This is a genomic window from Thermaurantimonas sp. (assembly GCF_046299575.1).
Classification (GTDB): domain Bacteria; phylum Bacteroidota; class Bacteroidia; order Flavobacteriales; family Schleiferiaceae; genus Thermaurantimonas.
Window position 1 is genome coordinate 230,685 of sequence record NZ_JBKBHX010000002.1, and the last position, 57,671, is coordinate 288,355.

General features: G+C 41.9%; 50 protein-coding genes (2 of these 50 cut by a window edge). 21 read left to right on the plus strand and 29 right to left on the minus strand.

What is annotated here, in order from left to right:
* From ACK4EX_RS03510 to ACK4EX_RS03550, 9 genes are all read left to right on the plus strand, one after another.
* Window positions 1-3,026, plus strand: partial view of an Eco57I restriction-modification methylase domain-containing protein gene (locus tag ACK4EX_RS03510; RefSeq protein ID WP_409769763.1) — the 3' portion only. 256 nt of this gene lie to the left of the window's left edge; 3,026 of the gene's 3,282 nt are visible here — the last part of the coding sequence; the start codon falls outside the window, past its left edge; the stop codon is at window positions 3,024-3,026.
* Between the two features lie 525 nt (window positions 3,027-3,551).
* Complete coding sequence (locus ACK4EX_RS03515; RefSeq protein WP_409769765.1) at window positions 3,552-4,409, plus strand: hypothetical protein; 858 nt, start codon at window positions 3,552-3,554, stop codon at window positions 4,407-4,409.
* A 15-nt stretch (window positions 4,410-4,424) separates the two neighbouring features.
* Window positions 4,425-4,580 carry a hypothetical protein gene (locus tag ACK4EX_RS03520; protein ID WP_409769766.1) on the plus strand — a complete coding sequence of 52 codons (156 nt, stop codon included), beginning with the start codon at window positions 4,425-4,427 and terminating at the stop codon, window positions 4,578-4,580.
* A gap of 896 nt (window positions 4,581-5,476) precedes the next feature.
* Window positions 5,477-5,881 carry a hypothetical protein gene (locus tag ACK4EX_RS03525; RefSeq protein ID WP_409769767.1) on the plus strand — a complete coding sequence of 135 codons (405 nt, stop codon included), beginning with the start codon at window positions 5,477-5,479 and terminating at the stop codon, window positions 5,879-5,881.
* Window positions 5,882-6,026: 145 nt separating this feature from the next.
* Window positions 6,027-7,082 carry an efflux RND transporter periplasmic adaptor subunit gene (locus tag ACK4EX_RS03530; protein ID WP_409769769.1) on the plus strand — a complete coding sequence of 352 codons (1,056 nt, stop codon included), beginning with the start codon at window positions 6,027-6,029 and terminating at the stop codon, window positions 7,080-7,082.
* 18 nt (window positions 7,083-7,100) lie between these two features.
* A complete protein-coding gene (locus ACK4EX_RS03535) occupies window positions 7,101-10,322 on the plus strand; it encodes an efflux RND transporter permease subunit (protein ID WP_409769770.1) in 3,222 nt (1,073 codons plus the stop codon).
* Window positions 10,323-10,330: 8 nt separating this feature from the next.
* Window positions 10,331-11,764 carry a TolC family protein gene (locus tag ACK4EX_RS03540; protein WP_409769772.1) on the plus strand — a complete coding sequence of 478 codons (1,434 nt, stop codon included), beginning with the start codon at window positions 10,331-10,333 and terminating at the stop codon, window positions 11,762-11,764.
* A 77-nt stretch (window positions 11,765-11,841) separates the two neighbouring features.
* Window positions 11,842-12,558: a VIT family protein gene (locus tag ACK4EX_RS03545; protein WP_409769774.1), complete on the plus strand. Its 717-nt coding sequence runs from the start codon at window positions 11,842-11,844 to the stop codon at window positions 12,556-12,558.
* A gap of 227 nt (window positions 12,559-12,785) precedes the next feature.
* Complete coding sequence (locus ACK4EX_RS03550; protein WP_409769775.1) at window positions 12,786-14,117, plus strand: alkaline phosphatase D family protein; 1,332 nt, start codon at window positions 12,786-12,788, stop codon at window positions 14,115-14,117.
* Window positions 14,118-14,138: 21 nt separating this feature from the next.
* Here ACK4EX_RS03550 and crcB read toward each other — a convergent pair whose 3' ends face one another.
* Window positions 14,139-14,513 carry a fluoride efflux transporter CrcB gene (gene crcB / locus ACK4EX_RS03555; protein ID WP_409769776.1) on the minus strand — a complete coding sequence of 125 codons (375 nt, stop codon included), beginning with the start codon at window positions 14,511-14,513 and terminating at the stop codon, window positions 14,139-14,141.
* Window positions 14,489-18,979 (minus strand): translocation/assembly module TamB domain-containing protein, encoded by a 4,491-nt coding sequence (locus tag ACK4EX_RS03560; RefSeq protein WP_409769778.1) that lies wholly within the window; start codon window positions 18,977-18,979, stop codon window positions 14,489-14,491. The genes crcB and ACK4EX_RS03560 overlap by 25 nt, the downstream gene beginning before the upstream one ends.
* Window positions 18,980-18,998: 19 nt before the next feature.
* Here ACK4EX_RS03560 and tsaD point away from each other — a divergent pair, with 19 nt between their 5' ends.
* Complete coding sequence (gene tsaD, locus ACK4EX_RS03565) at window positions 18,999-20,024, plus strand: tRNA (adenosine(37)-N6)-threonylcarbamoyltransferase complex transferase subunit TsaD (RefSeq protein WP_409769780.1); 1,026 nt, start codon at window positions 18,999-19,001, stop codon at window positions 20,022-20,024.
* A 12-nt stretch (window positions 20,025-20,036) separates the two neighbouring features.
* Here the strand turns inward: tsaD and ACK4EX_RS03570 are convergent, their stop codons facing one another.
* A complete protein-coding gene (locus ACK4EX_RS03570) occupies window positions 20,037-20,444 on the minus strand; it encodes a 5-fold beta-flower protein (RefSeq protein WP_409769781.1) in 408 nt (135 codons plus the stop codon).
* Window positions 20,445-20,581: 137 nt separating this feature from the next.
* Between ACK4EX_RS03570 and queA the strand changes: the two genes are divergently transcribed.
* Entirely contained in the window at window positions 20,582-21,637 is a 1,056-nt protein-coding gene (queA, locus tag ACK4EX_RS03575; protein ID WP_409769783.1) for a tRNA preQ1(34) S-adenosylmethionine ribosyltransferase-isomerase QueA, read from the plus strand.
* A 3-nt stretch (window positions 21,638-21,640) separates the two neighbouring features.
* The gene (locus tag ACK4EX_RS03580) at window positions 21,641-21,835 is read left to right on the plus strand and encodes a DUF5522 domain-containing protein (RefSeq protein WP_409769785.1); all 195 of its coding nucleotides are present in this window, start codon (window positions 21,641-21,643) and stop codon (window positions 21,833-21,835) included.
* Between the two features lie 26 nt (window positions 21,836-21,861).
* Here the strand turns inward: ACK4EX_RS03580 and ACK4EX_RS03585 are convergent, their stop codons facing one another.
* From ACK4EX_RS03585 to ACK4EX_RS03640, 12 genes are all read right to left on the minus strand, one after another.
* The gene (locus ACK4EX_RS03585; RefSeq protein ID WP_409769787.1) at window positions 21,862-22,440 is read right to left on the minus strand and encodes a hypothetical protein; all 579 of its coding nucleotides are present in this window, start codon (window positions 22,438-22,440) and stop codon (window positions 21,862-21,864) included.
* Window positions 22,441-22,726: 286 nt separating this feature from the next.
* Window positions 22,727-22,861 (minus strand): hypothetical protein, encoded by a 135-nt coding sequence (locus tag ACK4EX_RS03590; protein ID WP_409769789.1) that lies wholly within the window; start codon window positions 22,859-22,861, stop codon window positions 22,727-22,729.
* 54 nt (window positions 22,862-22,915) lie between these two features.
* Window positions 22,916-23,212 carry a hypothetical protein gene (locus tag ACK4EX_RS03595; RefSeq protein WP_409769791.1) on the minus strand — a complete coding sequence of 99 codons (297 nt, stop codon included), beginning with the start codon at window positions 23,210-23,212 and terminating at the stop codon, window positions 22,916-22,918.
* 1,663 nt (window positions 23,213-24,875) lie between these two features.
* Window positions 24,876-26,162, minus strand: coding sequence for an aminopeptidase P family protein (locus ACK4EX_RS03600; protein WP_409769793.1), 1,287 nt, complete (start codon window positions 26,160-26,162; stop codon window positions 24,876-24,878).
* Window positions 26,163-26,280: 118 nt separating this feature from the next.
* Complete coding sequence (locus ACK4EX_RS03605; RefSeq protein ID WP_409769794.1) at window positions 26,281-26,439, minus strand: PID-CTERM protein-sorting domain-containing protein; 159 nt, start codon at window positions 26,437-26,439, stop codon at window positions 26,281-26,283.
* Between the two features lie 2 nt (window positions 26,440-26,441).
* Window positions 26,442-29,735, minus strand: coding sequence for a T9SS type A sorting domain-containing protein (locus ACK4EX_RS03610; RefSeq protein ID WP_409769796.1), 3,294 nt, complete (start codon window positions 29,733-29,735; stop codon window positions 26,442-26,444).
* Window positions 29,736-29,853: 118 nt separating this feature from the next.
* Window positions 29,854-30,264 (minus strand): HPP family protein, encoded by a 411-nt coding sequence (locus tag ACK4EX_RS03615; protein WP_409769798.1) that lies wholly within the window; start codon window positions 30,262-30,264, stop codon window positions 29,854-29,856.
* 515 nt (window positions 30,265-30,779) lie between these two features.
* Window positions 30,780-32,576, minus strand: coding sequence for a translation elongation factor 4 (lepA, locus tag ACK4EX_RS03620; RefSeq protein ID WP_409769800.1), 1,797 nt, complete (start codon window positions 32,574-32,576; stop codon window positions 30,780-30,782).
* A 207-nt stretch (window positions 32,577-32,783) separates the two neighbouring features.
* Window positions 32,784-33,152 (minus strand): preprotein translocase subunit YajC, encoded by a 369-nt coding sequence (gene yajC / locus ACK4EX_RS03625; protein ID WP_409769802.1) that lies wholly within the window; start codon window positions 33,150-33,152, stop codon window positions 32,784-32,786.
* A gap of 12 nt (window positions 33,153-33,164) precedes the next feature.
* Window positions 33,165-33,620: a DUF1573 domain-containing protein gene (locus ACK4EX_RS03630; protein ID WP_409769804.1), complete on the minus strand. Its 456-nt coding sequence runs from the start codon at window positions 33,618-33,620 to the stop codon at window positions 33,165-33,167.
* Between the two features lie 29 nt (window positions 33,621-33,649).
* The gene (locus tag ACK4EX_RS03635; RefSeq protein ID WP_409769806.1) at window positions 33,650-34,582 is read right to left on the minus strand and encodes a transcription antitermination protein NusB; all 933 of its coding nucleotides are present in this window, start codon (window positions 34,580-34,582) and stop codon (window positions 33,650-33,652) included.
* A gap of 2 nt (window positions 34,583-34,584) precedes the next feature.
* Window positions 34,585-35,664 carry a Glu/Leu/Phe/Val dehydrogenase dimerization domain-containing protein gene (locus tag ACK4EX_RS03640; protein ID WP_409769808.1) on the minus strand — a complete coding sequence of 360 codons (1,080 nt, stop codon included), beginning with the start codon at window positions 35,662-35,664 and terminating at the stop codon, window positions 34,585-34,587.
* A 122-nt stretch (window positions 35,665-35,786) separates the two neighbouring features.
* On the opposite strand from ACK4EX_RS03640, the gene ACK4EX_RS03645 reads away from it, so the two are divergent.
* Window positions 35,787-37,568, plus strand: a complete 1,782-nt coding sequence (locus ACK4EX_RS03645) for an ABC transporter ATP-binding protein (protein ID WP_409769810.1) — start codon at window positions 35,787-35,789, stop codon at window positions 37,566-37,568.
* Window positions 37,569-37,703: 135 nt separating this feature from the next.
* Here ACK4EX_RS03645 and radC read toward each other — a convergent pair whose 3' ends face one another.
* On the minus strand, window positions 37,704-38,396 hold the full coding sequence (gene radC, locus ACK4EX_RS03650) for a RadC family protein (protein ID WP_409769812.1): 693 nt from the start codon (window positions 38,394-38,396) through the stop codon (window positions 37,704-37,706).
* Entirely contained in the window at window positions 38,386-39,558 is a 1,173-nt protein-coding gene (locus tag ACK4EX_RS03655; RefSeq protein WP_409769814.1) for an NADH:flavin oxidoreductase, read from the minus strand. Before ACK4EX_RS03655 ends, radC begins: the two co-directional genes overlap by 11 nt.
* Here ACK4EX_RS03655 and dgt point away from each other — a divergent pair.
* The 4 genes from dgt (at window position 39,551) to cdaA (ending at window position 42,914) form a co-directional block, all read left to right on the plus strand.
* Entirely contained in the window at window positions 39,551-40,927 is a 1,377-nt protein-coding gene (gene dgt / locus ACK4EX_RS03660) for a dGTP triphosphohydrolase (RefSeq protein ID WP_409769816.1), read from the plus strand. The genes ACK4EX_RS03655 and dgt overlap by 8 nt on opposite strands.
* Window positions 40,928-40,976: 49 nt before the next feature.
* A complete protein-coding gene (locus ACK4EX_RS03665) occupies window positions 40,977-41,177 on the plus strand; it encodes a CPXCG motif-containing cysteine-rich protein (protein WP_409769818.1) in 201 nt (66 codons plus the stop codon).
* 94 nt (window positions 41,178-41,271) lie between these two features.
* Window positions 41,272-42,138: a dihydropteroate synthase gene (folP, locus tag ACK4EX_RS03670; protein WP_409769820.1), complete on the plus strand. Its 867-nt coding sequence runs from the start codon at window positions 41,272-41,274 to the stop codon at window positions 42,136-42,138.
* A 2-nt stretch (window positions 42,139-42,140) separates the two neighbouring features.
* A complete protein-coding gene (gene cdaA / locus ACK4EX_RS03675; RefSeq protein ID WP_409769822.1) occupies window positions 42,141-42,914 on the plus strand; it encodes a diadenylate cyclase CdaA in 774 nt (257 codons plus the stop codon).
* Here cdaA and dtd read toward each other — a convergent pair whose 3' ends face one another.
* Entirely contained in the window at window positions 42,915-43,367 is a 453-nt protein-coding gene (dtd, locus tag ACK4EX_RS03680) for a D-aminoacyl-tRNA deacylase (RefSeq protein WP_409769824.1), read from the minus strand. It abuts the gene before it with no gap.
* On the opposite strand from dtd, the gene ACK4EX_RS03685 reads away from it, so the two are divergent.
* On the plus strand, window positions 43,366-43,821 hold the full coding sequence (locus tag ACK4EX_RS03685; protein WP_409769826.1) for a GNAT family N-acetyltransferase: 456 nt from the start codon (window positions 43,366-43,368) through the stop codon (window positions 43,819-43,821). The two genes, dtd and ACK4EX_RS03685, sit on opposite strands and share 2 nt — an antisense overlap.
* A 96-nt stretch (window positions 43,822-43,917) precedes the next feature.
* On the opposite strand, the gene ACK4EX_RS03690 is transcribed toward ACK4EX_RS03685, so the two are convergent.
* The gene (locus tag ACK4EX_RS03690) at window positions 43,918-44,220 is read right to left on the minus strand and encodes a rhodanese-like domain-containing protein (protein ID WP_409769828.1); all 303 of its coding nucleotides are present in this window, start codon (window positions 44,218-44,220) and stop codon (window positions 43,918-43,920) included.
* A 126-nt stretch (window positions 44,221-44,346) separates the two neighbouring features.
* On the opposite strand from ACK4EX_RS03690, the gene fsa reads away from it, so the two are divergent.
* The 3 genes from fsa to ACK4EX_RS03705 all read left to right on the plus strand — a co-directional run bounded on the left by fsa (window position 44,347) and on the right by ACK4EX_RS03705 (window position 47,931).
* Entirely contained in the window at window positions 44,347-45,003 is a 657-nt protein-coding gene (gene fsa / locus ACK4EX_RS03695; RefSeq protein ID WP_409769830.1) for a fructose-6-phosphate aldolase, read from the plus strand.
* A 391-nt stretch (window positions 45,004-45,394) separates the two neighbouring features.
* A complete protein-coding gene (locus tag ACK4EX_RS03700) occupies window positions 45,395-47,299 on the plus strand; it encodes a DUF294 nucleotidyltransferase-like domain-containing protein (RefSeq protein ID WP_409769832.1) in 1,905 nt (634 codons plus the stop codon).
* Window positions 47,299-47,931, plus strand: a complete 633-nt coding sequence (locus ACK4EX_RS03705) for an exonuclease domain-containing protein (protein WP_409769834.1) — start codon at window positions 47,299-47,301, stop codon at window positions 47,929-47,931. Before ACK4EX_RS03700 ends, ACK4EX_RS03705 begins: the two co-directional genes overlap by 1 nt.
* Before the next feature lie 13 nt (window positions 47,932-47,944).
* Here the strand turns inward: ACK4EX_RS03705 and ACK4EX_RS03710 are convergent, their stop codons facing one another.
* The 10 genes from ACK4EX_RS03710 to cmr5 all read right to left on the minus strand — a co-directional run.
* A complete protein-coding gene (locus ACK4EX_RS03710) occupies window positions 47,945-48,943 on the minus strand; it encodes an SRPBCC family protein (RefSeq protein WP_409769836.1) in 999 nt (332 codons plus the stop codon).
* 79 nt (window positions 48,944-49,022) lie between these two features.
* Window positions 49,023-50,525 (minus strand): type III-A CRISPR-associated RAMP protein Csm5, encoded by a 1,503-nt coding sequence (gene csm5 / locus ACK4EX_RS03715; RefSeq protein WP_409769838.1) that lies wholly within the window; start codon window positions 50,523-50,525, stop codon window positions 49,023-49,025.
* Window positions 50,522-51,604 (minus strand): type III-A CRISPR-associated RAMP protein Csm4, encoded by a 1,083-nt coding sequence (csm4, locus tag ACK4EX_RS03720; protein ID WP_409769839.1) that lies wholly within the window; start codon window positions 51,602-51,604, stop codon window positions 50,522-50,524. Before csm4 ends, csm5 begins: the two co-directional genes overlap by 4 nt.
* Before the next feature lie 39 nt (window positions 51,605-51,643).
* Window positions 51,644-52,387: a type III-A CRISPR-associated RAMP protein Csm3 gene (csm3, locus tag ACK4EX_RS03725; RefSeq protein ID WP_409769841.1), complete on the minus strand. Its 744-nt coding sequence runs from the start codon at window positions 52,385-52,387 to the stop codon at window positions 51,644-51,646.
* A 13-nt stretch (window positions 52,388-52,400) separates the two neighbouring features.
* On the minus strand, window positions 52,401-52,853 hold the full coding sequence (gene csm2 / locus ACK4EX_RS03730; protein ID WP_409769843.1) for a type III-A CRISPR-associated protein Csm2: 453 nt from the start codon (window positions 52,851-52,853) through the stop codon (window positions 52,401-52,403).
* A 2-nt stretch (window positions 52,854-52,855) separates the two neighbouring features.
* Window positions 52,856-53,545, minus strand: a complete 690-nt coding sequence (locus ACK4EX_RS03735; protein ID WP_409769845.1) for a Cas10/Cmr2 second palm domain-containing protein — start codon at window positions 53,543-53,545, stop codon at window positions 52,856-52,858.
* On the minus strand, window positions 53,506-55,449 hold the full coding sequence (gene cas10 / locus ACK4EX_RS03740; RefSeq protein ID WP_409769847.1) for a type III-A CRISPR-associated protein Cas10/Csm1: 1,944 nt from the start codon (window positions 55,447-55,449) through the stop codon (window positions 53,506-53,508). The genes ACK4EX_RS03735 and cas10 overlap by 40 nt, the downstream gene beginning before the upstream one ends.
* A complete protein-coding gene (locus ACK4EX_RS03745; protein ID WP_409769849.1) occupies window positions 55,446-56,150 on the minus strand; it encodes a CRISPR-associated endonuclease Cas6 in 705 nt (234 codons plus the stop codon). Before ACK4EX_RS03745 ends, cas10 begins: the two co-directional genes overlap by 4 nt.
* A 97-nt stretch (window positions 56,151-56,247) precedes the next feature.
* Window positions 56,248-57,429: a type III-B CRISPR module RAMP protein Cmr6 gene (cmr6, locus tag ACK4EX_RS03750; protein ID WP_409769851.1), complete on the minus strand. Its 1,182-nt coding sequence runs from the start codon at window positions 57,427-57,429 to the stop codon at window positions 56,248-56,250.
* Between the two features lie 4 nt (window positions 57,430-57,433).
* On the minus strand, window positions 57,434-57,671 hold the 3' portion of the coding sequence (gene cmr5 / locus ACK4EX_RS03755) for a type III-B CRISPR module-associated protein Cmr5 (RefSeq protein WP_409769853.1). 176 nt of this gene lie beyond the right edge of the window; the window shows 238 of its 414 coding nt (coding positions 177-414); the start codon falls outside the window, past its right edge; the stop codon is at window positions 57,434-57,436.

Consider the following 57,671-nt stretch of genomic DNA (forward strand, 5'->3'; position numbering starts at 1 on the left):
CCGAGCGCTTTGCGCTGCTGGCCCAAAATGCAAGCAAAGCCACCTTAGACGATGTAAAAGGGGCCTTCTCGGTCGAAAGAGTTACCAAAGAATTTTATGCAGAAGTAGCACAGTGGTACGAGTGGGCTCTCCAACACGTAAAATTTCCCAACGATGCCGAAGCTCAGGAAAACGGCCGCAATATTGCCGTCATCCGCTTGCTTACCCGACTGTTCTTCATCTGGTTTATGAAAGAAAAGGGGCTTATCCCCACAGAACTTTTTGATGAGGAACGTCTCAAAAACATCCTGAAGAACTTTAACCCGTCCGACACATCAAACGGCAACTATTACAAAGCCATTCTGCAAAACCTCTTTTTTGCTACACTCAATACACTCATTGAACAACGCAAGTTCCGAAGGGAAAAATCGCATCAGGGTAAAAACCCCGATTACATGAACCATCAATACTACCGCTATCATGCCCTTTTTGCTAATCCGGACGAGAACCTGAAACTTTTCAAAGACATTCCCTTCCTGAATGGCGGACTGTTTGAATGCTTAGACCTGCCCAAAAACGACCCCAACAACCCCACCGGCAAAGAAATTCGCATAGATGGCTATTCCGATGTGCCGGAAAAACAACCCCTGGTGCCTAATCATTTGTTTTTTAATGCCGAAAAAGGCATTTTATCCATCTTCAGAAAGTATCATTTTACCATCGAAGAAAACACGCCCTTCGACCAGCAGGTATCGCTCGACCCCGAGATGCTGGGCAAAGTGTTTGAAAACCTTTTGGCTACTTACAACCCCGAAACCCGCGAAAGCGCCCGCAAAGCCACCGGCAGCTTCTACACCCCGCGCGAAATTGTGCATTTCATGGTAAAAACTTCGCTTAAAGAATATTTTAAAACCAAACTGCAAAAAGAAATTCCTGAACGACTGGACGAACGCCTGGAGCAACTTTTCTCTTATGCCGATAGTTCCAATCCCTTTAACAAGCAGGAAACCGAACGGCTGATAGAAGCCCTCCATCAGGTAAAAATTTTAGACCCTGCCGTGGGCTCGGGAGCTTTTCCTATGGAAACCCTCAACCAGATGGTGCATCTGCTCAGCAAACTTGACCCCAACAACGAAGCATGGAAAAACAAACAAATTCAGGCCATACAAAATGCTGTGTCCGACCCTCGTCTGAAACAAGAAACCATCAAACACATTGAAAATATTTTCCTACACAATGAGTTGGGCTATGGCCGCAAACTCTTTTTGATACAAAACTGCCTGTATGGTGTGGACATTCAGCCCATTGCCATTCACATTGCCAAACTACGCTTTTTCCTTTCGCTGCTGGTAGATGAAAAAATCAACGACCAACTGCCCAACAAAGGCATAGAGCCCCTGCCCAATCTGGAAACCAAGCTCATTGCAGCCAATACCCTGATGGCATTGCCCCAACGCAATGGTTTCCAATTGTCTCAAATAGAAGCATTAGAACAACAACTTTTTCAGTTAAGGCAGCGCTACTTTGAAGTATCCGACCAGAATGAAAAAGAAAAGATTAAGAACAAAGACCGTGAGTTGCGGCTGCAAATACAGCAGGAAATGAAAAACGGGGGCTTTCCTTCGGAATTTGCCGATGCCATTGCCGCAGCCGATATATACAACACCCAGGCCTCGCACCCCTGGTTTGATCCCGAATGGATGCTGGGCGTAAAAGAGGGTTTTGATGTTGTAATTGGGAATCCACCGTATATCCAATTGCAAAAAGACGGTGGTAAACTGGCTAAACTTTATGAGAAACAAAACTTTCAAACCTTTGTACGCACAGGCGATATTTACACCCTTTTCTACGAAAAAGGGCTGCAACTGCTGAAACCCCAAGGTGTTTTATGCTACATCACATCCAACAAATGGATGCGTGCAGGATATGGCGAAAAACTGCGTGTATTCTTTACCCAATACAACCCTCTTTTGCTTATTGACCTTGGCCCCGGTGTATTTGAAAGTGCCACCGTGGATACCAATATTTTACTGATACAAAACAGTAAAACCAACCCAACCGGATTGAAAGCCGTTACATTGAAAAACGAAAAAAACCTTAGCATAGAGCAGCAGTTGCAACAAAATGGTGTGGTGCTGAATAAACTTAGTAAAGACGCCTGGTTTATTGGCAGCAGTTCCGAACAACAACTCAAAGAGAAAATTGAACGCATGGGCAAACCGCTGAAAGAATGGGACGTGAATATCTATCGTGGTGTGTTAACCGGTTTGAACGAGGCCTTTATCATCACCACCGAAAAGCGCAACGAAATACTTGCCAATTGTAAAGACGATGAGGAACGAAAACGCACCGAAGCCATCATCAAGCCCATCCTGCGTGGCCGCGACATTAAACGCTACCACTACGAATGGGCGGGTTTGTGGGTGATAGGAACTTTTCCTGCATTAAAACTAAATATTGAAAATTTTCCTGCATTAAAGAAATACTTTTTGGATAATTTTGATATTCGCCAATTAGAACAATCTGGTAAAAAATATCCTGAATTGGGCTTTAATGCTCGCAAAAAAACGGGCAATAAATGGTTCGAAACCCAAGATCAAATTGCCTACTACCCCGAGTTTGAGAAGGAGAAGATTATTTATCCCAACATGACTAAGTTTCTGCCATTTGTTTATGATGTAAAAGGCCATTTTATTAATGATAAGGGGTTTATATTATTAAGTAATACCGTTTCAACAAAATTCTTAGTAGGATATTTTAATTCTAAAATAGCCCAAAAATGGATTCTTGAAAATTGTCCTGAATTGCAAGGAGGAACAAGAGAACTTAGAAAAATTTTTATGGAAAATATACCTATTCCAATTATTAATTCGAATAACCAAAATATAGTAACCCAAATCGAAACGCTGGTTGACCAAATCCTCACCGCCAAAAAAGCCAACCCCCAAGCCGACACCAGCCACTGGGAGCGTGAGATAGATCACTTGGTGTATCAATTGTATGAATTGACGGAGGAAGAGGTGAGGATAGTTGAAAATTCAAAATAAAATTAAAAAATTATGTTTAGTAAGCTTATACAATTAATTTTAGTTACAACCTCGCTCTCACCTGTATTATTAACTTTTTGGTTTAAATACTTTAGTAAAAATTGGAACATATATGATGGCCTTATTTTTCTATTGATAGCAATTATATTAATTATCATTTTATATTTCTTAATACACATTGCTAAAAATAAGTTAGAAGAATTACCAGTGTCAATAAGTGAGATTTCGAATGCCGATAATGAGAGCGTGGTATTTATATTCTCTTATTTAATCCCTTTGTTAGAGATCGATACATCTGTTGTTATATTTCTTTTAGCATTATTTTATCTCATAATCTTTACTACGAACATCTATCATTTTAATCCTATATTAGGAATATTAGGCTATCATCAATATGAAATTAAAATAAACGAAGGCACAAGCTTTATTCTAATCACTAAGAAAACACTATTAAACACAAAGCAGATTAATAGAGTCGTTCAATTAACAAATTATATATTGCTTGAACCTGAAAAATAAAAGAACATGGATAACTTAGTAAATATTTTTTGTGAATTAAAAAAAACCGAAAAAGAAAGTGTCCGGATTAAAAGAATATCAATTTCTGGTGATATCCAAAATGATTTATCAGGTTATTTTATAGTTGATAATTTATTGAAAGCCGAGCAAATTGAATTTTCTGGAGAGTATAAGCCAGATGAAGGTCAAGTTCTTTATATTAATAATTTTGACTTTGTTCATCGTAATGAATTGTCATTAACTTGTGAAACAATCACAGTGGATGAAATTGTAAATATTAAATATCTATTTTTTAAATATGACGAAAACACTATTGTTTTTCAGACTTTTGATAACAGAAAAATAATTAAACCGGAAAAATGGCTTTTGATATACTCAAATGACACATTTTCAAAGATTGATAATAAAGGTTTAACGATTGATTCTAAAATTGATGCATTATTTATAATAAATGAAAAAAAATTATTATTCACATCCTATCATAACGCATCTAAAATTTTTAATTTAAATGATTACTTCAAAGAGGCTACAGATTCTGAAGTTAAAAATTTTTATCAAACTGATATTTTCATAGACAACAATTCACTTGAACTGAATAAATTTAATTCTCGTATGAGGAAAAAAATTTTTCTTATTAGTAAAAATGGTATATTAGATAAAGTGAAGGAAAATTTCGAGACTGTTTGTGGCTATGCTAAAGAATTAGGATTAGAAAACATGTTTGATGAGATTAATAAAAAAATAAAATTTCCCAGTAATGAGAAAGAAATTGGAAAGCTTATCGATTTTTTAAATGAGGATTTATTTAAATCTCCAATAAGTAATTCCATTTATGAGACAAATTCTAAAAGGAAATTAAAATGACAATAACAATCAACCATGAATAGAGAGTTAGGCTATAATCTAATAAAATACAAATCGCTGGTAGATAAAATTCTTGTCGCCATAAAACAGAAACCCAAAACCAACACCAGCCACTGGGAGCGTGAGATAGACCGGCTGGTGTATCAGTTGTATGAACTTATGGTGGAGTAGATTAAAATTGTTGAAAAGAGCAAATAATTAAAGAGCAGCAACAACCATAAATTTTTACCTGTACTTACAAGCCCATCGCAGCCACGAATTTTACGAATACACACGAATAGTATGCGTGCATTCGTGGCAAAAATTTATGCATTATTCATCCTCCATTTGGTAAAAAAATACAATTAAACTTCTAATGATAAAAGAGTAATAACCCTGCTTTTTCGTTATGAATTTTTGAAATGTGTTTTACTAAGCAGTTAGAGTTTAAACGTAATTTCCTTGTAAAATTAAAAAATTACTTCGACCATTGGAATCGATAGATTAGAGGTATTGATTTTTTAAATTTACCGGACAGGAAATAAGAGTTTGTAACGAGAAGAAAAAACACTTTAGTTACCCTAAAAAAATCACACCTTATGTAATGAAACTATAGCTGTCCTCTTTTACTGATATATACTAATTTGGGTGTTTTTCAGTGATTGCATTCTTCAATATTTTATATGGTTCTATTTCTAAGAACTTTATTGTTATTCACATCATTTCTCTGGTCTTAGATCTGATATTCGGTATTTGATTATAAGTGAAATATGTATTGATCGATGTATTCATGCTGCTAACTTCGGGTGTTATCTAATAAGGCAGAGCTGCAATGAAGCGAAGGGCCTTAAGTTTCATAGACGGCTGAGCATTTATATAGGTAGGATCTTATTCATCGCTTTCTTATAAAACAGCGCGGTTTGCCTTTATGGGTATAAAATTCCTTTATACACCACTTACTATGGGAAAAAGCCATATCTACCGATCAATTCTGAATAGGTTGTCAGCAGTCTTATTACGAAATATTTTTAGACTATTGATAAGTTTTCGAATGAGTAACAGGCCTTTACTTTTGCTTTGAAATTCATATGAAAAAAGAAGACTGCACCAAAAGCAATCACGGTTTGTACGGCAGATTTGCGGTTTTACTGGTGTTGTTTAATCTTCTTTTACAGTTTTTATTGGTTTACACGGCTGCTACGGCTACAAGCAGTGATTTCCAAATTGGTTTTACAGTTCTAAGGCCTGATAATCAAGGATTAGGAAAATTCCATATCACTTGTGCTGAATCTATTTTGGAGTCTGAAGAGGTCGAAACTCTCGGAAATAATTTTCAAGAGTTAAAAAAATACCCGAGTGATAATACAGCTTTCACTGTAGTTCAGCGTCAGGTTTCCATTTATAAAGGCTTTTTTTCCAAAAGTTTATTAATCTATCGGGCGCACACCCCGCTGTACATTTTGTATCACGCCTGGAAGTCTTTCATATCCTGACAGATTTTCTAAATTGATGTGTCAGTGAATTCCTGTTGCTGTTTCCAGCAGCATATCGTCTCGTTTTTAATTCTTTCCGCTTATTCTCGTTTCAATACCATACTTAATCATGAAAAAGATATTGCAAATTTTATTTACAACATGTTTGTATTTTCTCCTGAGTGGGTGTCATAGACAGGATGAAAACCACATTACCGACAGCAAATATGTAGTTACCAGTCCGGTAAAGACCGACACCACCATATATCGCGAATACGTTTGCCAGATTCATTCCATTCAGCACATCGAACTGCGAGCCCTTGAAAAAGGCTACCTTCAAAATATTTATGTGGACGAGGGGCAATTAGTAAAAAAAGGCCAGATGCTGTTTCAAATCATGCCAGTGATTTATCGTGCCGAAGTGCAGCGGGCGCAAGCTGAGGCTGACTTTGCCGCCATCGAATACAACAACACCAAAGCCTTAGCTGACAGTCATGTGGTCTCTCCCAATGAACTTGCGCTAGCGAAAGCCAAATTCGAAAAGGCCAAGTCAGAGCTTGCCCTTGCCAAAGCACATCTATCTTTTACTGAAATCAGGGCGCCTTTCGACGGACTGGTCGGTAGCTTCAACGATGTGCGCATCGGCAGCCTGCTCGACGAAGGCGAGCTACTCACTACCCTCTCTGACAATAGCAAGATGTGGGTGTATTTCAATGTTCCAGAAGCTGAATACCTCAATTATGCCCTCCAAAAAAGACATAACAATCCTCTGAAAGTAAAGCTTCTAATGGCCAACAATCAGCTTTACGACGAAGAAGGCGTGATCGAAACCATCGAATCAGACTTCAACAACGAAACCGGCAACATTGCCTTCAGAGCAACTTTCCAAAATCCGAATCGCATTCTCCGCCACGGTCAAACAGGCAACATCCTAATGCCTGTGCCTCTGAAAAATGTCCTTCTCATTCCTCAAAAAGCCACTTTTGAAGTACTTGATAAGACGTATGTGTACGTCATTGACAACGATAATCAGATTGAAGCTCGCGAAATCAAAATCGGGGCTGAACTACCACACTTGTTTGTTGTGAGCGAAGGCTTGTCTGAAAAGGACAAAATCCTGGTAGAAGGGTTGCGAAAGGTGAAAAACAAGCAAAAAATCCGCTACGAGTTTGAGCCGCTAACTAAGATTATTTCTGAACTGCAATCCATTCATGCCGAATAACTCTATTAAGGAAGAAATATGTTCAGCAAATTCATTAAGAGGCCGGTACTCTCTATCGTTTTATCTACCATTATCCTGTTTATAGGCATTCTCTCTATTCAACAGCTGCCAATCTCTCAATTGCCCGATATAGCACCTACCACGGTAAATATTTTCATTGCCTATCCCGGTTCGAGTGCCGATGTGCTGGTAAAATCTACCCTAATTCCACTTGAAGCTGCCCTCAATGGGGTGCAAGGCATGCGCTATATCGTGTCAGATGCCACCAGCGCCGGCGAGGCAACGATTCAAGTCGTCTTTGAGCCGGGAACAGACCCGAATCAGGCTGTGGTGAATGTAAAGACCCGCGTTGACCAGGTGATGCCGCTCCTACCCGAGCTCGTTCAGCGCGAAGGAGTGATCATCACACCCATACAGCCCAGTATGCTCATGTACGTAAACTTATATAGTACAGACAAAAATGCGGACGAAAAATTCCTCTACAACTATGCCTATACGCGCATGATTCCTGAAATACAGCGCATCAATGGCATAGCGCGGGCACAAATTCTGGGGAGCCGAATCTTCGCCATGCGCGTTTGGCTCAAGCCCGACCGCATGCGTGCCTACAATGTTTCGGCCGAAGAGGTAATGACCGCCATGCAAGAGCAGAGCCTGCTGGCTCGCCCCGGTCGGCTCGGTCAAGCTTCGGGTAAGTCGCCCCAGTCGCTCGAATATGTGCTGGTGTATCAAGACCGATTCAACAAACCCGAGCAATACGAAAACATTATCATCCGCGCCAACGAAAAGGGCGAATTACTCCTGCTCAAAGACATAGCTGACGTAGAGCTGGGCAGCGAGTTTTTTGACATCTATTCAAACCTCGACGGATATCCGGCTGCTTCCATCGTGCTAAAGCAAAACGTAGGCAGCAACGCAAGCAAGGTAATAGAGGATGTAAAGAAGAAACTGAAGGAGCTGAAAGCCGACTTTCCACCCGGCATGGATTACAAAATAAGTTATGACGTTTCCCAGTTTCTCGACGCTTCGATCGAGCAAGTGCTCCATACCCTGCGCGATGCTTTCATCTTAGTTACGCTGGTCGTTTTTCTCTTTTTGGGCGACTGGCGATCTACACTTGTGCCGGCCATTGCCGTACCTATTTCTCTGGTAGGTTCCTTCTTTTTTATGAAAATGTTTGGTCTGTCGATCAATCTGGTCACCCTCTTTGCCCTTGTGCTGGCTATAGGTATTGTGGTTGACGATGCCATTGTGGTTGTGGAGGCTGTACACGCCAAAATGGAAGAAGAAAACCTATCACCCTACAATGCAGTAAAGAAAGTTCTAAGCGAAATCGGGGGCGCCATTATTGCCATAAGCTTAGTAATGATAGCTGTATTTATACCTGTCACTTTTATGACTGGTCCTGTTGGGGTTTTTTACCGGCAGTTTTCTATTACAATGGCCAGCTCCATCTTACTATCGGCCGTGGTAGCGCTCACCCTCACGCCGGTGCTCAGCGCCATGATCTTGAAAAACAACCACGGCAAGCCCGCTAAAAAAACACCCATCAACTTGTTATTAGAAAAGTTCAACGAAGGATTTGAAAAACTCACCGGAAAATACGTTGGTGCTTTAAATAAGATTGTCAGCCGTCGTATAATCACTTTTGGCGTACTGATGGCCTTTGTAATTGGCATCATTCTCCAGGTCAAGAGCCTACCCGCCGGATTTGTTCCCAATGAAGACCAAGGCACCATTTACGCTATCATTCAGACGCCTCCAGGCTCCACACTGGAGCGAACCAACGAGGTGGCTCATAAACTTCAAAAGCTTTGCGAAGAGATCGAAGACGTAGAATCGGTCACTGCGCTGGCAGGTTACGAAATAATGACCGAAGGTCGCGGCTCAAATGCCGGTACGTGTTTGATAAACCTCAAAAAATGGTCAGAGCGCAAGCGTTCTGTGCACGAGGTAATGGAACTGCTTGAAGAGGAAACCAAAGACTTTGGCGCTGTCATTGAATTTTTTGAACCACCTGCTATTCCCGGATTTGGATCGTCAGGAGGCTTCTCCCTCCGATTGCTCGACAAGACCAATGAGGTTGATTATCAAGAATTTGAAAAAATCAACAACGAGTTTATGGACGCCCTGCGCAAGCGCAAAGAGCTCACCGGCTTATTCACCTTTTTTGCAGCTAATTATCCGCAATATGAGCTGAAGATCGACAATAAAATCGCCATGCAGAAGGGGGTATCCATCGGCAAGGCGATGGAAAACCTAAACATTTTGATAGGTAGTACGTACGAACAGGGTTTCACCCGCTTCGGCCGCTTTTTCAAGGTGTATACACAGGCTGCTCCTGAATATCGCCGGTACCCCTCTGATCTCGAAAATCTGTATGTGAAAAACGACAAAGGCGAAATGGTACCGTATTCTTCCTTTATGAAAATCATCAAGCGACAAGGGCCCAACGAATTGACGCGGTACAATATGTACAATTCTGCCGCCATAAGAGGTCTGCCGGCCGAAGGTTACACCACTGGCGATGCCATTGCTGCTATTCAAGAGGTTGCGCGCGAAGTTCTTCCGAAGGGTTTCGACATTGCATGGGAAGGTCTCTCGTACGACGAAGCTCGGCGCGGTAACGAAGCGCTTTACATCTTTCTGGTGGTAGTTGTATTCGTTTATCTGGTGTTAGCTGCTCAGTATGAGAGCTTTATTATTCCATTTGCCGTTTTGCTATCCCTTCCAATAGGCATCTTCGGTTCTTTTCTGATGTTGAAGTGGATGGGTCTGGCCAATGACATCTATGCACAAATAGGCCTGATTATGCTCGTAGGTCTATTGGGAAAAAATGCCGTGTTGATCGTAGAGTTTGCCATTCAGCGGAATCAGCAAGGGGTTTCTATTTTACAGGCAGCCATAGAGGGAGCAAAAGTGCGCTTCCGCCCCATCTTGATGACCTCTTTTGCCTTTATCGCTGGTTTAATTCCTTTAGTAATTTCTACAGGTCCGGGTGCTATCGGCAATCGCACTATCGGCTCATCGGCTTTAGGAGGCATGCTGCTGGGCACGGTTTTCGGGGTACTCATCATTCCAGGTCTTTACTATGTATTTGCCAGTTTGGCTAATGGCCGCAAGCTGATTCGCGATGAAGAATTAAGCCCGCTGAGCGAAGACTTTGTCAAAAGTGCTTCGCGCGAGTCGCTGCTGAAAAAACTAAAGAAAATCAACCTTCTCAAGAGAAAAAATTCCTGAAGAAAAGAATGAAAAAGCTTTTTAAACCAGCACATATTTTAATAGTCGCACAGCTATTGTTGATTTCAGGCTGCATGCCGTTCAAAGATGCTTTTCAAGCTCCTAAAGCAATCCTTCCCAAAAATTTTGGTGGCTCTATGGGCGATTCTGCAAATAGTGCAACGCTCTCATGGCGCACCTATTTCGGTGATCCGTATCTTATCGCGTTGATTGATACAGCCCTTAAAAACAATCAGGAGCTTAACATCGTTTTGCAAGAAATTGAAGTTTCAAAAAACGAGGTAAGAGTCCGCAAGGGGGAGTATTTGCCCTTTGTAAATATCGGTTTGGGTAGCGGTTTTGAAAAAGAAGGTCTCTACACGCGCAAGGGTGCCATTGACAGTCAACTCTCCATTAAAGACGGAAAACCCTTTCCTGAGCCGCTTGGCGATGTGAACGTCGCTGCATTGGCGCGATGGGAAATCGACGTATGGCAGAAGCTGCGAAATTCCAAACGCTCGGCCGCCATGCGTTACCTAGGTACGGTAGAGGGTAGAAACTTTTTGGTGACCAACCTAGTGGCTGAAATCGCTGAAGCGTATTATGAACTCGAGGCTCTCGATAATCTACTCGAAATCATAGAGCAAAACATCGAAATACAGGAAAATGCCCTCAAAGTGGTACGGCAACAAAAAGATGCAGCCAAAGTGACTCAGCTCGCTGTAAACCGATTTGAAGCTCAGTTGCTCAATACGCGCAACCTGCAGTATGAAATTCGCCAAAAGATCACGGAAACCGAAAACAAAATCAACTTTCTTACCGGCCGCTTTGCAGGTCGAGTACCGAGAAGTTCTTCTGGCTTTTTACAAGAAAAAATCGACAGCATTAAAGCCGGAGTTCCTGCGCAGTTGTTACAAAACAGGCCCGACATTCGGCAGGCTGAATACGAGCTGCAAGCTGCAAAACTCGATGTAAAATCAGCCCGCGCCAATTTTTATCCAACTGTAGGTATTCGGGCAGCTATCGGTTTTCAGGCGTTTAATCCGGCTTTTCTGCTCAATCCGGAGTCAATTCTCTACAATACAGCTGGAGATATTCTCACTCCATTCATTAACAGAAATGCCATAAAAGCTTTGTATAATGCCGCCAATGCAAAGCAGTTGCAAGCTGTTTATCGATACGAACAAACAGTTTTAAATGCCTATGTGGATGTGCTGAATCAGCTGGCTAAAATGGAAAACTATTCCAACAGTTACCTGACGAAAGAGCGAGAAGTGGAAATTTTAAATCATTCTGTTCAGATAGCTAACTCGCTTTTTAATTCTGCTCGTGCTGATTATGCGGAGGTTTTGCTCACACAGCGAGAGGCCCTCGAAGCTCGGCTTGATTTGATTGAGGTAAAGTTGAAATTGCTTCAGGGAAAAGTAAACATTTACAGAGCTTTAGGTGGTGGATGGAGGTAATAATTTTCCAATGATAAGGTTTCAAAATAGGTGTTCGTCAGGTCGCCTTTTTTACTTTATTTTACCCAAAAAATTTGATGGAGTACCCTCAAAAAGTCACACTTGACAATTATTTAAAAAGTCACTTTATCCATCGCAGTAACTGGCTAAGAGCTGCTGTACTTGGCGCCAACGATGGGATCATCTCAATTTCAAGCCTGGCGGTAGGAGTTACTACTGCGAGTGCCAATCGAGAAACCATTTTGCTGGCCACTTTGGCAGGATTAGTGGCGGGTGCTTTGTCGATGGCAGCCGGTGAATATGTGTCTGTGAGTTCGCAAACCGATATCGAACGCGCTGACATAGAGCGCGAAAAACTGGAACTCGAAAAATACCCTGAAACTGAACTTAAAATTCTGGCTCAGATTTACGAAAAGCGCGGCTTGTGTAAAGAAACGGCCATGCTTGTGGCCAAAGAACTCACCCAAAAAGACGCTCTTGCTGCGCATGTGCGCGACGAGTTAGGCATCACCGAAACCAGCCAGGCCAATCCAATTCAAGCAGCCCTTGCTTCAGGAGCAGCTTTTACCGCAGGTGGAGTATTGCCGTTGCTTGTTACCATTTTCGCCCCATTGACCTACATGGAGTATTTTCTTTATGGATTTACGGTGGTTGCTTTGGTTATATTGGGTACCCTCTCAGCCATCACAGGCGGGGCTAATGTGATGCGTGCTGTTGTCCGCATCGTGGTGTGGGGTACTATTTCTATGGGTCTTTCGGCACTGGTTGGGTATATCTTTGGTGTGAACGTTTAGTAGAATGCGGTTTTAATAAAATTACACCCTTTGTAATGAAAGTTATGTAGACTACCAAAGTCTCTACTTTTAGAATTTAAAGGTTAAAAGCTTCAAATTTTTTCTTCCTTTTAGCTATTGTACAGAAATGGTACTCTACCAAGTCTGGTTAAATTTCTGTAAACACCTTTTAATCGAAGGAGTAGCCCAATAATTTTGAATTGAAATACTTTAAAACTCCGTATTCAATGAAAAAACATTTCATCTTGTTTCTTTTTGTAGGTGCTCTTGCATTGAATGGTCAAAAAAGTGTCTCACTTGCAGCCGTTGATTGGATAAATGCAGGCCCTATGCTGGGATACGTGCACATGAAAGAAGCACATCTCTGGATTCAAACTAAAAAAGCAGCTAAGGTGTCGCTCAAATATCGGGTAGAAGGTGCTCCTTCATGGTCAACCACTCCCTCTATTGAGACTCAGTGGCATACAGCATTTACTGCTAAATTTATACTTGACGATGTTTTGCCCGGCCGCACATATGAATATCGCGTCCTGATCAATGGAAATGAAGTATCCTTTGGCGAACCTTTGAAGTTTAAAACTCTAACCGACTGGCGCTTTAGACAAGATCCACCGGAGTTTACCATATTGGCCGGTAGCTGTTCATATTTCAACGAAGAATCGGCTGATCGCCCCGGGAAGCCATATGGAGGCGATTATCAAATCTTTGAACATATGGCCGACATGAAGGCCGATTTAATGCTCTGGTTGGGCGACAACGTCTACACACGACCTGTAGATTACGGTAGCCGTCGAGGCTTTTTACACCGTTATACCAGCGACAGATCGTATCCGCAGTTACAGCGCTTCTTGCGCACTTGCAGCCATATTGCCATCTGGGACGATCACGACTTTGGCCCAAACGACGCCAACGGTTCTTATGTGGGCAAGCCCTGGGCACACGAAGCTTTCCGCCTTTTCTGGGCTAATCCTCCTTTTGTGAATTTTGGTTGCGAGCAGTCTACAGCCAGTGCATTGGAATTCAACGATGTTCACATCTTTTTGCTCGACAATCGCTCCTTCCGCACTGAAGTGATGAACAACGGAAAAGATCAAATTTTCGGACGGGAACAACTCGATTGGTTAATTAATAACCTCAAGTATTCTGATGCACCTTTTAAACTTGTATGTGCGGGCGGACAAATCCTTAGCGATGCAAAAGTCTTTGAAAACTTTGCCAAATACGAGCAGGAACGCGCTTATCTGCTGCGCAGAATCGAGGAAGAAAACATCAAGGGCGTAATCTTTTTAACAGGCGATCGCCATCACAGCGAAATATGCGTAATGAAAAACGGCAAAGGCAACATTCTGTACGACATCACTACATCGCCACTCACCAGTGGTGCAGTCACAAAAAAGGTGGAAGACAATAGCTTCAGGCTGCCAGGTAGCCTCATTCAACAGCGGAATTTCGTGGCTTTAAAATTTTTCGGACCGTCCAAAAACCGCACGCTTGAAATCACTTATTACGACTCTGATGGGCAAAAAATTTTTTCACACACAATAAAAGAAAAAGAATAAATCAACCCCGAAGAAAATAGGCTACTTGCCTACGAAATATCCTAGAATACAGGCAAGTAAACCAAAAATAACGCTTGATCCGATGTAGAGGAGGGCAGGGCCTGTCTGTCCTGCTCTCAGCATCAGCATAATCTCTTGTGAAAAGGATGAAAACGTGGTAAATCCGCCCATAATACCTGTGGCCAAAAAGATTCTGCCGGTATCTGATACGATGTCTTGCTCCCAGGCAGAAAGGATCAACCCTATCAGAAATGAACCCGCGATATTAACGATGAATGTACTGATTGGATAGCCGGATTTTGAAGCGAATTGTACTGCTATCGATACCAGGTATCGCGATGCTCCACCTATAAAGCTGCCCGCTCCTGTGATTAGTGCATACTTGATTGTTTCCATTCGTTTGCGTTTTTCGGATAGTAAATAGACGGTGAGTCGGATGAGGTATCTGGCTCTTCAAACTGAAAATCTTTATATCTCTTAGTTCTGCGCATTCGCAGTATGTCGTAGTACCAGGAATCGAAATTGGTGCGGTAGGTAATACCTAAGCCCTGTGCATAATCACCCACCTGTTCCAGACCAATCCTGTTTTGAAGTGAGCGGTTAAAGGCTTTAGCTCTCAATTTTCCATCGGAAGTTATGAGGTATTCGAGCTCTACATCTCCGGCAAAGTCATTACGGCGGGTGCTTCCCGTATTTTGTTGAGTTGAGAGGTCAAAGTTTGTATTGATAACGAATCGGTCGTTGAAGAGTGTGGTTGAAATTCCGAGTTCAAGGTCTTGCTGCTGATTTACGCTACCTTCTTGTCCCTGGAGGTTTGTCTGGCTGTAGCCCAATCGGATATCTACACCCTTTATGCGCTGTCCGAGCAGATTGGAAATTTGTGATACAAAGGCATCATATACCAGCGTGGCACCTGACGAGGTTGTACCCAAAGCAAAATCATCGGTCACAAAACTGTTGAGCAGTAGAAGCGAAAAGGCTTGTCGCGTCAATTTGTCACGATCGGCTAAAGCATTGTTGATTTCCGTTTGAACCATCGGAGCCGCTCGTGGCACCTTAATGTCAAAAGAGATTTCGGGCTGAAACATTACTCCTGTGATTTTAAGCAGCAAATCGACCTGAGTGCGCGTGTTCAAATAGCGTTCGTCGGTCAAGAGTCCTCTAAGTGTGGTGCGTGTAGTGTATCGCGTAGTAATGTCGAGATTTGCCGCCAGAGGGTCGCCGGTAAACGTAATGGTACTGCCCGGCTCAATGAGAAACTTGCGCGACACTATGCCTTGGAAATTGAAGTTGTAAACTCCCTTGTTAATCTGGTAACTGCCTACAAGGCTAATGTTTCCCGAAGGTGGTACAGTCAAGGATAATCTTCCCTGGCCGTTTGCCCGCATCATGTCGTTGTAGCGATCGTCAAGTATCAGCTGGGCTTCGGCATCAGGTGTTACATCGATGGTAAATCGAAGGGTAATGCCTCCAAAATTCAACTGCGACTTTTCTGGTAGTTTCTTATCGTCTTTTTGAACAAAATTCACAAACGATAATCTGCCTACTTCTGTCGGATTGTTGAGAGGTAAAGCGAAAAGAGTTCCTTTTTCGGTTCTGACGTTTACGTCGATCACCGGCTCATCCGTAGGGCCAGTAATGTTAATTTTTCCCGTAACGTATGCAGTTCCATAATACAAATCACCTGAAGTGGCATTTGTATTAAGAGCTAAAAACTTGTCCGCATCGATACCAATGTTAAACCGAAAATCCGAGAAATTGCGGTGTGTGATTCGACCATTCATTACAGCTTTACTTGCAGTTTTTGTATCGCGAATGGTCATTTCAGAGATCACGATTTCTTTGTTATTCACAGTTACTGTAGGCGAACCTTCGAAGTTGTAATCCGTGCCGAGCATTGGTATCGTTAGGCCAAGGTTGGGAAACGTCAGCTTACCAGCTATGTCAAGTGCCTTTGCCCGACCTTTTATATTTATGTCTCCATTAACTGTACCTCTTAAATTTTGTACAAATTCACCCAAAACAGGAGCAAATGCATTTACCCGAAACCGATTGGTTTTTGCCTTTAAATCAATCTCAAAGTCTCCCATAGTTGATATCACACCATCCACTTCAAAAGTCTTCAGTTGGCCACGCTGAATATGGCTCAATATTTTCATTTTTTTAGTTTCTAAATCCCAATCAGATGAGAAATAAAAATCACCCTGATAATTTCCGTTAATATACAAGGAATCTATTTCAAAATCTGCAGCAAATTTTGGTTCGTTCAATAGATCATTTGCGATGATTTCGCCTTGCATTAATCCGTCCAGTTTTGAATTGAAAGGTTTAAGAAAAATGTTGAATAAATCTATCCTGAAATTGTTGAGATTAATACGAATGATTTCGTAGGGATTCTGTGAAATTATACCATTTGCCAGTAAGGATCTTGGACCATTAATGATGTGAAAATTTGTAATGTTAATTCGTTCCGGCTCAAAGTCAAAGAAATTGTTTCGATTAATCACAAATTTTTCACTTCCGATGTTGAATTCTGAGCGATCGAAGTGCAAACGGTAATGGTTGAATTCGTTTTTTACAAGCCATCCATCGATGTGCCCATTGCTTCCCACGGAATCCACCCACGTCCACAGCAATTCGAAAGCATTAGAATCAGGTGTATTTACAACCTGAAACTGGACGGAGTCTATTAATAAATCATCATATCTTGAATTATAAGCGATTAATAGGGCTTCTACGGTGTTTTGATTGATGTGATTTATCTTGCATTTAATATTTCCCGTTTGAATATCTCCATATTGTATTCCTTGACTTAAGAGTGTTGCTGATATTTGTTTATTTGCACCATTATATTCCGCCAGTAAAGTAGTTTTTGGTTCAATTCTTAAATTATTGATATAAAGTAAATTAAAAAGTGCATCAAGATTATCAGTTTTGAATTCTAAGGAAAAATAATCTTCTAAAAATGTATTTTTTTCTTTGACCGATTTCCCTAATCGGATATTCAACCAATCTTCAAAATATTTATTAAATTCAAAGAGCTTGTACTTTCCTGACAGATTGAGATAAGCTACATCTGATTTCAATTCTAAATGACTAATATTTTGGATAGTATTCGAAAGAATTTTAATGCTTTCAAAGTGATAGTATCCCAGAGTATTTTCAGCGAAAATGTCGTTTATTAAGATATTTCCAGATGGGTTTTCTACTTCTGAAAAATCGAGTATTCCTGCACTGGTAAAACTCAGATATGTAATACTGTCTTTCGTCCATTTTAAAGCCAAAGGATTAGAATGCTTTAGTTTAATAAGAAATTCAGAAAACGTATTATTATTTTCATCTCTGTAGTGTATATCTGCTGTGAGAGTAATATTTGGATCATCAATATTTAATTTACCACTGTAATCATTTCGATTTAACGTAAAATTTAAAAGTGATATGTTTTTGTATGAATAATTGTTGAACAATAAATTTTCAATTTTTGCAGAACTTACAAGATATAACTCATTGCTTGTAAGGCCGCTCCCATTTACCATAAATTTTCCAGTTGTACTTCCAAGACTACTTACACCTAATAACTTTCCTAAATGCACATTAATTATTTCTAAATTTCCTGAATATTCGGCTATTTTTTTTGTTTTATCGAATTGTATGCTTCCCTTTATTTCTTCTCCTTTTTCTAAATATATTTTAAGATCGGTTATAAACTGATTGGGTGTACCTTCAAATTGTCCTTTCACTGTAAAAAGAAGTTCTTTTTGAAGCACTTCAGGCACAATTGTATCAGTAAATAGATGTATTATTTGTGCACCTTCTTTTAGCTGTGAGGTTAGGGAAGATATTTTTGTTATTATTTTTGGATTTTCAGGGTTGGAAATAACGTTTTTCAGCGTTACATTCCCCTCAAGAGTAGTGAAGTTCCCGATCTGGATAGGATTTGCTGTAACGATAAAATTGTTCAAAACACCGGAAAAATTCCCGTTTAGCTCAACATCTGGCAATTGAGGAAATTCTGGTAAAAGGGATCTGAGTTCGGTTATGTGAACTTTTGTCTTTCTAAATTCTACAGCTAATTGCACTAGATTTTCAAAATCAGCGAAGTCATTTGGATGGCTGTATTTCAGAGTGGCATCTATATCAAGCCGGCTGGAGTCGGTTACAGCGAGCAAATCAAGTGCTGAAATATGGTCGTCAGCATAGGTGAGCTGTCCTTCGAGGTGATGAACGCTAAAAAATTGGTCATCAGTTCCGTAGGCTTTCACCAGGCGAGCACTGATGCTGTCAGGCGAGAGTTGAAAGTTTCTGAACCGCAAGTGAGCATTGTATACCTTAAAGGCCGGAAGTTTTGGATTGTTAAAGTCAATTCGATGAAATCTGAGCTTTTCGAAGTGTATATCGTTAATTTTTAGCGTAAAAGTGCTTTTTTGAGCAATGGTATCGCCGGCGTCTAACTTTTCTAAAAACCGCATAAATCCGTTCACACTATCACCTACAGGTGTGTGTAAATAATAATGAGTGCTGTCTAAAAACACTTTCGATAGAGCTATCTTTTGAAAATCAGAAGACAGATGTGCGATCGATGCCCTAAAAGAGTGGATGTAAATGACTGTATCGCCTTGAGCATCCAATAATAAAGCATTTCGTAAACCAATCTGATTGGGAAAGATTATTTGAAACTTTTCGATTTTTACATCGATATTTTTTTTGTTTTTTAACCATTCTGTAGCCTTTTTAGCTAAAAAGGTTTGTACAAAAGGGTTAGCGAGGAGTAAAGCGAGAACCACCCCAAAAATTGCAATACCTTTGGCAACTTCCAGGACGATGTGCAGTGTACGAAGGCCGATGTTTCGGAATTTATTCAATAGCTTTGTTATTTAAAAAATGAACGAAAACATTTACATACTTGGTATTGAAACTTCGTGCGACGACACTTCAGCCGCTGTGCTCCGGGGTCGCAAAGTTCTTACCAATATTGTATCTTCCCAAAAAATTCACGCAGAGTGGGGTGGAGTAGTGCCAGAACTAGCCTCGAGAGCGCATCACCAGAGCATAGTACCTGTGGTAGATATGGCATTGCGCCGGGCTGATATTGATAAGCATCAACTTTCAGCAATCGCTTACACACGTGGACCTGGTCTCATGGGATCGCTTCTGGTAGGCGCTACCTTTGCGCGAGCTATGGGCTTAGGTCTTGGTATTCCCATCATACCGGTTCATCACATGGAGGCGCACATTCTGGCTCACTTCATTGACGACCCCGATATGCAATCGCCCGAATTTCCATTTTTGTGTCTTACCGTCTCGGGCGGGCATACGCAACTGGTACTGGTGAATGGATTTCTCGACATGAAAGTCATCGGCCAAACTACGGATGATGCAGCCGGAGAGGCTTTTGATAAAATTGCCAAAATCCTTGGTCTACCATATCCGGGAGGACCGATGATCGACATGCTGGCTCAACAGGGTAATCCCCACGCTTTCCGCTTCGCCAGACCAGAAGTGCCGGGATTAGATTACAGTTTTAGCGGGCTTAAAACTTCCGTTTTATATACCCTTGAAAAATTTCAGAAAGAAGATCCTGATTTTATTCAAAAACACTTAAATGATATTGCTGCTTCAGTGCAACAGGCCATTGTTGATACGCTTTTAAAAAAGGTCAAACTGGCATTAGAAGAAACAAAGTGCAGGCACTTGGCAGTGGCAGGAGGAGTATCGGCAAATTCCGGATTACGAAGAGGGCTTGCTTTCCTTGCAGAATCGATGGGCGTTTCGCTATATGTGCCTAAGCCATCGTATTGTACCGACAATGGCGCTATGATAGCCATTGCCGGTTATTATTACTACACAAGCGATGCAATGCGCACGAGCTCATTAAATCCGGTGGCGCGCTGGCAGGTGGGAGCTTGATACTCAGTCTTTTTATGGTTTTGAGAAAAAGATTAGGTAAATCGCTATCTGTTCAACATTAAAGCATTCAGCTTTTCCCAGATATTTACCGGTACGATCGAAAATACGCAGATCTTTATCGATTTTTAACAAATAGCTGCCCGCACGATCGTATAACTTCCCAGCATCTAATCGGCCTAAATAAGTGCCTGACCGATCGTAAAACCTCGAATAAGACACTTTACCCAGATAGCCACCGAAAGAGTCATACACTCTGTCACCCTCAATTTTTCCGATATATCTGCCAGATTTTTCATAGATTTTGCCATTATCGATGCGCACTAAGTAGGTACCCTTACCGTCGTGTAACCTCTGGGCCCGTACTGAGACTAACAATGTGAACAGAAAAAAAATCAGCAGATTTCTTAAACCATTTTTCATCAAAACATTGATAAGAATTCCGATTAAAGTATGTGAAAAAGCGAGAATATACACATTTAAATTTTTAATTTCTAATTAATTACATTTAAGCTGTAAAATTTGTACTTTCGCGCCCTTAAATTCAAAGCCCGTAAGCAATGAAATTCAAGCTCTCGCACTTTAATTACAAACTTCCAAAAGAACTTATTGCCAACCGCCCAGTGCCCCATCGCGACGAAAGCCGACTGATGGTAGTTCACCGCGATACAGGCAAAATCGAACATCGCATCTTCAAAGACATTCTCGATTATTTCGACGAAAAAGACCTTTTTGTTCTTAACAACACCAAAGTTTTCAAAGCCCGTCTTTACGGATACAAAGAAAAAACCGGCGCGCGTATCGAGGTATTTCTACTTCGTGAGCTCAATGCTGAAACGCGTCTGTGGGATGTGTTGGTAGATCCGGCCCGTAAGATTCGTATAGGAAACAAAATTTATTTCGGCGAGGATGAGAATCTTGTAGCCGAAGTGATCGACAATACTACAAGCCGTGGGCGTTCTATCCGCTTCCTGTTTGATGGTTCCTACGAAGAATTTCGAAAGAAGCTGGTAGATCTCGGCCACATGCCCATTCCTAAATATCTGCAGCGCGAAGCTGACGCAGAGGACGAAGAGCGCTACCAGACCATCTTCGCCAAGGTAGAGGGCGCAGTAGCTGCTCCCGTGAGTGGTCTGCACTTCAGCAAGCAGCTTTTGAAACGCATGGAAATAAAAGGTGTGGAAACCACAGAGATCACCATGCACGTAGGTCTGGGAACTTTCAAACCTGTGGAGGTAGAGGACCTGAGTAAGCACAAGATGGACAGCGAGCAGGTCTGGATTTATCCTGAGGCTGCAAAAAAGATCAATGAAGCCCTAGACAACAACCGTAAAGTGGTAAGTATCGGTACTACAACCCTTCGGGCATTGGAAAGCTCACTGACCACCGAAAATCGAATCATTCCCTTTACCGGGTGGATCAGCAAATTCATATATCCACCATACACATTCAGGCTGCCTTTGAAGTTGGTTACCAACTTTCACGCACCGATGTCTACCATCTTAATGCTTAAAAGCGCTTTTATGGGTCATGAACTTATGATGGAGGCTTACCATACGGCCATCAAGGAAAATTATCGCTTTCTCAGTTATGGCGACGCTATGTTGATACTCTAACCGATGGTGAAACGCAGGCCTTTCAGCGAGCTGAAAGAAGGCGAAGACTATTACAAGACGCCTGAGGGTTACATAGTGTACACCGAGAAATATCATCTCGACCGTGGCTATTGTTGCCAGAGTGGATGCCGGCACTGTCCGTACGGCTACAATAAGCTGACCGGAAAATTTGACAAACAAAAAAAGCTGCCCGGGTAGGCAGCTTTTTTGCTTTTCAGGGCGAATTATCTTCCCTGTTCGAACCGGCGCATTTCCTCTTCAAAAGTTTTTTTGAAGCGTTCGTAGTTGTAATCGATTCTCAGACTTTGGTCACGTGTTAGCGTCTGAAAGTAACTATCAGCCAATCGCTCCGCACTCAGTTCAAGAGCAACATAATATTTGAAAATATTGGAATTTTTCACTTTAGATGACCGTTCGCATACGGGTATAACTCCACGAAGCTCCTGATTGATTACAGTACGTGCATTTTCCTCGAAGCGCTCGAGTATTTCTTCCTTGTTGTTGAATTCAGAGGATTTCACATAATTATCGCCTACTACTTTCATCGTAGTGCTTAGCATACCCGCCAGTTCAGCACGTGCATTACTGAGCGCCTTCCGCTTGGCTGTATTTAGATCCATACTTTCGCCAAAGGAAAATGCTCTGAAAGTTTTCGCATCAGACTTGTATTCCGAACAGGGTAATTTAACTTCTACTTCGTCTGATGGTAAGGGAACCTCCTTGTTTTTTTTGCTTTTGCAGCCGGTAGATACTACAGCAAAGCCAAGACCGACGTATAAAATCGCCGAGATTAATTTTCTCATCGTTAGTATTTTTTGGTGCAAATGTATGTGGCCAATTGTTGTGCCAAAATTTCCGTCACTGAACTTCGGTTATAAGACGTCGTGAACATTTTTTATTTCTTCCTTTAGCGTATTCTGTTTCCTTAATTTTTCATGAAAATTTTTTTATTTTCCTTGCAACTTCCCTTTACAACCGTGGTGGGCTTATTGAGTAGTGTTTTGTGTCCTGATCGGTAAGCGACATCTGGTTTAATCTTTCAGAGCTTAAGTATCAAATAATGAGCTCATTTAAACAAAAGTGTGTTATTTATTTTTTTGTATTTTCAATCAAATTAATTACTGCCAGCTCGCCATAGGTTTCGATGAATTTTTTCATATCGGGACCAAATTGTTCAAGCCCGTTAAAGCCTCGGCCAATCAGCAGTGCATGTTTGCTTCGCACGTTTGTAGGTCATTTTGTGGGTTTTTTCAATGCTGCACTCCAGATGATTCTAGGTTAGGTAGTCGGAATTAAATCAAGTTTGAAGTCTTGTACGTTTGGGTCTTTACTACCAAAAGTTAATTTACCTTTTAAGAAACTAAATTCCACCAGGGCAATGTTTTCGACCAGTAGTACAGCATCTACACCGAGTGAAGTTGCCGGTTCCTGCATTTGCCTTAATCTGCCGGTCACCTTTTCAATGATGGTTTTGTTGTTACTGATTGGAAATTTTACAAGCTTTTCAGCATTAATGTTTTTTAAATTTAATGCGTGGACATCAATTTTCCATTTGCGGCCCCACGTGCTTTTCATTCTATCTTCTTCAATTTCAAATTAAAGATTTTTGTAATATTCATTGTTCAATATTTCATCCACCGGAACTACCGAAATTCCATATTTTTCAAACTGTTGCCGAAGTACCTCATACATTTAGTTCAGCTGTGCTTTGAATAGCTCAATTTCAGATGCTATTCTTTTTCTCTCATCCTCATTCTCATAGATGCTTGCGACATCGCTTAAGTTACTTTCAGCTTCACGTAGAAGGTTCATTTCGATAGAAATGATTGCGATCCTTTTTACTTTACTGATAGCTTAAAGATCTTTTTTAGGTTTGGCATATGGCTTTGAGGTTTTTCCTTCGCCGGCTTCGATCGATGCCCATTGTTTATGGGCAAACGTATTAACAAATTCAGATTTAGCTCTTTTTACTTTGTCAGGATCATGTTTTTGAGCCAGGAGCTGATTTAGTCGGCATAACTATGCCATTGCTTATGATAAGAATGAGAGGAATTATTTTTTTTATAGCGTTAAAGTTTTAATGTATTGATTGACTAATATATTACCTGATCAAAAGTATTTTTATTTGGTTGTTTTAGCAAATTTTATCAATTCCATTTTATGAAAAGTGGTACTTCAAATTGATATAAAAAGTATCTTAAAAAAATTAAATTATTACCAGAAAAATAGAATTATATATAAACCATTGAATCTTCAAAGAAAATATTTTAAATATTCATTAATATCATGTAATAATTAAGCAAAGGGAATAGTGTTACAACTATATAAAACATCAATTTAAAAATTCAAAAAATACTGATCTTTTAAACAGTGATTTTTTAAAAAATTTGAATAATTAAGGATTTTATTAAAATTTTTTTTCTTTCCTGATGGCAATAATCAAGAGGTGTAAGACCTGTAAATCTATTGAATGCTCTGAAAAAGGCGGTTTTACAATTGAAACCACACTCATAACCAATGGCTTCTATTTTCAGATGATTTATACCTCTTATTAAAAGTAATTTTTTTGACTTCCCCCGACTCTGAGAAAATTAATAAATTCAAAGAAATTCATTCTGAAAAATGAATTGCAGATACCTGAGGGTAACTTTCACCAATGGCTGAGGAAAAAATAGTAAGATTTATACCTTTTTTTAAGTGAGGTTTCTAGGTATTTACATAATTATTTATCTTATCGGCTATATGTTTTATTTGATCAATTGATGATTGATATTTTCCTTTTAAATTCACAGGGAGGATGCATGAAAGATATACATTTTCGTCCTTTTATTTAAGCCAATTAATGATCATTAAATTTTACTATCAGAAACGGAATATCTTCACATTAAAACATTTCTTTTATGAAATTCGATATAAAATAAGTTCAATATTTCAGATAAAAAAAATGACACTAATTATATTTCATAATGTTTTAAATCAGCATATCTGACGTTTATTTTATAAATTTCTAATGAAAGCTGTAAATGATATATAGATGCAGACCCTGTGACAGATGATTTAATTGTGATCAGTATCTATTTATTTAAAATGTATACAATTATTTACGTCATTAAAGATAATTTTATTGAATAACACTTCGGAAAGTTTGATCTCAGGAAACACAATATCGAGCGAGTGTACAGCGTGACAATTAACAAAGATGCATTGACTATTCTGTAAAAAATTCTTTCCCGATGTATCAGGTCATAGCTAGTTCTATTTCTTCGATTTCTTTGGGTATACCTGCAGTTAAGTTTTCAAATCCATCATGAGTTATTAGGATGTTGTCTTCAATACGAATACCCAGATTTTCGTCTGGTATATAAATGCCCGGCTCGACAGTGAATACCATATCAACCTCTATAGGCTTATGCCAAAGACCTACATCGTGCACATCGAGACCCAAAAAATGTGAAGTGCCATGCATAAAATATTTCTTGTATGCCGGCCATTCGGGATTTTCAGATTCTACTTCATGTCTGGTAATTAGCTTCAGATCGATCAAGACTTCGGTCATTAGGGTACCGACCTTTTTGTGATACTCGTGAAGCATCACTCCTGGTCGCAGCCATTTCATAGCCTCCTTTTGAACATAAAGCACGGCTGAGTATATTTCTCTTTGTCGGTGAGTAAACTTTCCGTTGGCCGGGAAGCAGCGGGTAACGTCGCTGGCGTAGTGACGATACCAGCATCCAACGTCGAAGAGCACGAGATCGCCGTCTTTTACCGTATCAGAATTCTTGACATAGTGCAAGATGCAGGCATTGCCGCCAGTGGCAATGATCGGCTCGTAACTAAAGCCGGAAGCACCCAAATTGAGGTATTCGTGAATGAATTCAGCCTGGAGCTGATATTCGGTGACGCCTGGTTTTAAGAAGCGCAAAATCCGCTGGTAAGCAGAGGTATTGATTTCTGCAGCCTTGCGCATGAGTTTGACCTCTTCGGGATGTTTTCTGCTGCGGGCATAGTGGAGCAGTGGATTTAGCCTGCGGTATTGATGCAGCGGATATTCCTCCTTCAGTTTCAGGGCAAAGCGATGTTCGGCGGTCATCACCTGTACATCGCGTCGTAGGTGTTCGTTTGTGTTTAGATAGACATATTCGGCCTCAGCCATTACTTCTTTAAGTATACGGGGCAGCTGAGATTTCCATTGTACGTTTTGGATACCGGAGAGTTCACGGGCCTGATCTTTGGTGAGTTTTTCGCCTTCCCAGCGGGCTATGAGTTCGTTTGTTTCCCTTAGTATTAAAATTTCTTTCAGATGTGGCTGTACGGCATCGGGAAATAAAATAACAATAGTTTCTTCCTGATCTACTCCAGTCAGATACACGATGTCCTTGTTTGGTACATAAGGCATGGTGCCATCGGCATTGGTAGGCATTATATCGTTAGCAACTAATATGACAGCACTGCCAGCCGGCAGTTGACTAACTAAGTTTCTGCGGAGTTCGATATATGTCTCTTTTGATAGTTTTGGAAAATGCATGAGTAAAAATCTTTACAAATTATCGTTTGACAAACTTAGCAACAAAGCGGTGTGTAAAAACAAAGCCCGACCACATTAAAATGGTCAGGCTTTGTATTTAGAAAAGTTTGAATATCGGTTATTGCTTTTTTCTGTATTTTGAAATTCCAAGAGCTGCTCCTGAAGCGATCAAAAGTATGCTAATTCCGTCGATGGGTGTTGGATTGTTGGGCATACCTGGCTGAGCCATTACGCTCATTCCAATCAATAAAAATGCAATTACAAGTATATTTTTCATAATTATCGAACAAATTTTAAAGTTGTTTCTTTTCCTTCGATGTTGGCTTTAAGTACATACACTCCCTGGCGCAACATGCTGAGGTCAAAGGTAAGGTGTTGGCCGGCTGATGCAGTAAATTTCTTTTCGAGAACCCGCTTTCCTGACATATCGACAATGAAAAATTCTCCGCGAGCGGCAGTTGGGCTCATTAATATATGAAGAGTTTCGCTGGATGCCCAGATTTGATAAGCTCTCTGAAGACCTGTTTCATGTATGCCGATCAGGCTCTCTGCAATGTGTAAGGTAAAGCGGTGGTGAGTTCCTGTTGTAGGCTGATAGAAGGTGTAAGGTGCATTTTCTATGTTGATGAACTGACCCGTTACATGATCTTCGAGCCAGGCATGATAGCCATTCGGTAAACCTAAAGTCTTTAGCTCAATAGTCATTACTGATGGATTGCCACAGTATATGTATACTGGTATCTGCTTAGCTCCGAGAATCGGGCTTCGACTATCTACTGCCAGGGGCTTTGATCCTGCTGTGGTAAAAAATGAGATACGTGACTGATCACCCTTGAGCTTTTCGCTGTCGTAGTCAACATCATAGTTGTCTGTGGCTTCGCTTCTGAAATAAATGCGAATTTCATCTGCACTTCCGTCGGCTCTGCTTAGGTTCAGCCATACGTGATCAGCAGATATTTGAGGTTTAGCCTGAGCAGGATTAATGGTTGTACTTTGATTGCCGGGCAACACAGATACCGTGCCGCCTACACTTGTAGCTCTAACCCAAAAGGCCTGAAGAGGTGCGATGTTGAAAGAGGCGGGATCTGTGAAGTTATACGTAGTGAAATTTCCGGTTGTTGGATTGTAAATATAAGCTGTACCTACAGCATTTGTAACAGTGGTTGACTGGAGGTTTAGAGGAGCGAGATAAGGATTTACAATCAGATTCCAGCCGTCAATATTGGAGCCGAAGATATTTGTAAATACGGGTGAGTTTGTATATCCGAGGTTAATAGTGGGGGATGGATTTGTCACATTCATGGTAAGGTTCACCAGGTTTTGGGTGGATAGGTTTCGAGTGACGATTCCGTGCTGATTTTCGCCCATGTAGATGACATATCCCTGATTTGGCAGGAAAGTTTCAGTGGCAATATTGGTGGGATATACGTAGTCACCCGTGTTGGGATTCCAGCGGGCAATAGGGGCAGGGTTGGCTGTGGCGAAAAAAGCCGGACTTCCGCCGTCAAATTGGTTCATTGCAACTCCTGGCATCGGGAAGCCTACACTGTACCAACGTCCGTTTTTGCCATCGTTGAAGTCGCTTGAAAGCGGATTTGTATTGGCAGCACCAGCAGGGAAGAAGGTCTGGCGAGTAATGGTGCCTGATCCTGAAATCGAGCAAGTAGCACAAAGCTGTAATTTGGCGTATTCAGTTGCGTCTCCTTCAAGAATCAGACTACCTGCCACAGAAATATTGGAGGAGTTGGCAGTAGAAATAAAGCCATTTTTGCGAATGGTAATGCTTTCAGTGCCTGAACCAAACTGAACACCGGCTGTGGCATTGTCGATTATCACATAGTCAAGGGTAAAGTTACTACCCTGTATGGTCTGAACGCCAATGGAATTGTTGGTAAAAAAGATGGCTCGACCATTCGTGTTCAGCGTTCCGCCTGAGGCTTTAAAGATACCGCCACCGGCATCGAGAAACTCAATATCGCCCCCAATTGCGCTTGAGAGGTTAACTACACCTGCAGAGCCTATGATGAGCTGCCCTTTGATGATGATTTTCCTGTTGCTGTTGTTCATATTTAAAGTGCCGTCAGCCATAAGTGATGATCCGTGGATCACCAAATCGTGAGGTGTAGTTGTATTGGTAAAGTTGAATGTGGAGCCGCTGTTTATTACCAGCTGATTGCCGACTGCACGGTTGAGATTTGTAAAATTGACGGTCGTTGGATTGCTTCCGTCGCCTATAATCACATTGTTGGGATAGCCTGGATCTGTGCCAACGATACCTGTACCTATATGGCTCCATTCGAGTCCGGGATTGTAGGATGAGGCGTGGTACCTAAGTGAAGATCCTGAAGCATAGATGGGTGCATTGCTGCTGATGAATCCGCCGGTTCGGATGGTCAATCTGTTGCCAACGGTAACATTGGATCCAAGTATTAGGTTGCCTTCTGCAATCAAGTCTCCGTTCATGTAAAAATTTGCCGGCAGACGACCAGTTCCTAAAAATCGAAACTGGGTTGTTGGGCCTGTGATGAAATTTGATGCTGTTCCGATCAGAGCGGCATCATTTACAAATTCCACCCAGGTATTTGTAAGATCAATTTTGCCAGAGCCGATCAGCTCTATTGAGTCGAGGGTGAGCAATAGATGTTTTGCGTCCAGTTCCACATTGTCCTCTACCTGTATTCTAGCTCCTGAGGGAGGGACGACGTTACCTCTCCAGGTGGATGGATTGGTATATGTCAATACACCGGTGGTGGCTATGGTTCGATAGGCTGGCTGAACGGTAAAGGTGTAGTTCAGTCCTGAATTGTTGTTAAAATGTATGGTACGTAGATCGTAAAACAGGCTTGACTCACCTCCTGAGATCGTTCCTATTGATGAACTGAAAATGTAAAAGGCTATACTTTGATTGGGTGAAACGTTAATGGTAGCGGTACCTGTAGTTCCTGATATTGCGAAGGGGGTGATGTTGCTGGTGGCAAAGCTGTTTGTAGTCCAGCGCAGATAAAAGTATTCATCTGAAGCGGGTGTGCCGCTTAGTGTGATGGTTACTGTGAGCTCACCGGGATAGACGCTTGTAAGCGGCTGAGAGGTTGTAACTGAAGTGATGGTGCGAGGCTGACCGCTGGTTTCCATAAAGATGGCTTGGGTGTTGGCGTAACCTATGTTTCTGAAATTAACGGTGTACCACTTTCCGTTGGTGAGTGTTACGGTATTATCAGGTCCGGTATTATAGGTGTAGTTCTGTACGGTGTTCATTGATACGTTGACACCTGCCCACTTATTGGTGTAAGGGTTGGACAGAGGGCCGCTTGTAAATAGCCATGAGTAATTGCCACCTGTAAAATCACCTCCTGATGAGGCAGCGTTGAATATGGTCTGATAAATGTTAGTGCCTAAACCTGTTTTGATCTGCACTCTTCCGCCTGTAACCTGTACACCACCGATGGCTGTATTTGTTGGTGGATTGTTCCATCCATTCCAGTTTCCCGGCATATTGAGACCTTCAGGGGCAAAAATTTGTCCGAAAGCACTTATGCCTAAAAATGAAAAAATTATGCTGTAAAATTTTTTCATAATTTCCTGATTAATGTGTCAAAAGTACACTATTATAAATAATGAAATTTTCTGATACCTTATATGGTTGAAATATTTACTGAAACCTTTCATTTATTTAGTGAAAATTTTTTTAGCATCATCCTAACATCAACCTAATCAGATCGGTAGTCGTCACAATGCCGATGGGTTCGCCGGCGTCGTTTACCACTGGCAAGGCGTGGATCTGGTTGCTGAGGAATATTTCTGCCGCGGTTCGGATGGTGTCTTCCGGACGTAGTGCCTTTACATGATTGTTCATCAGCTGGTCGATGGTAAACATATTATAGACTTCGGGGCTGTAGTCGTCGTCGGTGACTGCATCGGCGAAGCTGACCCGAAGAAGGTCGGTGAGGCTGAGCATTCCGACGATTTTGCCGTTTTTTACTACGGGTACGTGTCTGATTTTGTGTTTTTTCATCAGTTTTTCGGCGTCGGCGGGATGTTTTTTAACATCGATGGTGAGCACTTGACTGGTCATTATCTGGGTGATGGGTGCGTCGAGGTTCATGTTATTATTTTTCAGTAAAGGTTGGAATGTGGGTGTAGAATTAACAATGACTTGAGTCAATGTTTTGTAAAAGGAGTGTCTGAAAATATGGAAATTATCAGTATGTAATGCTTTTATTTTTGGGATAATAGTCTGGGTAGTGGTAAATGTTGGTATGAAGGGAATAATTGTGAAACTGATTTTATAAAAGTACTAAAAGTTTGACAAAAGGGTTTGGAACTTTTATGAGCAGGGGCAGAGTTGGTTTGGTGTAAATTTTTATTTCAAAGGCGCGACTGTGGGTCGCGCATTGCGTGAGGGATGGTGGCGGATATGAGCCGCAGCGGGCAGGCAGACGGTACACAGGGCGAGGAGGCGACAGGCGAAGCCACCGCAGCCCGATGTGCCGTGCCTGCACGCAAGGCGAGTATGAGCCACCAGCCCGACCCCTGACGATGGCGCCGAGAGCGCCTTGTCAGGGGGCACGCCCATAAAACAAACAGAAAGAAAAAAGACCCTTGGTAAGGGCGTGTGAATTAGTCGTTTAGCTTTAAAACTGCCAGGAAGGCTTTTTGAGGTATTTCGACGCTACCTATTTGTTTCATGCGCTTTTTGCCCTCTTTTTGTTTCTCGAGGAGCTTGCGCTTGCGTGTGATGTCTCCACCGTAGCATTTGGCGGTTACGTCTTTGCGAAGGGCACTGATGGTTTCGCGGGCTATGATTTTTGAGCCGATAGCGGCCTGTATGGCGATTACGAATTGCTGGCGTGGTATGAGCTCTTTGAGTTTTTCGCACATTTTGCGGCCGATTTCGTAGGCATTGGAGCGGTGTACGAGCGCGGAGAGGGCATCTACGGGGTCGCCGTTGATGAGGATATCAACTTTTACGAGGTCGCTTTCGCGGTAACCGATGGGATAATAGTCGAAGGACGCGTAGCCGCGGGAGATGGACTTAAGGCGGTCGTAGAAGTCGAAAACGATTTCGGCCAGGGGCATTTCGAAGGTGAGTTCGACGCGGTCAGAAGTGAGGTAGACCTGATTTTTCAGAATGCCGCGCTTGTCAATGCAGAGTTTCATGATAGGGCCTACATATTCGCTCTTTGAGATGATCTGGGCTTTGATGTAGGGTTCTTCGATGTGGTCGAGCTTAACTGGATCAGGAAAGTCGGCGGGATTGTTCACCTTCACGGGCACGGTTGGGTCCTTTTTCATATAGGCGATGTAGGACACGTTGGGCACGGTGGTGATCACGTCCATATTGAACTCGCGGTCGAGACGCTCCTGGACGATTTCCATATGAAGCATACCGAGAAAGCCGCACCGGAAGCCAAAGCCGAGCGCTGCCGATGACTCGGGCTCGAAGGTGAGGGAGGCATCGTTTAGCCGCAGTTTTTCGAGTGAGGAGCGTAGCTCTTCATACTGATCGATCTCGACCGGGTAAACGCCGGCAAATACCATAGGTTTTACTTCTTCGAAGCCTTCGATGGGAGCATCTGCAGGATTGTCGGCTGAGGTGATGGTGTCGCCTACCTTTACTTCTCGGGCATCTTTAATGCCTGATACGATATAACCAACGTCGCCTGCCGAGATTTCGTCTTTTGGATATTGTTTGAGCTGTAAGATACCTATTTCGTCAGCGTTATAGACCTTGTCGGTAGCCATGAATTTAACGCGTTGACCTTTTCGGATCGTGCCGTTTACGACCTTAAAGTAGGCTTCGATGCCGCGGTAGGGGTTGTACACAGAGTCAAAGATGAGTGCTTGAAGCGGTGCGTTCGGATCGCCTTTTGGGGCCGGGATTCGCTTTACAATGGCTTCCAGTATTTTATCTACGCCCTGGCCTGTCTTGCCGCTGGCGGGTATAATGTCTTCTTTTTTACATCCGATCAGGTCGATGATCTGGTCGCTTACTTCTTCAGGATTGGCAGAGGGTAGATCGATCTTGTTGAGCACGGGGATGATTTCGAGATCGTGCTCGAGTGCGAGGTATAGATTACTTATCGTTTGAGCCTGAATGCCTTGAGAGGCATCAACGATGAGCAGAGCTCCTTCACAGGCGGCAATAGCACGAGAGACTTCGTAGCTGAAGTCCACGTGCCCTGGAGTATCGATGAGATTGAGGGTATATTCTTTGCCTTCAAATTTGTAATACATCTGAACGGCGTGGCTTTTAATGGTTATTCCACGCTCGCGCTCGAGATCCATATTATCGAGTACCTGATCCATCTTTTCGCGTTCGCTGATGGCATTGGTCATATCGAGCAGGCGGTCGGCCAGGGTGCTCTTGCCGTGGTCAATATGTGCAATGATGCAAAAGTTACGAATATGCTCCATTATCCTACCGTGCAATAAAGTTTGGCAAAAGTACGATGTTATGCAGGTATAACTTTATTCAGGCGCAACTAGTTCGGTAAAAATTATTTAGTTGGGAGCAATCTCTTGAATTTTTAATGATTGCGCGATTAAGTGGCTTCAGGAAACAGAAAAAGCCCGAATGGACTCAGATTAGGTCATTCAGGCTTTTGGCAATGAAAATTAGATTTATTTCTTCCTGGCTAAATCTTCTGCTTCTTCTTTTTTAGTGCCTAGTACTGAAGCGTTTACGTCTTTATATACCTGGCTCAGCTCTTTAGAAATGGCGTTTTTGTTGATTTTCAGGCGACTGTTTTCGCTTTCGATGATTACGTAAGTGTCACCCACCTCCTGCACTTTGCCGTGAATGCCGGCTGCTGTGACGATGCGCATGCCTTTTACGACCGATTCAGCAAATTTGGCTTCCTCTTTCTGGCGCTTTACTTGTGGACGTATCATGAAAAAATACAGCACCACGATGAGCAGCAGGAAGGGCAGGAAAGACCCAAGAGGCGATGGCTGAGCCTGTAGGAAGAGTGAGAAAAACAAGTGGTTCATTGTGTTGGTAGTTTATTGATTTTGTGGTTTTTTAGTTACTACTTCTGAGGTGATTTTGAGAATTTTGGTATTGGGTACTGTATTGGCGATGAGTGTTACGGTTTTGTCCTGACGGCCTGCGCGATTGCTGCTGTCAAAGGAGACTTTAATGACACCTTTTTTGCCGGGCATCACAGGATCGCGTGGATATTCGGGTACGGTGCAACCGCAACTGCCCTGAGCACTGGTAATTACTAGGGGAGCTTTACCCACATTGGTAAAGACGAAGTCATGGGTTACTACAGTACCTTCTTCGATGATGCCGAAGTCGTGCTCTTCTGACTCGAACTGGAAAGCCGGCTGATCGTCAGATGTGACGACATCGGTCGTTACTGTGCCCGATTTTTTGATTTTGCTGCTGGCATTATCGCAAGAAATGACTGTGGTGACGGTCAAAGTCACGAGAAAGAAAAATTGGATATACTTCATATGATCTAAGTATTTGGTAATTATATGTTTCATTCTTGTAACAAACCTCTGCCTGTTTTGATTAGCAGGTTTTGTTCTGCCAATTCCTGAGCGATTTTGTCAATGATTCCATTGATGAAAATGCGGCTCTTTGGGGTGGAGTAGAGTTTGGCCAGGTCGAGGTATTCGTTGATGGTCACTTTTACAGGAATTTCTTCGAAATACATAAACTCACACAGAGCCATTTTCATCAAAATCATGTCAGATACATTCACTCTTTCAGGCTCCCAATTAGCTATTTTTTTTACTATCAGACTTTCGAAGTAGGCGTCGTTTTCAATGGTTTTCTGGTAGAGATTTTTCGCCATTTCGCGGTCTGATTCGTCTTTGAAGAGCTCTGGCAGAATGTTTTGTTTTTCATCCCATATGTTTTGTAGGGTTTGATAGAGGAGCATTTGGGCTGGTTCCAATTCTTCAGACCAGTGGATGTTTTTGTCTTCGTAGAGTTGGTGTATCAATTCGTTGTTAGCGAAGGCTGTGCTGTATACCCAAACGATGAATTCGAAATCACTCATCGCTGAGGTGCCATTCATATATTGCTGAAACTCTTCTGTTTTCGTCAGATTCTGAAAGATTCGCTGAATCAATTCACGATCGTCACCCCATTGAATTTTTCGCTTTTCGAAGAGTAGCTGTAAAGCCTTGTTTTCTGCCAGATGCAAGAGGATTTTGTTATTTACAAAACGGAGGTTTGGGTTAAGGTCTTCGAAGGAAGGCTTTACTTTCTGCTTTCGCCGTTCGATAATTTCGAGGTTGGTATTTCGAAGCTCTAATAGACCTTTTAACTCGAACAAGAAAAGGTCATAAATTGCCTCAAAACTTTTAAACAAATTCGATATGCCCGCCAGAATATCGACCGGGGCGTGATGGTAGGCAAAAAGGGCTTGAAAGGTTTTAATTCGTATCTGTCGACGTGTGAGCATGGTTAAGAGTGAACGAGTGACTTTTTGTGGTTTTGAATGCGTTCTTGTGCCTTCACGTATGCAGCCTGATGGGTGGTGATGTGTTGCTGCTCAGCAATAGAGATTACTTCAAGCAATGTGTTATAAATGTTTTCAGTACGGCGTAGCACCTCCTGGCGATCGTATTTGGCTATTTCGGAGTAGACATTGATCAGACCTCCGGCGTTGATCAAGAAATCAGGGCAGTAAAGTATACCGCGATCTTCGATCATCTTGGCATGGCGGTTTTCGTCGGCCAACTGGTTGTTAGCAGCACCAGCTATGATTCCACATCGGAGGGCTGGAATAGTTTCGTCGTTTAGGGTAGCTCCTAGGGCACAGGGTGCATAGATGTCTACATCAGCTTCAGCAAAGTGGCCGTTGTAAGGCTTTGCTCGGTACCTGGCTACAGCATCCTCTACTCTTTCGGCATATATGTCTTGCACCCATACCTCTGCACCTGCATTCGTCAGGTGCTCTACCAATGTAATACCCACGTTGCCTACGCCCTGCACCAGCACCTTGCGGCCGGAAAGATTTTCTGTGCCCCAACGATGCCTGGCAGCGGCCTTAATTCCTACGAAGACTCCGTAAGCTGTTACCGGACTTGGGTCGCCACTGCCGCCCATTTCTACAGGTATTCCGGTTACATAGTCAGTAACCTCTTTTACATAGCGAATGTCAGCTTCTTTGATGCCCACATCTTCAGCCGTGATGTATCGGCCTGACAGGCTATTGACATATCGGCCGAAGGCTCGCATCATCTCAGGTGTTTTTTCTGTGCGGCTGTCTGCTATGATTACTGCTTTGCCTCCACCAAGATTCAGTCCTGCCAGGGAAGCCTTGAACGACATACCTCTTGACAGGCGAAGTACATCCCAGAGGGCTATTGACTCATCTTCATATGGCCACATGCGCGTACCGCCGAGCGCAGGCCCAAGTATGGTAGAGTGAATTCCTATTATTGCTTTTAATCCTGTATCCGGATCATGGCAAAAAACTACTTGCTCGTGGCTATCGAAGGAGGGATGGTTAAAAACAAGGTGATGAACTTTTTCTTGCATCTTGACTTTAATAATAATCGTTTAAGAAGCCTTGCGATACTTTTGCGTAAAGCAGAGGCATAACGGCGGCTAAAGTACAATGTTTGTGAGCAGTTCATCAAATTTATCGGTCTTAGCGATTCATGAAAAACTTATCATACCTTAACAAGTACATCATCCGATATAAGTGGCACTACCTTACAGGTACCCTTTTTGTAGCTATATCGGTCATTTTTGGCATTTATCCGGCACAGTACATCCGACTTAGCTTCAACGAGGTAGAAAAAGTAATCCACCTTTATCGCTCAGGGGCTGCGATCGATTACCATTTGCTCTCTACTACACTGCTTTGGTATGCAGTAGTCATCATCGGCTCATCTGTACTTAAAGGGGCTTTTACCTTCTTCATGCGCCAAACCATCATTGTAGCCAGTCGCCGAATCGAATACGACCTCAAAAATGAAATCTACCAACACTATCAAAAGCTCCCTCTGGCCTTCTACCGGCAGAATTCCACAGGTGACCTCATGAACCGCATCTCAGAAGATGTGAGTCGCGTGCGCATGTACATTGGGCCTGCAGTAATGTATGGCATCAACGTGGTGGTGACATTGGCAATCGTGATTCCCATCATGTTCAGCATCAGTGCTAAGCTCACGTTCTATGTGCTTTTACCCCTTCCTGTGCTCTCCTATGTAATTTACCACGTAAGTCGGCTCATCAATGTGCGAAGTGAATTGGTACAGCGCAAACTCTCAGATCTAAGCACTTTGGCTCAAGAGACCTTTTCTGGCATTCGCGTCATTAAGGCATTTTCAAAAGAAAATTTCTTTGCCCAACTTTTTGCGGAAGCATCTGACGAATACAGCCGCGTGAACGAAAAGCTCTACAAGGTCAACGCCATGTTTATGCCGCTGGTGATGTTTCTCATTGGTTTGAGCACACTGCTTATAGTATATGTAGGAGGAATGGAAACTTTAACCGGCCGCCTCACCACGGGCAATATTGCCGAATTTATCCTTTACCTCAATATGCTCACTTGGCCGGTTACTTCCATTGGGTGGGTCACTTCGATAGTACAGCGCGCTGAAGCTTCACAGATGCGTATCAACGAATTTTTACAAACACAGCCTGAAATTGTTAATCCCACTGAAAAGCCTTTTGAATTTAAGGGGAAAATTGAATTTCAGAACGTCACAATGGTCTATCCCGATAGCGGGGTTAAGGCTCTCGACAACGTAAGTTTTACCATCGAACCCGGTACTACTGTGGGTCTGGTTGGCAAAACAGGTTCGGGTAAGTCGACCGTGGCAGCCCTTATCCTGCGGCAGTATGACCCTACCAGTGGCCGTATTCTCATTGACGGGCAAGATCTGCGCACCATCAACCTTGACGACTATCGAAAAAACCTCGGCGTTGTGCCCCAAGACGGCTATCTATTTTCCGATACTATCTACAACAACATTGCCTTCGGCCTTGACCGACCCACGGATCAAATTATACATACCTCTGCTGAAATAGCCGATCTCGATGCTAACATTCGCGACTTTCCTAAGGGCTATCAGACTCGCGTTGGCGAACGCGGTATTACCCTCTCTGGCGGCCAGAAGCAGCGTACAGCCCTTGCCCGGGCCATTGCCCGCAGGCCTGCCATGTACATACTCGACGACTGCCTATCAGCCGTCGATACCGAAACCGAAGACCGCATTCTGAGAAATATTCGTCAGCTCACTGCCAACGCCACTACACTTATTATCTCTCATCGCATCTCTTCCATTAAAGACGCTGACAAGATCATTGTACTTGATCACGGGCGAGTTGTAGAACAAGGTACCCATCAGCAACTCATTGACGCTGGCGGCTATTACGCCCAGATGTACCAGCAGCAGGTTCAGTCAGCTGCCCAGCCTGTCGATTTGGAGTGATGTTTTTCGTTTTCTTTAGATACGCCCTTCTTTTGCTTCGTTTTACTCAGTCATATGGGGCATGCTCTGACAATGGGATTTTAAGCGGCATTTATATGGTTTTTACCTGAATAAAACAGCGTCGACAGACCTTTTTCAAGGCCTGTAAAATTCATCTCTAAGAATTCCATAGCACTCGTTATGCCCAAAGATGTAATGGTCAATCAGCTGAATACCCAATAGCTTTCCTCCCTCTTCCAATCGCTTCGTAAGTGCCCGATCGGCTTCAGAAGGCCTCATATTGCCCGATGGGTGATTGTGAGCCACAATTACACGTGTTGCACTGCACTCCAAGGCCTTTTTAAAGACTACAATCGGATCAACTGTAGTGGCGGTCACACCACCTGACCCTATGAGTTCGCAGCGCAGCACAGCCAGCCTGTTTGATAGGTAGAGCGCGTAAAATCGCTCCACATTCAAATCAGCAAGATAGCGATTCAGATAGTCGTAAGCCTTGTCTATTCGGTCGATGATGGTTTCGTTTTCATTTCTCGTATCGCGCGTTCGTCTGCCAAGTTCCAAAGCTGCAAGTATGGTAATCGCCTTTGCCTTGCCAATGCCTTTGATAGACTTGAGCTCCTCGAGGCTCATGCGTGCGAGTCGAAGCAGGTTTTTATCGCATTTGTCCAGTACCTGGCGCGCCAGTTCTACTGCATTCATTTCCCGGGTGCCCGAACCGAGTAAAATAGCAAGCAGCTCGGCATCTGAGAGGGCTTCGCGGCCTTTTGTTTCCAGCTTTTCACGCGGTCGGTCGTCTTCGGCCAGATCTTTAATGCTTCTATTGCTCATTGAGTGCGATTTCCTCTTTTACAAAGTTAGGCCAGCGCTTCATGTAGCGCACAAAAGGCATACTCAAACCTTCTTTCATCAAATACTCTGTGGAGTAAGGCGGGTAGTGTAGGGTCAAATTACCTGCCCAACGTTTAGGCAGATCGTGATGTGCTATGGCTGCTCTTCCGATAGCAAGAAGGTCTGCACCGAGCGATAAAACTTGCTCACCCTGATCACGCGTCCAAATGGTACCGGCGGTGCGCAGTAAGGTAGGCGAAGAGCCTTTCAACTGGCTGAAGAAGCTGATGGCTTGTGGGCCATCAGGGTATTTGCTGGGTCGTTTCAATGCATCCCAGAGCGAGATATCGACATAGTCAACCTCTGAAGCATAAAGTTGCTGAGCTGTTTCCAGACTTTCGTCGAAGTCGATGCCCGAGAAAAAGGAAAAATCTTCCGGCGAGATGCGTACACCTACTATCAGTTGACCTTTCAGGTGTTTTTGAACAGCTTTTAAAATCTCTTTCAAAAAGCGCCTTCTCTTTTTTGCATCACCTCCCCACTGGTCGTTGCGTCGGTTGGTGGTGGCACTCAGAAATTGATGAATTAAGTAGCCGTGTGCAGCGTGTATTTCCACTCCGTCGAATCCGGCTTCTGCTGCCCGAATTGCTGCCCGTTCGAATGCTTGAATGACCCCATGAATATCTTCTTCACGGCCTTCTACGGCTATCTGATGGCCTTTGGCAGGATGGAAAATGTCAGAGGCACTCCAAACGCGTCCGCCATTTAAGGAAGCATCAGCCCGCGAACCGGCATGAAACAGCTGAGCAATCGACAAAGAGCCATGAGTTCTGATGGAATCAGTCAGCTTTTGCAAGCCTGCAATGTGAGCATCATCAGAGATGCCCATCTGACCCTGCCATGCCTTTCCGTCTTGTTGAACGTACATCGCACAAGTCACAACTGTGCCAAATCCACCTTTTGCACGCATGCTCAGGAATCGAATTTCTTCGTCTGAAGCTGTGCCGTCGGCATAGCTCTGTTGATTGGTCATTGGAGCAAGCACCATTCGGTTTGGAGCCTTTTTTTTCGAAATTGGGTATAAAACAGGCTCTGTAAAAAGTGGTTTCAAGTCAGTATTGCGTTTATTTGCTGCAAAATAGCGTTTTATTTCTATGTCCACCTCTCAGGATTGGTCTAAAATATTCACAGGCCGAAGACTCGGCGACGAAGAGAACTCCTCAACCCTTCGCTCAGAATATGAGCGCGATTACGACCGCATCATTTTTTCATCGGCCTTTCGAAGGCTGCAAAACAAGACTCAAGTATTTCCGCTGCCCGGCCACATCTTTGTGCACAACCGCCTTACGCATTCGCTCGAGGTAGCCAGTGTAGGCCGCAGTCTGGCGCGCTATGCAGGTCAATACATAGCCCGGCATTGTATCGATGCCTTTGATACCCCATCACAAGAATTTTACCGCTTCAGCTTGCCTTCGGTGATAGCCTCAGCATGTCTGGCACACGATATCGGCAACCCAGCCTTTGGCCACTCCGGTGAGAAGGCCATTAGCCAGTATTTTCTCCAAAATCAAGCTTTAAAAGTCCATTTTTCTGAAAAAGAGTGGGCTGACTTTACCAACTTCGAGGGCAATGCGAATGCCTTCCGCATAGTGGCTCAGCGCAGGCCTCACCGCATACAGCAGGGCCTGGGCATCACCATGACCACTCTGGCCGCTATGATCAAGTATCCTTGTGAATCAGTGGCAATAGATAAAAGCACTGCTTATCGGAAAAAATATAACTTCTTTCAGAGCGAAGTTGTTTTGTTTGAAGAGGTCGCGAATGCTACTCATATGCAGCTCATATCAAGGGAACCTTTGGTGTATGCTCGGCATCCCTTTGTATATCTAGTAGAAGCTGCTGACGACATCTGTTATGCCATTATGGACTGGGAAGATGCAGCGCGATTAAAAATTTTGCCCCACGACTATGCAGCTGAGTTTCTCCTGGCCCTGGTTAAAACGGATCCGGAATACAACGCGAGTAAAACAGAAAAAATTTTTCAAACACTACGCTCTGACCCTAACGAACAATTGGCTTACCTGCGCGCAAAAAGCATCAATGCCCTGGTGAAGCATTGTGCCGAAGTGTTTGTAAACTACGTGCAATCGGGCGCAATATTCAACAATCCAAAGCCCTTGGTCAAAAAAGTGCCGACAGAAGTTTCAAAAATTTTAAATGAAATCAAAGAATTGTCCATTCAAAAAATCTATAATCATGATTCGGTTGTAAAGATTGAACTCGCCGGCTACCGAGTCCTCCGCGGCTTGCTCGAAGACTTCGTCCCTGCTGTACTCGCGGCTGTGCCCAATGCAGCCGAAGAAAAATTGATACAGCTTTTACCTATTCAATATAAACCCGAACCTACCGACAGCGCCTATCATAGGGTAATGAAAGTGCTCGATTTCGTATCGGGCATGACTGATTTATACGCTCTTGAATTGTATCGAAACCTACGCGGTATTTCTATGCCGGGGTATGGCATGCATTGAGTGAAAACAGCTTTAGAGGGGCTTTTGTTACCATTCAAATGTCAACTTTATGGAAGAATTTTATTATCATTGCCCGTATTGCGATGCGCAAATTTCGACTTTAATCGAGCCGGTTCAGGGTTGGTACGATTACGAAGAAGATTGTGAGGTGTGCTGCCGGCCTATTCGCTTGCGCTTTAGGGTCTTGTACACAGACGACGGCGATGTCAGGATTAGGAGTTTTTCAGCAAGTACGATTGACGATCTTTGAGAAAGTGCCAGATTTTTAGCCTCAAAATAAATTTTTGCTGTTTCACTATAATTTTTAAATGGCTGTAATTTGCGCATACGCAAAACCCGCCCAAATGAAAAGGTACAACATCATTAACGAAATTCCGCCAAGTATCAATGTTGAAGGTAAACTCATCGTCTTCGATCGGCCGAAAGTGATGGGCATACTCAATGCCACACCCGACAGTTTTCACTCCGTGAGTCGTGTAGCTGGCGTCGATGAAGCTCTGGCACTGGCAGAGAAGATGATAGCTGAAGGTGCTGAGTTTTTAGACCTCGGCGGCTGTAGTACCCGTCCGGGCAGTGAGCCTCCGACCATCGAAACCGAATGGGAGCGCATCAAAGAGATCGTTCCGGCTCTGCGTAAGACTTTCCCGGAAACAGTAATCAGCGTTGACACTTTTCGTTCAGAAATTGCCCGCAGAGCTATCGACGCGGGGGCACAGATGATCAACGACATTAGTGGCGGTACACTCGATCCACAGATTTTCAAGGTAGTCGCTGATTATCAGGTTCCTTATGTGCTTTCGCACCTCAAAGGTGTGCCCAAAACCATGCAAGACGATCCTCAATATCAAGACCTTATAGGTGAAATTTACCACTACTTCAGCGAGCGAATCAAAAAAGTTCGCGATACCGGCATAAACGACATCATACTCGACCCCGGCTTTGGCTTCGGAAAAAAGCTTGAACACAATTTCTTGATTCTAAAAAATTTGCACATTTTTCATGACTTTGCAATGCCTGTAATGGTTGGTTTGAGTCGCAAGTCAATGATTCATAAATCTTTAGGAATTTCTCCCGAGGAAGCTCTTAATGGTACTACGGCTCTGCACATGGCTGCATTAATGGGTGGGGCACATTTGCTGCGCGTACACGACGTGAAAGAAGCTGTACAGACCATTAAGCTATATGAACTCATCAAATACTCCGAAGCCTAAGTATGGGTGCAATCACCTGGGTTCAGATTCTCGATGTTCTTCTCGTATCGCTGTTAGTATATCAAATTTACCGATTGATACGAGGTACTTCTTCTCAGAGCATACTTATTGGCATAATTATCATCTATCTGGTTTGGAAGGTGGTGCATTGGCTCAATCTCACCCTTCTTACCGAAATTATGAGCCGGTTTATTGACATTGGCTTTCTGGTATTGGTAATCATCTTTCAAACTGAAATACGCCGATTTCTTCTTGTGCTTGGCACTCCCGGTAGTCGCATCAACTTTCGCTGGCTTCGCAAGATGCTGGCTAAAAAGCCTGAAGACATTCATGAAATGATGGATTACGACCAAATATTGCTAGCGTGTGAACGCCTTCAGCGCCAGCGAAACGGAGCCCTGATTGTAATTGGCCGCAAAAATGTGTTGTCGCCTTACATTCAAACGGGTATAAGCATCGATGCGCATCTCAGTGCCTTGCTCATCGAATGTATTTTCCAAAAAACCTCACCTCTCCACGATGGGGCAGTGATCATCGAAAAAAACAAAATAACCGCTGCGCGAGTTATCCTGCCGGTTAGTGAAAATCCACGATTGCCTGCCAACTTCGGTCTTCGCCATAGAGCTGCCATTGGTATATCAGAGCGTACCGACGCCATCGTAATTGCCCTGTCTGAAGAGACAGGTCAAATCATGGTCTGTCACGACGGTCAGTATCGCTGTGACCTTTCTAAGCAAGAGCTCAGCAAAGAGCTGCACCAATATTTTCTCTTCTGATTATTCCCGGTTTTTTGAATCCATCAAAATCGTCACCGGGCCATCGTTTACCAACTCCACTTCCATCATAGCCCCAAAAACGCCCGTTTCCACTTTTTTGCCTTGTAACTCTTCCACTTTTTTAACAAAATATTCATACAGTTCATTGGCCAATGTGGGTGGAGCTGCTGCTGTGTAGCTCGGCCGATTGCCCTTTTTTGTAGAGGCGTGTAAAGTAAACTGGCTCACTACCAGCACATCACCTCCTACGTCGGCCAGCGATAGGTTCATTTTTCCTTCGCTATCGTTGAAAATCCTAAGCTGAATGAGTTTAGAGGCCAGCCAGTCGGCATCAGCAGGATCATCGTCGTGCGTAACGCCCAGCAATACCAAAATTCCTCTATCAATCTGTCCCGTCACTTGTCCGTTTACCGTTACTTTCGCGCGGCTTACGCGTTGAATCACAATACGCATGGCAATGATTAAAGAAGTATATCGATTTTCAGAACTATCAGCCGCAAAATTGTACGAAATACTCAGGATCAGAAATGAAATTTTCGTAGTCGAACAACAATCGGTGTACAACGATACCGACGGCCACGACCTAAAAGCACTTCATTACACCTATTGGCAAGAGGGCGATTTAATTGCTTACAGCCGTATTTTACCTCCAAATTCAGTTTATTCTCTTGCCAGCATTGGCCGAGTGTGCGTGCGAAAGTCACATCGCAGCCAAGGATTAGGCCGTAGCTTATTTGCCGAATCTTTAGAAATTTTAGAAAATGCTTTTGGAAAGCAGCCTATTAAAATACAAGCCCAACTCTACCTGAAGGATTTTTACGAAGGCTTTGGCTTCAGAAGCATTACCGATGCCTACGACGATTGTGGAATTTTACACATCGATATGGTTAGAGATGGAATAGTATAACCGCCAGATAAAAAAGCCAGAAATTACCATGTCAGTTCCGGCTTTTTTAAAAAACAGAAAATGAAATACTTTTTGCGAAGTTTGAGGAAGCAAAGATTAAATCTTAGCCTTCAGTGAATCCCATGGTCCGCCATTGTATGCTTCTATGCCATTGGCTTTTAAGATGTTAACAGCAGCACCACTGCGCGCACCGCTGCGGCAGCAGGTGATTACGGGTTTACTGGTTTTTTTCAGTTCGTTTATGTGTTTTGAAATTTGGTCGAGTGGTATGTTGCGCGAGCCATTAATATGGCCTGAAGCGTACTCAGCCGAGGTGCGAACGTCAATAATGATGGCGCCTTTTTCTTTAAGTGCCTTAAAATCTACCTTTTTTCCGAATAAGAAATCAAAAAATCCCATGTGTAAAAATTTTTAGCAATATTTCATTCACCGATGTAGGTTGATGCGTGACAGAAGTTACTACCCTGTAATTCACTTCCATAAAAATACCACCTTTTCAATACCTTTGGCACCCAAAATCAGATTATGAAATTTTTCATTGACACTGCTAATATTGATCAAATTAAACAAGCTCAGGCCCTTGGCATCCTCGACGGAGTAACTACCAATCCGAGCCTGATGGCCAAAGAAGGCATTAAAGGTGAAGCGAACATCCGCAATCACTACAAACAGATTTGTGAAATTGTAAAAGGTCCGGTAAGTGCTGAGGTTATCTCAACTGATTTCGAAGGTATTGTGCGTGAAGGAGAGTCGTTGGCTGAAATTGACCCAAACATTGTGATCAAGGTACCAATGATTCCTGAAGGAGTTCGTGCCATCAGGTATTTTTCTGAAAAAGGATTAAAAACCAACTGTACCCTTGTATTCTCTGCCGGACAAGCCTTACTCGCTGCAAAGGCCGGAGCTACTTACGTATCGCCCTTCATAGGCAGGCTTGACGACGTATCTTACGACGGAATGGAACTCATCCATCAGATTCGCACGATTTACGACAACTACGGGTATCAGACACTTATTTTGGCTGCTTCTGTACGCCACACGCTGCACATCATCAAGTGTGCTGAGGCGGGTGCCGATGTAATGACGGGTCCGCTAAGCTCCATCATGGGCCTTTTCAATCATCCGCTTACAGATATTGGATTGAAAAAATTCCTGGAAGACTTTCATAAATCACAGAAATAGGCAAAGTCAAGGTTAATCTTCCTTTTTCTTTTTTTACATCATTATTTTGTAGGATTTAATTTCATAAAACCGGATGGCTGTGAGCACAAAAGCTTTATTGAACATCCGGTTTTGTCATTGTTTAATGTGGCATTTTAAGCATTGAAAATAAGAGCTTTTTTGGGTTAAAGATACTTAACCTAAAGTTGTATAAACCTCTTCAGGATCTTACAGCTGAATTTGAAAAATTTGACTGAAGTTTTTTAAAAAACTTATTTGTGAAAAAAAACCTTTAGATGAAAAAATAGAATAAAAGCCTTACGTGCAATTGCTAGTTTAAGTTGACCTCCGTCATACATATTTTTGAGAGACTACATTTTTTTTGATTACAGTAACCCCCCTTAAAAAACATATGAGCACAAACCCCATTGCTGATCGCATTTTTCAGTTTCTCAAAAAGCATCCCCCATACGACAAGCTTTCTGACGAAGAATTAGAAAAACTCTGTAAATCTTCTTCACTGATTTATTACTCTGAAGGTGATGTTGTTTTTAAAGCTGGCGAGTCAATTCAGCCTTATGTATTTGTGGTGTATAAAGGCCTGGTACACCTAAAATGGCCAAATAGCCGGGAGGTCTTTGACTCGGCAGAGCCGGGTGATACATTTGGCATACGGGCAGCATTTAGTGGAAATCCCTATGTACTCACTGCCGAAACAGCTAATGAAAGCCTCATCCTGACGCTTGATTTGAGTTTCTTTCGTCATTTATTGAATTCGAATGCACCTTTTTCTTCCTTTTTTGCTTCAGGTCTGGCAAGCGGAACCATCCCTCAGAACCATCATTGGGATACTCTGCACAAAGGGAATACCGACACTGCTGAGGAAGACAGCACCTTAGATGAAATCCTCAGGAATCATCGCGTTCCGGTGGTTGGCCGTCCTGAAGACACTTTGCCATCCATAGCTCAGCTTATGATTGATAACAATGTGGGCAGTGTAGTAATCACCGATGACAAGCAGCGCCCTGAAGGCATTGTGACGGATAAAGACATCCGCAAGGTAGTGGCTAAAAAGTTTGATCCCACTGCACTCAAGGTTTCTGATATTATGTCGCGCCCGGTCATCACCATCTCCAACAAACACCTATGGTCAGATGCTTATTTAAAAATGGCAGAGCACGGCATTCGACATTTAGTGCTGACGGCCGACGGTACTGACAAAACCTCAGTAATGGCTGTACTTTCAGAACACGACCTCCTGCGCCGTAACAGTGCACATATGCTCCCGGTGCTTAAAAAAATCAAGACAGCTCCGGACATCTCTACTTTAGCCACCATTCGCCATGAAGCTGAAAAGCGCATCAGCAATTTACTCAACAACGATTTCCCGATTGAGAAGATAAGCATCTTAGCCAATCGGGTAAATGACCTTACCGTGCAACGAGCTATTTCTTTAGCCATCAACGATCTCCTCGAAGATTTTGAATATCCCCTCACCGACAACTGGTGCTGGCTCGCACTTGGCAGTTATGGGCGTCAGGAGCAAATTATTCGCACCGATCAAGACAACGCACTGATTTTCACAGGAAGCGATCACTTTAGAAAGCTCTTTCTGAAACTAGCTAACAGAGTTAATTCTTATCTGGCTGACTGCGGTTATGAAAAGTGCCCGGCAGAGGTAATGGCATCAAATCCCAGATGGTGCCTTACACTTGAAGAGTGGAAAAAGACTTTCTCACGCTGGATTCATGAACCCGATCCAAAAGCCGTAATGCATACCACTATTTTCTTTGACTTTAGACCAGTACATGGCAATGATTCCATAGCAAGCGACCTTGCACAGCACATCGCTGCAGAGATCGATAGGGACAAAAAATTCCTCACCTACCTCGCTGCAAATGCCCTGGCCTCACCACCGGCTTTTAACTTTTTTAAATCACTTGCAGTTGAAGACTCAGGAGAGCACAAAGGAATGTTTGACTTAAAAGCCAGAGCTCTTGCTCCTTATGCCGATTTTGCCAGACTGCTGGCTATTTATCACAGGATTTGGGGTGTTACTGAAACCGTATTACGCTATCAAGCCGTTGCAACTCTTGAGCCTCACTACACTGATTTATTGCGCGATGCCGCCAAAGCATATCAATGGCTAACTAAAATACGCGTGAAAAATGCCTTGGCCAGCGGTGGGGGAGGGCGCTGGCTTCCGAAAGATTTCCTTTCGCCCCTCGAACGGCAAATTCTAAAAAAAGCTTTAATGCCCTTACAGGAGCTCAAATCAATTGCAGAAACCAGATTTCAAACCCACTTTGTGCAGTGATGTTGAAAATACTTTCAAAATTTTTTAACCTATATCTCAAAAAGTCTTCAATTGATCCTGTTGAATTTCTGACTGAATCTTTTTGGTGTTTTGATTTAGAAACTACCGGATTAAACGCACACAAAGATTATATTGTAGAGGCAGCCTTCATTCCGATAAACAGAAATAAAATTTGCATAAGCAAGGCAAGATATTACAAAATTCATGCACCAGCTTACAGCGCCGATGCTGCACAAGTTCATGGCTTATTAAGATCTGAAGGAAATCAATCTGAGTCCGATTCACTTAAAGAAATTTCAGACTTTACCAAAAATCAATGGCTTGTAGGGCATCACATCGCCTTTGATTACAAAATATTACACAATCGATGTCAAACATACGCCATCGATTTTTCACCTAAAGGATTAATTGACACACAACTCCTGGCCATAAAGGCACATACAGGCTCTACACACTATAGCGAATTGAATGCTGAAAAATATACGCTGCACGCGTTGTGTAAGCAATTTGACGTTCACCTGGAGGATGCTCATACAGCAGCAGGCGATGCACTGGCTACAGCTATTCTCTTTATTAAACTTCTAAAACTGTATGAAAGAAAAAAAATGCTTTTGCCTGTGATAATGAAGTAAAGTCTTTAAAAGTTTATTTCAAGACAAAAACCCCGATTAGGCCTTTGCCAGTTTCGCGTATTTGGGCATATTCGAGCAAGTCGATGATTGCTCTGCTTGCTTCCTGCTTTCGCAGCTTATTGGCCATGATTTTTGGAATATCAGCTGTGGTATATTCACCAATAGGAATAGGTAGAAAATGGTATTCTCCTTCCGGTAAAACGGAATTATTCAATCCCTGAAAAGAGACTTTTTGCTCCAGAGGAAAACCAACGTGAGCCTCAATGGAATTTTCGGATTGTGAATTTATGTAAATCACTAAATTTCCAAAAGGTTTGATACCTTTTGTATTTAGCTTTTCTTCAATATCACCACTGACTTTCAAAGCGTCCTCAAGCATTTTATCAAAAGAGGTATTGACCACTTTATAAACAAAAAAACGCGGTTGAAAGTTAACGTCTTGCAGATAAATGTTTCTGTAGGGATTTTTTTCGGCATATTGCTGTTCGGCAAGTTGTTTCAGCCGATTCAGTCCGTCTTCGTAATCCCTTCCAATGGCTTCCTCGAAATTTGAAAAAAGCAGCATCAGATTAAAGGGACGTGGGATTTTTCCAGTAAAGCCCCAGGTGACAGTCACTACATCTTCAAAACGGGTATCGATGGCTAGCCATGTTTGGTTTTTTGATTCAAAAGGTTTTGAAAAGCGCACTTCAATGTCTATCCGATCCGGGCGAATGCTTAAAATTTCCTGTTCGCCTTCGCCTACCTGGTCATTTCCTTTCCAGCGATGGATCGAACCGGGTGCACCGTCGGTACCCTCGTACGTCTCTTTCATATTTGGGTCGCGGTCGTGCCAAGGCGACCACTTGCGCATTTCTTTGAGATTCGATATCAACGGAAATACGGTCTCGTAATCGGCATTGATCTCAGCAGTGCGTTCGACTGTATACTCCGACTTTAGGGTAAAGGAAATACCGTAGATCAATACAATTACTGCAATTATAAAGTATAGTATAAAGCGTGCGATTTTCACGGTCTTTGTATTTTTCTCTAACCCGCCAAAATTATTACCGGGGTGAAAAAAGAGGTTTATTCAAAAAGGTAATTTTAATTTAAACCTCTCCTACGTATGACACTTCCATCACCCGGCCATACTGTAGTCTGGTGACTTTTACTCTATACAATTTTCCTGGCTCTGCACTGGCATAGCCATTCATATCGGCCTCTACAGTTTTTGGCTCTTGCAGAAACACTTTAACGCGAGACCTTCTGCCAGTAGGTGGACTGATACATTCGGCTAGTAATTCGGTGTTTTGCTTTATTTCTTTGCCCGTAAAGTATGGATTTATAGGTGTTGTTGGTGCAGAATCAGCTTCAGGCCTAAGTTCAATTTCAGATTCAAGCTCAGATTTAGGTTTAATTTCTTCTATTATTATGCCTTCAAATGCTTTTTTAAGTTGATTATCTAAGGCTCTGTAGTAATCTGATTTTTCAATAGGTGTTAATTTAATGTAACCCAAAGGCTTACCATCAGCCGTAATTCTTCTGGATTTTGGAAAGGGGAGTGAGTCATCTTCAGATTTACTTTTTGTGTTCTTTCTGACATAAAGTGCCAGTTCTTGTAAATCTGATTTAGACAGCAAATCCTCTTGCCAACCTCCGGTCATGTTTAAATAACCTGTTTGACCAGAAATTCTTAAAATGTAGGATTTATCATCATGGAAAGATTCTTCGATTTTTTCAATACATTTTTGATTATAGATATTTGATTCATTAAAAAATAAATTATGTTCAAAATCAAAAAGTCTTTTTGTTTGTTTTTTTGAGGTATGTAACAACGATGATAATTCCTCGTTAATATTTCGGTTTATATTATTTTTTTCTTTATTTTTATTAAACAAATTTTCATTCCATTTCATTTGAATGTAAAAATCAACACCTTCTGGTATACACTCCAGATAGGTTCGTAGATCTTCTCGCATTATGTATTGACTGTTGTCTAAAACGATTGAAAGAGTTTTTATGATAGACGACCTGTCTGTAAATCCGTCAGAAATTAATAAGAATCTGAAAAAATCGTAAATAGCATGATTGTTATTATTTTTAAAAATACTATTATTGTATTGACGGTCTGAATACTCTGAATCTTTGTTACTTGAAAATTCATTTAGTGATATTGCCCCCTTTGAGTACTTTGATAATAAATAATTAGAAAAAAATGCTGTTCGAATGGCTCCTTTAATGGAGCTACCTGGTATTAGTAGAAGTCCATTACCTGATCGTGTGTGTTTTTTTATTTCTTCATCTAATACTCTTTCATCAGTTGGAATTAATGTTTCGCTTATATCTTCTGGTTTAAAATTAGGCTTTTTTTGATTAAGCAAATTTCTAAGAGTTCTTGCTTTTTGTTCTCTCGATTCAATGTTCATTAAGGCATTCGACCATTGCTCTATAAATCGCTTATCTAAATTAAACTTTTGAAAAAATATTTCTGGCTCAAGAATGGCAACGATTTTTCTGTCAGGAAAATGCACATAATCAGCGCCCGGTATCAAAGATATTCCGCTGCCAATAAACAATGGACTAAGAGTAGTAACCTTAAAATATTGAATCATATACTTTCAAATTTAAAGTTGGCTGGAATGAAAATAGGTCGTCCATCTCTCCATACAGGATGCATGCGCTCAAATGCATCCCCAGGTAGCGCTTTTTGAAGGTCTTCAGTATCAGGCTTTAAGTCCACGCATTTTCCCTCCGGCTTTTCAGTCGTAGCCAAATAACTGCCCTCTTCCATCATGTAAACTGTGCGCTTTAATTTATTTCTTATCTCCTCAATGCCCGGGCTGCTGATGTAGCCTCCCCGGCGTGTGACTTGGTAAGCTGATTGCTCCAAATCGGCTTTCGTTAGCTCATCTCTTGTCGGGCAATATTTTCCGAAGGCAAGGTAGCCTGAAGCATTTTTTGGCAGGTGCAGTTCAATATCAACTATGTCTTTGCCTGGGTCAAATTCAAACCACCCGCCACCTACGGATCGATCACTCCCAATGCCTTCATCAGCTAGTAAGCGCAAAGCAGGTACTATTTTCTCGTAAAGGGTTTTATCGTCACCTTCATATAGAAAATACAACCCTACCTGCGGATGGAAATATCTACGTCTGAAATAGTATGGGTCACCTTGCTCGGTGTAGATAGGGCCTATGGAAACGCGCTCGTCATCAGTCTCATAGACTGGCTCCCCCTCGAAAGGGTAAGGATTCAGTTCGACAACCTTTGATGTAAGAAATTTGCCAAATAAGATTTGGTCGGTATCTGAAAGCTGTAGCTTTCCGGCTGAGAGAATTTTTTCAAAGTAATCTATATCTATCCATTGGATTTTTTTGGCTTTTTTTCGATGGGTAATGTCATCTGAATGCCCTACATGAATCACACCCGGGAAGATGGGCCTGGGGAAAAACTGAACGTAGGTATTTTGGCTTTGAATAAAATAGAAGGCTGATGAAAGTTTAAATGCATCCAGAAATTCCTTTACATCGGTTACCAGATCGAGCGATAAAGCGCAAGCAGAAAGGGCGCTTTTAATGGAATCGCTGCCCCATAGTTCTTGTAATTCATCCTGCACATCGTTGATCACTCCAATGTGAAGCGGTCCGCGAATGTGCAAGTGAATAGCCTTATATGTTTTTGTTTCTGTCATACTGCGCTGAACTCAGAAAATTTTTTTGATTGCGTTGAATTAACTAATAGCCTGTGCCCTAAGCGACTCAGGAATTTCGACTTGAAAATCTTTTTCAGGATGTTGTTTTGGATCTTTGTAATAGTCTGCACTGCGCTCTCTGATGGTGTCAATAGAAATTTTTACCCGACCGCTGCCGCGCGAGCCTTTGCCGCCCAGATAATCATCTTCCAACAACAAAAGCCCGCTTAAAATGGTTTTTACGTACAATTGAGCATCATCTTCAACATCATTTGCCCTTCCATCAAAAACATTGATCACGATCTGAAGTGGAAATTCAGCACCGGCAGGGACGCGCTCTATTTGGCGAGGCATTGCAGCAGATGTGATTCGATCTATGACAACTTCCATTTTCGTTTCAGTATAGGGCATATCTGTATTTTTAAATTTCTCGGGATCATCTAAAATTTCAGCATCCCTAAAAATCACACGGGAAGGTCTTGGATTATTAGTTTCGGCCTTTCCAAATAGTTTAGCTGAAATTTTACTTATATCAGAAGACGAAATCCATTTTACATTGCCCATATCTCTTCTCTCAATAGACCCATCTCTCAGATCAATAAGGCTTCTGATTTTTCCTTTCAGTGAAGAGCCTGGAATGTAGGGCTTTCCACTAATTGGATTTCGAATCACGATATTATCCGGCGCACCTATAGAAAGAGGTGAAAATGTACCACCTATTGTTAAACCACTTAAGGTTTTAATTTTTCCGGTGATGATAATTTTAGATTTTAACTTAAACATATGCCTAATTTTATTATTTTCCACCATAATATTTGTGATATGCCAATATGGCTTCAATAAGACTTATGAAGTTATTAAAGAATTTCTCATTGGTTAAATCTACCTCTCTAAATATATTCTTCAATGCATTGTAGAATTTTTTTCCCCCATTGCTACTTGCTTCATTTGATTTTCTCGCGGAATTATAAGCAAGTTTTGGCCTTAGAAGCAGAATACTTTGTTTGTTTTTATCTACTCCATTTAACTGTATTCTTTTCAATTCACCATAAAAATTTCTGAGTTGAGTTGTTGTTAGTTTTTCTTCTTTTGCTAAATGCTTTCCAAATTTCTCACAAAATTGATCTGATTCTTGATTCATACCATTTGTGATCCACTCCGTTTTAACAATAAAATTTTCTTGTGCAGAATTCCCGCCACCCTGGTTGTTATTTCTTTGAAATAATTGATTATTGAAATTTGGTAACATATCTATTGGTTTTTAGTTTGACTTCTCCACTTAAATTCAGCTAATCGACAAGCCACAGCGGCCAGGTCGAGGAAGGTATTTCCACTGCCGGTAATTAATCTTTGTCCGGCAGGATTTATGGAATTGCCATTGATAAAAATTGAATAATTTCCGTAATTGATATAGCTATCAGTAAATGCACTGGAAAGAAACGCTTTTAAAAACTCTTCCTGCTTTCTGTCGCGCTCGATCATGCGACCGATCGTGTAAGCCAGCAACCATCGCCAGCTTAAATTACCCGGTGTCATTTTTCTAAATTCATAAAAAGTCAATACTCTAGAAATGAATGATTTATTTAGTTCACCGTTATGGAGCTTTTTAAAAATGGTATCAAAAAGATGTTTAACCAATGGCCATTCGGTATCCCAATTCAGGGCAAATCCAAATAGGGAAAGCGCATTTTTTTCTAAAGAAATTTCGCCATTAGATATTTTGTGCGATTTTGCATTTTTCTCTTCACTTTCTGCCAATTTTGCAAATCGTTTGGCCGGAAATTTTCCTTTGACGAAAACCACACCTCCTGATATGGATAAATTGGGATTATAGGCTGTATATTCTCTGAAATCCTGACGTATTTTTTCAGCAATGGCGAGAATAACATCCCACTTTCCAATTAAAAATAAATCATCGCACCGGCGTATAAAATGTAACAATCGTTTTTATACTCCTGTACCAAATTATTTAAATATCCCTTAAAGAAAAAGTCCAAAGATCGGCTTAAGGTAGCTAATCTACTAATGCTGTGTTTTCTTCTTGAAAATCCATTTTTAAAAAGAGCACCTAGATTATCAACGTCCATTCTTAGAATTCCCAATCTCTTAAAATCACTTTCTCCGGCCAATTCATCAAATGTTTTTGGATATCCTTCCTCATTTGATGGATAAGTATTTCCACCATAAAAAGTGAATCCTTTAATTACGTTTTTCTCGCCGAATAGGGGCACTATTAAATCAGTAGAATTAAACGTTAAAAATCTTCCATTTTCCACATGATTTCCTTCATAATAATATTTCCCATTTTTATTTTCTACCATTACTCCTTTTCTTGTAAAAGAACATTGGAAATCGAATTCAAAATACTTATCTTCTGGGCTTATTGCAATGTCTTCTGCTAATAGTATTCCTGCACTATTCTTTAGTTGTTTTCCCAGTTCAATATGCATTTGTGACTGTCGGCTCCTGTTTTTACCTATTTTATTTTTAGGTTCGATTATATCTCCTGATATATCGTCAATATCTTCAAATTTTGGGGCGATACCAGGTTCAAAAAATTCCGAATAAGCATCTTCAGAAATAAACATTTTGTCGTAGCGTTGCACTTTGTGGCGCTCTAGTTTTTTGTGAAGTTCAGTCCATTTATCTGCAAGTGATGGAATGGAGTAATCTTCTTGTTGTAGGAGATTTTTTGGTGTTATTTCTATATAATCAAGTGATATAAATAACCTTGTTCCGAAATTTTTAAACAGCCATTCATTTACTGTGGTGCGCAGTTCATCTACAGTTTGACGAACGTGGGCAGTGTTGGGCGCAAGTACATGAAATCCTCCTCCGCTATCAATGATTACATTGCCTCGATATAATCCAGTCTTATTTAAAAAGCAGTATAGTACGTTGTCAATGAGCCATTGCAGGTAAAACGAACGTCCCTTGAGCGATTTGGCTGCATTTTTTGATGAAATGTTGTAAATAAACGACTGAATGCCGCTAAGGTCTGCTCCAATCAAAAGAGCGAATGGCGTTTCCCCATCAGGCAGTTTTACGTCAACATTGTTGATATTCGAATATTTTTCTTTTATGAAATCGTATAGACATATCGCCAGACCCGCACTGGTTCGCAAATGGTCGTAAAGCGATACATCGGGTAGGTCAACTGTGCTTGAAGGAATAAATCGGGCATGTTTTTCTAAAACATACGAGAAAGTCTCTATCCATGTTTTGAAATCTGTTTTGCTGTCGATTGACTGAATGTCTTCACTGAATGCTTGCCATACTTTGCTGTAGCCAGGTTCGTTTGTAAAAGATTCCAAATTTTTGGAAAAAGCTAATTTCTTTGCTTCAGATGCATCAAGATCAGCTGTGTATTTAAAAGGGAGGATATCAAATCTGTGAGTTCCTGAATAATCGTCTGACCTACCGATATATTCAATAACATTGTGTAGGCGGATCTTCTTGAAGTTATTCCGAGTTTGGACGTTATCTTCATCTAATGAATTCGATTTTACCCGATCCATACCGCTGCTGAGCTTGTCGGCCAGTGCGATAAGCTGCTCGTCTAATTTACCGGGCTTGTGGTGCGAACAAGCAAGGCGCATCAAATTCAGGTTGTCAACAGTGAATTCAAGATTGTGATTTTTTATAAACTGTGCTGTCCACAATACGTGCAGATGTGAATAATAGGCCCCTTGATTTGGGCAATAAACGCTTTCGAGCTTGCGAATTTCAGGCTCAATTAAGCGCGAAGTCTTCATTCCATCGGGATCAGCCCGCTGAAAGAATTTTCCGATATCGTGCAGTAACGCTGCTAAATAAATTACATCTCTATCTGTAGCGTTTTTCATTCAGTTTTCACTTTATTTTCCGATTCTTTTTTCTTTTTAAGCATTCGCAAGCTTCCAAAACCGTGGCTAACACCCTTCCCCAGCCCCAAGTAGTCTGGCATAAAAACATTAGAAGTAAAGCGCACATTAAACGCCTTCATTCCTACTCCTTTGTATTTAACGGATACTTCTTCAGGCAAACTGATGAACTGAACCTTTAAGGGTTTTTCGATTTTCCAGTCGATACCCTTAGCCATTGAAAGAATATTTCCTGTAAGAATTTTTTCTAATAATTCGATGCGAGCACCAGCGTCATCTAGCTCATTGTATTTTTCGTAATTCTCTTCATTGAGAGCAAGCCAGCGGTTTATGTAATATTCAAACGTGTAATCCCAAATGTTAAAGGTAATTTGTCGAAGCACCAGGTCGTGAATACGCAGTTGAATTTCGCGGTGGCTGATGGAAATTTTCCAGGATGGCTGTTGAAATAGGTGTGTGATTTCATCTGTACCATCGTCAATGCAAAAAATTGCAGCATTGCCTCGAACGGTCTTGTATTGTATACCTGGATATTCGTAATAATATCCTCCTTCTGGCCGATGGTTGTGGAAGCCTATGTGTTCAAGTCCGACTTTTTTTATTACCGCACCCCTAAACGCTGGAATTTCATGTGCAGCTATCTGATTCTGAAACACTACCAGTAGGGTGCGTACTTTTTTCATGGGTATTGTTAAGATATTTTTATCTATTGCAAAATAATGGTGAAAATTAAAAATTCTCTTTCATATATCAAATACCTACTGGTAGGTATTATTATCGTTATTTCATATATCCATACCCCACGGCAGTCTTGGCGCCAATTCCACGTTGGGTTAGAGCTTCTTTCAGATAATCCGAAACAACAGTAAGCATATCATCGCTTTTGTTACCTAACTTGATGTGTTGGTTTTCAACGCCTTTGGGCAAACCTACCATAAATTGGAAAGTGAGATTTTCTACGGTGAGGAAAATGATAGGCACTGGGCTTTGCCAGTCAGCGGGAGGCTTGTTGCCACCATAATATTCGGGATAGTGGGGATTCATAATATCTGCCTTGATGCAACCTTGCGGGCTGTGAGTAGGGTAGGCATCGAAGAAAATGACATCGCCAGTTTTTTCAGTTGTTTCAGGATAGCGATATTTTGATGTGTCTTTTCCAAACTTTTGCCTGTCCTCATTGTAACAACGCTTGTAGTAAGTAGTCATTCGCTTTTTTTGACCATTTTCTTCATATATGGTTTCCTCTCCACACCCAAAAATATCGCACATTTCTTTTGAATGGTGAAATAATAAGGCTTCACTATCAGCCTTATTGCCTTGTAAAGTCGTAATCAGATAACTTCTCAAAACACCTTTGACGGCACTTGCTGGAATATATGGAAAGCCGTATATGTGATGTAAGGTGATAGACGTTTCAAACACCGAGCCGCTGCCCAGTCCTACGACCAATCGCCAATCGGGTTGGAACTGTAGTTCGTTTTTTTGATTGCTGTCATACGATTTGGGTAATAAATTACCGCCGGTGAGTTGCAAAGCGTTGTGATGATGGCGAGCGATGAAATTTTGGTAATATTTCTTAACTGCGTCATCTTTATTATCTCCAAAAGCCACTTGACAGTCTTGTCCCCGCTTTTTTAAAATTCGGTTTTCTATTTTGAAATTTGTGCTGTCGAAAATTTGCTCTTTGTGAAGTTTGAGAGCGAAATTCTCTAAAATCAATTTTCTAGCAATTGCTTTAATGGATAAAATTGTCCAACTCGGTTTGCCCTTATACATTGAAGGCTGAATTTCTACCTCAAACTGGTCTCCTTTCTTAGGGTTTAGGTTTGTCGATTTTTTCTGTTGTAAAATCGCTAAATTTATAAAAATATTAGGACTAACGTCATTTGCAACGAGCCAACCATTCTTAGCATTTGTATTCCAAATGCTTACAGTGGCAATTACTTTTTTTGTTTCTGCCATAATTTTATTCTGACTTAGCGAACCTACGTAACCAATTCAATAAGGCTAATACTTCGGTGGTGCATTGGATAAGTTCTTTTGCCTGGCAGGTCATCAAATAAATTAAAACTTTTTCCTGATCATTACTCCCCGTAGTAAGTTTATTAATTTCTATCAGAGGAAAAGCACTAACACAGCTTGGTAAATTTTGCCCGGTGAGCCAATTGCAAATTTGTTTCAATAGTTTTTCTTCGCGGTTGTCA

Coding starts and splice junctions, on each gene's coding strand:
- ACK4EX_RS03515 (WP_409769765.1), top strand. CDS start 3,552: ATGGATAACTTAGTAAATATTTTTTGTGAATTAAAAAAAACCGAAAAA.
- ACK4EX_RS03520 (WP_409769766.1), top strand. CDS start 4,425: ATGAATAGAGAGTTAGGCTATAATCTAATAAAATACAAATCGCTGGTA.
- ACK4EX_RS03525 (WP_409769767.1), top strand. CDS start 5,477: ATGAAAAAAGAAGACTGCACCAAAAGCAATCACGGTTTGTACGGCAGA.
- ACK4EX_RS03535 (WP_409769770.1), top strand. CDS start 7,101: ATGTTCAGCAAATTCATTAAGAGGCCGGTACTCTCTATCGTTTTATCT.
- ACK4EX_RS03540 (WP_409769772.1), top strand. CDS start 10,331: ATGAAAAAGCTTTTTAAACCAGCACATATTTTAATAGTCGCACAGCTA.
- ACK4EX_RS03545 (WP_409769774.1), top strand. CDS start 11,842: ATGGAGTACCCTCAAAAAGTCACACTTGACAATTATTTAAAAAGTCAC.
- ACK4EX_RS03550 (WP_409769775.1), top strand. CDS start 12,786: ATGAAAAAACATTTCATCTTGTTTCTTTTTGTAGGTGCTCTTGCATTG.
- crcB (WP_409769776.1), bottom strand. CDS start 14,513: ATGGAAACAATCAAGTATGCACTAATCACAGGAGCGGGCAGCTTTATA.
- tsaD (WP_409769780.1), top strand. CDS start 18,999: ATGAACGAAAACATTTACATACTTGGTATTGAAACTTCGTGCGACGAC.
- ACK4EX_RS03570 (WP_409769781.1), bottom strand. CDS start 20,444: ATGAAAAATGGTTTAAGAAATCTGCTGATTTTTTTTCTGTTCACATTG.
- queA (WP_409769783.1), top strand. CDS start 20,582: ATGAAATTCAAGCTCTCGCACTTTAATTACAAACTTCCAAAAGAACTT.
- ACK4EX_RS03580 (WP_409769785.1), top strand. CDS start 21,641: ATGGTGAAACGCAGGCCTTTCAGCGAGCTGAAAGAAGGCGAAGACTAT.
- ACK4EX_RS03585 (WP_409769787.1), bottom strand. CDS start 22,440: ATGAGAAAATTAATCTCGGCGATTTTATACGTCGGTCTTGGCTTTGCT.
- ACK4EX_RS03595 (WP_409769791.1), bottom strand. CDS start 23,212: ATGAAAAGCACGTGGGGCCGCAAATGGAAAATTGATGTCCACGCATTA.
- ACK4EX_RS03600 (WP_409769793.1), bottom strand. CDS start 26,162: ATGCATTTTCCAAAACTATCAAAAGAGACATATATCGAACTCCGCAGA.
- ACK4EX_RS03605 (WP_409769794.1), bottom strand. CDS start 26,439: ATGAAAAATATACTTGTAATTGCATTTTTATTGATTGGAATGAGCGTA.
- ACK4EX_RS03610 (WP_409769796.1), bottom strand. CDS start 29,735: ATGAAAAAATTTTACAGCATAATTTTTTCATTTTTAGGCATAAGTGCT.
- ACK4EX_RS03615 (WP_409769798.1), bottom strand. CDS start 30,264: ATGAACCTCGACGCACCCATCACCCAGATAATGACCAGTCAAGTGCTC.
- lepA (WP_409769800.1), bottom strand. CDS start 32,576: ATGGAGCATATTCGTAACTTTTGCATCATTGCACATATTGACCACGGC.
- yajC (WP_409769802.1), bottom strand. CDS start 33,152: ATGAACCACTTGTTTTTCTCACTCTTCCTACAGGCTCAGCCATCGCCT.
- ACK4EX_RS03630 (WP_409769804.1), bottom strand. CDS start 33,620: ATGAAGTATATCCAATTTTTCTTTCTCGTGACTTTGACCGTCACCACA.
- ACK4EX_RS03635 (WP_409769806.1), bottom strand. CDS start 34,582: ATGCTCACACGTCGACAGATACGAATTAAAACCTTTCAAGCCCTTTTT.
- ACK4EX_RS03640 (WP_409769808.1), bottom strand. CDS start 35,664: ATGCAAGAAAAAGTTCATCACCTTGTTTTTAACCATCCCTCCTTCGAT.
- ACK4EX_RS03645 (WP_409769810.1), top strand. CDS start 35,787: ATGAAAAACTTATCATACCTTAACAAGTACATCATCCGATATAAGTGG.
- radC (WP_409769812.1), bottom strand. CDS start 38,396: ATGAGCAATAGAAGCATTAAAGATCTGGCCGAAGACGACCGACCGCGT.
- dgt (WP_409769816.1), top strand. CDS start 39,551: ATGTCCACCTCTCAGGATTGGTCTAAAATATTCACAGGCCGAAGACTC.
- ACK4EX_RS03665 (WP_409769818.1), top strand. CDS start 40,977: ATGGAAGAATTTTATTATCATTGCCCGTATTGCGATGCGCAAATTTCG.
- folP (WP_409769820.1), top strand. CDS start 41,272: ATGAAAAGGTACAACATCATTAACGAAATTCCGCCAAGTATCAATGTT.
- cdaA (WP_409769822.1), top strand. CDS start 42,141: ATGGGTGCAATCACCTGGGTTCAGATTCTCGATGTTCTTCTCGTATCG.
- ACK4EX_RS03685 (WP_409769826.1), top strand. CDS start 43,366: ATGGCAATGATTAAAGAAGTATATCGATTTTCAGAACTATCAGCCGCA.
- dtd (WP_409769824.1), bottom strand. CDS start 43,367: ATGCGTATTGTGATTCAACGCGTAAGCCGCGCGAAAGTAACGGTAAAC.
- ACK4EX_RS03690 (WP_409769828.1), bottom strand. CDS start 44,220: ATGGGATTTTTTGATTTCTTATTCGGAAAAAAGGTAGATTTTAAGGCA.
- fsa (WP_409769830.1), top strand. CDS start 44,347: ATGAAATTTTTCATTGACACTGCTAATATTGATCAAATTAAACAAGCT.
- ACK4EX_RS03700 (WP_409769832.1), top strand. CDS start 45,395: ATGAGCACAAACCCCATTGCTGATCGCATTTTTCAGTTTCTCAAAAAG.
- ACK4EX_RS03705 (WP_409769834.1), top strand. CDS start 47,299: ATGTTGAAAATACTTTCAAAATTTTTTAACCTATATCTCAAAAAGTCT.
- csm5 (WP_409769838.1), bottom strand. CDS start 50,525: ATGATTCAATATTTTAAGGTTACTACTCTTAGTCCATTGTTTATTGGC.
- csm4 (WP_409769839.1), bottom strand. CDS start 51,604: ATGACAGAAACAAAAACATATAAGGCTATTCACTTGCACATTCGCGGA.
- csm3 (WP_409769841.1), bottom strand. CDS start 52,387: ATGTTTAAGTTAAAATCTAAAATTATCATCACCGGAAAAATTAAAACC.
- csm2 (WP_409769843.1), bottom strand. CDS start 52,853: ATGTTACCAAATTTCAATAATCAATTATTTCAAAGAAATAACAACCAG.
- cas10 (WP_409769847.1), bottom strand. CDS start 55,449: ATGAAAAACGCTACAGATAGAGATGTAATTTATTTAGCAGCGTTACTG.
- ACK4EX_RS03745 (WP_409769849.1), bottom strand. CDS start 56,150: ATGAAAAAAGTACGCACCCTACTGGTAGTGTTTCAGAATCAGATAGCT.
- cmr6 (WP_409769851.1), bottom strand. CDS start 57,429: ATGGCAGAAACAAAAAAAGTAATTGCCACTGTAAGCATTTGGAATACA.